Origin of the sequence: Streptomyces sp. NPDC048516, assembly GCF_043199875.1 — a bacterium.
In the GTDB taxonomy this organism is placed as follows: domain Bacteria; phylum Actinomycetota; class Actinomycetes; order Streptomycetales; family Streptomycetaceae; genus Streptomyces.
Map to the genome: position 1 here is coordinate 57,349 of NZ_JBICWS010000020.1, position 56,722 is coordinate 114,070.

Sequence of the window (56,722 nt, forward strand, 5' to 3'; positions counted from 1 at the left end):
GCACCGAGGTCCGGGTGGTCGACGCCGCGGGCGGCCCGGTGCCACCCGGTGAGCCCGGCGAGGTGCACGTCCGCGGCTACCACGTGATGTCCGGCTACTTCGAGGACCCGGCCGCCACGGCCCGGGTGATCACTCCCGAAGGGTGGCTGCGCACCGGCGATGTGGGCGTCCTCGACGCGGCGGGCAACCTCCGGATCACGGACCGCATCAAGGACATGTTCATCGTCGGCGGCTTCAACGCCTATCCCGCCGAAATCGAGCAACTCCTCGGCCGCCACCCGGACATCGCGGAGGTCGCCGTCGTCGGCATACCCGACCCCCGCCTCGGCGAGGTCGGCAAGGCCTATGCGGTCCGCCGCGCCGGCTCCCTGCTCACCGCCGACGATCTGATCGCCTGGTCCCGCCGGGAGATGGCCAACTACAAGGTCCCGCGGGAGGTCGCCTTCGTCACCGCGCTCCCGCGCAACGCCGGCGGCAAGGTCCTCAAGACCCTGCTGCGGAACGGAGCCCCGGGGGCCGCTCCGGCATGATCCGACCGCGGCACCGCCTGGGCTGCCGTACTCCCGAATCCGCCGTGCTGCTGAAGCTGCGGTCTGCCGCGTTCGCCGTGCTGCTGAAGCTGCGGTCTGCCGCGTTCGCCGTGCTGCTGAAGCTGCGGTCTGCCGCGTTCGCCGTGCTGCTGAAGCTGCCGTCTGCCGATGCCGCCGTACCGCCGAGGCCGCAGTACGGCCGATGCCGCCGCCTACGACCCCGGCGGCGCCCAGTCGGGTCGGCGGCCGCTGAGCGCCACCACCTGGTCGAGCAGCGGTGCATCCGCCGCCACCTCCACGGGCGGTCCGAACACCGGCAGGCGCTCCGGGCCTTCGGCGAGCGGCGCCAGCAGCGCATACGAGACCCCGAGGCCGGCCGCGTCCGGCGTGTACTCCTGGCCGGTGGCCCGTGCCAGATCCCAGCCGTGCAGCACCAACTCGTTCAGCGCGAACCGGCCCACCATGGCGGCGGGCAGTGTCACCCCGCCCGCCTGGGTCTCGCCCTCCCAGGCCCGCGGATCGTGCCAGGCCTCGGCCATCCCGCGGAGGTTCCGGTCCAGCTCGGCCCGCCAGCCGGGCTCCACGTCCGGCACCGCCGCGTTCGGGTCGCCACTCGTCATCGGCCCCAGGTCCTTGCGCGCCGAGTACTGGAACGCCATGGACAGGCCGACGAGGTGGCCCAGCAGATGGCGTACCGCGTAGCTCTCGCAAGGGGTGGGGGCGTCGAGCTGTTCATCGGCGGTCTGCGCCGCCAGCTGTGACACCAGCCGGGCCTGCGCCGCAAAGTCGATCGTGTCGGTCATCGTCGGGGTCCTTCCGTCCTGCCGGGCGTGCTGTCGGAGTGCCCCGTCCAGGCGCCTCGCAGGGGTCTCCTGCCGGGACCCACCGGAGGGAGCCGTGCCGGGGCGTCGTGCCGGGGTCACCGGAGGGGAGCCGTGCCCTCTCCGGTGCCGCTCCCAGTGAAGACTCCGCCGGCCCCCGGAACTCATCGCCACACCGCCGCGGCGCCCCCGGCTACTCCGTATACCGCTCCTGAGGCCGCTCCTGATACCGCTCCCGCAGCAATGCCTTGAGCACCTTGTTCAGCGGTCCGCCGCGCGGCAGCTCACCGGCGATCTCCAGCTGCTCCGGCAGCTTCTGCGTCATCAGCCCGGCCGACCGCAGATGCGCAGTCAGCCCGTCCAGGGTCAGTGGCGGCGCGGCCGGATCGGCGGGCGTGACCACCGCACACACCCGCTCGCCGCGCTCCCGGTCCGGCAGCCCGATCACCGCGGCCTCCGCCACCGCCGGATGGGTGCGCACCAGCTCCTCGATCTCCTGCGCGGAGATGTTCTCGCCCTTGCGGATGATGATGTCCTTCAGCCGCCCGGTCAGCACCAGATGCCCGTCGGGCCGCAGATATCCCAGGTCACCGGTGCGGAAGGAACCGTCGGGGGCAAACGCCGCGGCGGTCAGTGCGGGGTCCGTGTACCGCCGGAAGAGCATCGCCCCCTTGAGCGTCACCTCACCGGACTCCCCGGTTCCGGCCTCGCTCCCGTCCGGCAGAACGATCCGCACCTCCGCCCCCACCACCGGCTTGCCCACGGTCCGCGACAACTGCTCATCGCTGTCGTACGGCGTGCCCATCGTGATCATCGGGCACTCGGTCATGCCGTACCCGTGCACGATCGCGCAGTCCAGCTCCCGCCCGGCGGCCGCATACAGCTCCGGGGGCATCGGGGCCCCGCCGCCGGACAGCAGCCGCAGCGAGGGAATCAACCGCCCGGCCTGCGGCCGGCGCTGCCGGTAACGCCGCGACTCGTCGAGGAACGCCTGGTAGAAGGCGGTGCTCCCGCCGGCCATCGTCACCCCGTGGCTCCGGTAGACGGCGGCCGCGTGGCCCGGCTCGAAACTGTCCAGGATGACTGCGGGAAACCCGCTGACGAGCATGGCGATGACATAGTCCGGACCGGCTATATGCGCGTAGGGGAAGGCGATCGAGCCGATGTCGTCCGCGGACATCCCGAGCGCGGTGGCCAGCCCGATGCCACCGGCGAGGAGAGTGGCGTCGGTGTGCTCGACGCCCTTGGGGGAGGAAGTGGTGCCCGAGGTGTAGTAGACCCAGGTCGCCTGCCCGGCGCCACCACCCTGCCCGGCGCCACCACCCTGCCCCTCGTCCGCTCCCTGCCCCTCGTCCGCTGCCTGCGTCTCGCCGGCTCGCCGTCCCTCGTCCGCTGCCTGCCTCTCGCCGGCTCCCCGTCCCTCGTCCGCTCCCTGCGTCTCGCCGGCTCGCCGTCCCTCGTCCGCTCCCGCAATGCCGGCCAACGCCCCTGGATCCCCCTGCGGCAACCCGCCCGCCACCGAGATCACCCGTACCCCGTCCCCGGCGAGCTTCCGCATCATCGCGGTGTGGTCGAACCCCCGCCACACGTCCGGTACGAGCACGAACTCCGCCGCCGACTCCGTCAGGATGAAACCGACTTCGCGCTCCCGGTGGAGCGGAATGACCGGCGTCTGCACGGCCCCGAGCCGGGCCAGCGCCAACGAGGCGACGACCGTCTCGATCCGCGTCGGCAACTGCCAGGCCACCCGGGTCCCCGCCCCGATCCCCAGCTCCCGGAACCCGGCCGCAACCCGCAGCGCTTCGTCGCGCACCCCGTCGAAGGTGACGCTCCGCCCGTCCCCGTCGTAGAACATCGGCGCCCCACGTGAGACTCGTGCCCGGTACTCGACCAGTTCCCAGAGCGTGTGGATACGGGAGGGTTCGAACACGGCGCGCCTCCTGGCTGCGAGCAGGGCGGAACGTGGCCGCCCCGGTGGCCTCACCGGGGCCGGATGGCGCGACTGTAGCAGCGCAACTGACGGCCCGTCAGAGACGTGTGCCAAGAGGGGTGGTGTGTGTATGTACGAGGAGGCGAGGCGCGACAGGGTAGGGGTGCGCCCTGATGCAGACCGGGAATGGAAAGGTGTCGGCAGCGAGGCCCCTGCGCATGGCCCCGCTGCCGAGTTGTTCCCGGTTCAGGGACGGTGGCGGTCCTTGGCGTCAACCGAACCGACGAGCGGAACGTGGTGGTCCAGGGCGGTGTAGGAGACAGGGTGATGGGAATCGGCCATCGCAGGTGCGGCCGTGGCCATCCCAGCGGTTATCGCAGCCGCAATCGCGCCTATGGCAAGGGCCTTCTTTGCGTGGGTCATGAGTGCCGCGTGAGCCATTCCGGTTCCTTTGCAGAGGAGGAGATGTGGGTTGGTGGAATTACGTATGAAGCGAAGTTAGCGACTGCATAAGGGCGTCAAGAGCATGTATTCGATCGTGTGGCCGAAAAGCGCTGCAGGACGGCTGAATGGCGAAATGACCGCGGACATGCCGCAAGGGCCGGCTCCGATGGCTCCCCTCCTGCCATCAGAACCGGCCCCTGCAAACCCCCGTTGACTCCAGCCGAACCCCGCTTTTACCGCGGCTCGATGACGGGCGTGTGGTTGTCCGAAGGCAGCAAGTCCCCGGGCTTCCTGACGACCTTCTTCTTGGCGAGCCCAGAAGCGGCTACCGGCGTGTGGTTGTCCAAGGGCTTGATGACATCACGTTCGTTCGGCTCTGGAACCTGGTTCTCGGTGGTCACACTCATCAACTCCTGTGTGTGGGCGCTTTGTGGTCCACCCCGGCCGGCAACTCCCCCGTGGGCTGCCGGACGGGTGAACCTGGGCCGAACACCTTACGGTGGGGCCGCGTCACCGAGCCGCTTGCCCCCCGAGGCGGCGGTTCGATGAGTAAGAGAGTGACGTGCCGCGATGAACGATCGATAAACGTCTCTGATAACGCCTCTGACCAGTAGCTATGCCACGGTGGCCAGGCTGATGAGGGCCTGCACCTCAGAAGTGTCCGGCACGCCCAGCCGTTCGTAGATGGAGAGCGCGTCCTGCCAGCAGGCGCGGGCTCGCCCGGTGTGCCCCAGTTCGTGGAGCGTCCGGCCCAACAGTGTGAGGACGTTTGCCCGCCACCACTCCCCGCCCACACCGCGCAGCGCGGTAAGTGCCTGCTCGGCACTGGTGGCAGCCTGCGTGGGGCGATGGTCGGCGAGGTGAATCTCCGCCAGCCTGAAGTGCGTCATGCCCGCCCAGAATCGCTGCCTGCTGTCCTGGAATATCGCCAGCGCCTTGGTGAGTTGGTCGGTCGCCTCGTCCAGTCGATTGGCGTGGGTGTACGCAAGTCCTAGCGCGTACATGCCATTTGCCAATCGCCGCTGCGCCCCGAGCTGGCGGTATATCGCAATGCCTTCCTGGGCAAGCCGGATCGCGCTGTCCATGCGTCCCGTGTTCAGGTGGACACGGGAGAGGTTGCACAGTGCGCTCGCTTCGGACTGCTTGTTGCAGTCGTCGCGGAAAGCGGAGAGTGCCTGGGTGAGATAAGCCTCGGCGTCACCGTAACGCTGCTGGGTGGTGGCGATGATCCCGCGGTCGTTCGGTGCGTAGGACGAGGAGAAAGGGTCCTCGGCGGCCAGTCCGAGGAGCATCGCCGACTGGGCGTGCTCCTCGGCCTCGTCGAGGCGGCCGGTCAGCGTGTGGACGTTGGTGAGTGCGGTGTGGATACGTGCCTCGGCGTGCGCGTCCTCGGCCTCCCGGGCGGAGGTGAGCAGGGCGGTGTTGGCCTGCTCATACTGCAGCGCGTCGGCACCGGACTCGGCCAGGTCCCGGGTCAGCAACAGCAGATCCACCGCGCGCCGCAGGGACCCGGCGCCCTTCGACTGCTGGGCGCAGGCAAGGATGCAGCCCGCTTCGCCGAACAGCCAGCTCAGCGCCGTCGCACGGTCGGTGAAGGTGAGTCCGGGGTGGCGCGTGGGCTCCATGTGGTCGACCAGCCGGTCCCCGGGCCGCTCCAGGGCGTACATCCGGGCGGCGGTGGCCAGGTAGAAGTCCAGCAGCCGCGACAAGGCTGCCGCACGCTCCGTGGGCGGGTGCTCGTCACGCTCCGCGCAGGCACGCGCGTACAGCCGGACCAGGTCGTGGAAGCGGTAGCGGCCGGGGGCGGCGGATTCCAGCAGGCTGGCGTCGACGAGGGATTCGACCTGGTCCTCGGCGGAATCGATGTCGAGGTCGAGGAGGGCTGCCGCCGCGGCGAGGGAGATGTCCGGGCCGTCGGCAAGGCCCAACAGCCGGAAGGCACGGGCCTGGTGGGGCTCCAGTTGGCCGTATCCCAGTTCGAAGGTGGCCTTGACGGCGAGGTCACCTGCGCGCAGCTCATCCAGCCTGCGGCGTTCGTCCGCGAGCTTGCTGGCCAGGGTGGAGACCGTCCATGTACGGCGCGAGGCCAGCCGGGAGGCGGCGATGCGGATGGCCAGCGGAAGGAAGCCGCAGGCGCCGACGACGGCCATGGCGGCCTGCCGCTCCGACGTGACCCGCTCCACGCCGACGATGCGGGTGAAGAGGGTCAGCGCCTCCTCGGGACTCATCACATCCAGGTCGATGAGATGGGCGCCGGCCAGGTCGATCAGGCGTGCGCGGCCGGTGATCAGTGCCGCACATCCCTCCGTCCCGGGCAACAACGGTCGGACCTGCGCCGCGTCCCGCGCGTTGTCCAGCAGTGCCAGCACCCGCCGACCCGCCAGGGTCGACCGGTAGAGCGCGGACCGCTCCTCCAGCCCGTCCGGAATTGCGGAGTCGGGAGTGCCCAGGGCGCGCAAGAAGGCTCCGAGCACCGCCTCCGGTTCGGAAGGAGTGTGACCGGCGCCCTGAAGGTCGACATAGAGCTGCCCGTCGGGGAAGTGTTCGCGGGCGGCGTGCGCGACATGCACGGCCAGCGTCGTCTTTCCGACACCGCCGATGCCGGTGAGCGCGGATACGGCCATCACGCTGCCCTCGGCGGTCGCCAGCTGCTGGCCGAGTTCGGTGACGAAGGCGTCGCGTCCGGTGAAGTCCGCCACCGTTGCCGGAAGTTGCTGCGGGCGTACGGCCACCTGATCGGGGGCGTCCGGACCGTCGATGACGACCGGCGGCGCGTCCAGATCCGTGTCGGCCCGCAGAATGCGCTGCTGGAGGTCGGAAAGCGAGGCGCAGGGGTCGACGCCCAGTTCGTGGGCGAGCAGCCGGCGGGTGTCCGCGTACACCGCAAGCGCCTCGGCCTGCCGTCCGCTGCGGTACAGCGCCAGCATGAGCAGTTCGCGAAGCCGCTCGCGCAGCGGGTGGGCGGCGGTGAGCGCGGTCAGGTCGGACACCACGTCGGCGTGGCAGCCGGCTTCCAGGACGAGTTCGAGGCGGGTCTCCGCGAGGGAGAGCCGCCACTCCTCGAGCCGGGTGCGCTGGGTTTCCACATACGGCCCGGCCAGCCCGGCCAGCGGTTCGCCGTCCCACAGCGCCAGGGCCTCGTCGAGGAGTTCCCGGGCCCGGGCGCGGTCACCGGACGCCTTGGCCTTCTCCGCCTCGGCCGCGTATTGCTCGGCGTGGTCGTGGTCGAGGTCCAGCGGACGACCGTCCACCGCACGGAGGGCGTAGCCGCCCGACTCGCTGACCAGGGCGTCGGCGTCCGCGCCCAGCGCTTTGCGGAGCCGGGAGGCATAGGTACGCAGCGCGGCGAGCGCGGCGTGCGGTGGCTCGTCACCCCAGAGGGCGTCGACGAGTTCGGGCGCGGTGGCGGTACGTCCGCCGCGCAGCAGTAGTGCGGCGAGCAGTGCGCGCTGCTGCGGGGAGCCCGCAGCCAGCGGCGTAGCGCCACGCCAGGCCCGTACCGGACCGAGCACGGAGAAGCGGAGTCGCTCCCGCCCCGGACCGTCGTCCATGGTGTCCCCCTGCCCTTCGCCGTATGCCGTCTGTTCGCCCTGTGCGCACTGCCTCGCTGTGCGCAACGGCCAGTCTGCCTTGTCGCGCCCACTTACGTCAGTAGGGGTCCGGAGCATCCGCAAGGCCTCCTCGGTCGATCGGCGCCGGGGGTGGGGCGGCACACGGTGGGGGCGCCGGGGCGAAACTTCCGTGCGCCCCCTTGCCGGATCCGTCTACCGCGGCATTGCTGACGGTTCGTCAGATCAGCGCTACCGTATCCGGCATGGCGACCTTCCCCAGGATCATTTCGGTGGACGACCACACGGTGGAGCCCCCCAACGTCTGGCGGGACCGGCTTCCGTCGAAGTACCACGACACCGGCCCGCGCATCGTCCGGGCGCCCGTGAAGGAAATGACCTTCGTGGGTGGCAAGTTCGCCCCGACGATGGGCGACGCGTCGGGCGACGGTCCGATAGCCGACTGGTGGGTCTACGAAGACCTGCGCCGGCCGCTGACCCGCCTCGACACCGCCGTCGGCTGCTCCCGTGACGAGATCAAGCTCGAAGGCATCACCTACGAACAGATGCGTCCGGGCTCGTTCAGCGTGCCCGAACGGCTGGCCGACATGGACGTCAACCACGTCCAGTCCGCACTCTGCTTCCCCACCTTCCCCCGCTTCTGCGGCCAGACCTTCACCGAGGCCAAGGACCGCGAACTGGGGCTGCTGGGCGTGCGCGCGTACAACGACTGGATGGTCGAGGAGTGGTGCGGCCCGCAGGCGCAGGGGCGGCTGATCCCGCTGACCCTCATCCCCCTCTGGGACGCGGAGCTGGCGGCCGCGGAGGTACGGCGCAACGCGGCCCGCGGCGTACGGGCGGTCTGCTTCAGCGAGATCCCGCCGCACCTGGGGCTGCCCAGCATCCACACCGACTACTGGGACCCCTTCCTCCGTGCCTGCGACGAGACCGGCACGGTCGTCGCGATGCACATCGGCTCCTCGTCGAAGATGCCCTCGACCTCGGCCGACGCCCCGGCCGCCGTCGGTTCCACGATCACCTTCGCCAACTGCTGCTTCTCGATGGTGGACTGGCTGATGAGCGGCAAATTCGACCGCTTCCCCAGCCTGAGGGTCATGTACGCCGAGGGTCAGATCGGCTGGATCCCGTACATCCTCGAACGCGCCGACGTGGTCTGGGAGGAGAACCGCGGCTGGGGCGGCGTCGCCGACAAGGTCCTGCGCCCGCCGTCCGACCTCTTCGCCGAACACGTCTACGGCTGCTTCTTCGACGACGCCTTCGGCCTGAAGAACCTGGACGCGATCGGCGTCGGCAACGTCCTCTACGAGACGGACTACCCGCACTCGGACTCGACCTGGCCGAAGTCGAGGGAGGTCGGCGAATCGCAGATGGGACACCTCGCGCCGGACTTCGTGGAACAGATCGTTCGGGGGAACGCGATTTCGCTGCTGGGGTTGACGGGGGAGGGGCTGTGGCCGGGGGCGGGGGGCTGAGGCGTCAAGGCTGCTGCCCGTCGGCCACCTACCGGGCGGCGGGCATACGGCCGTCGCGCCAGTCGTCCACGCGCTTCCGGGCGGCGGCGCCAGGAAGCGCCCACATGCCGTTGTCGCGCCGGCGTTGCAGCAGGATGCGGCCGGACTCGTCGACCACGACTGTGGAGACGGCCGGAACCAGACTGTTGGCCGCCGGAGCGTCCGGATCGTTCCGGTAGTCACGCCTGGCCATGAATTTGCCCTCCGTAGAAGGGATCACCACGTATCGCCGTGCCCCGTACTCTGACAGTGAAGAGCTGTACAGAGAGGGGCAAGGCCGTGTCCGAGTCTTCCGATGCTCCGCCGGATCCGTTTGTCGAACCGGTTGCCTTTGGCCAGCGCATGCAGATCCTGCGGACCCGTAGAGGGATGAGCCGTAACGTCCTGGCGGGCTGCTGGCCAAGTCGCCGAGCTGGGTCAAGCAGGTCGAGGGCGGGCGCCTGCAGATGCCCAAGCTGCCCATGGTCTTGCGGATCGCGGAGGCGCTCAGGGTTCGGGACCTGTCCGAGCTGACCGGGGACCGGTCGATGGCGATCGCCCTGTTCACCGGTCCGGGGCATGCCCGGCTGCCGCACGTGCGATCGGCCCTCAGCAGATACCCCCTGACCACGCGGTGCGAGGCACCGGCCCCGGAACATCTCCGCGAGCGCCTTGTCCGTGCCTGGGCCGCCCGGCATTCCGCTCCTCACTACCGTGACGTCATCGGCGCCCTGCTGCCGGACCTCATCCAGGATGCTCAACTGGTCGTGTTGCAGGCCGATTCGGCGAGGCAGCGTCGTATGTCGCAGCGCGGACCCTGTCCGAGGTGTACAGCCTCAGCCAGTTCTTCCTCGCCTACCAACCGGATGCCTCGCTCTTGTGGCGGGTGGTGGAGCGAGGAATGGTCGCCGCGCAGGAATCCGAGGACGCGCATGCCATCGGCGTATCGGCGTGGCTGGCGACTCAGGCGCACCGGGACAGCGGGCATGCGCATTTCGACGCTGCTGACGCGGTGAATCTGGAAACCATCCGCTATCTGGAGCCGCTGCTGCCGGAGGCCGGAAACGATGTGCTCGCCATTGCGGGAGCCCTGCAGTTCGAGGCCGGGTACACGGCAGCCCGCCGCGGCGACACCGGGACCGCCTGGCGCTTTTGGGACGTGGCGCGCGCCATGGCGGCACGGCTGCCCGCCGACTACTTCCACCCTGTCACCTCCTTCTCGCGAGCCGTCATCCACAGCGCCGGCGGGCGAGCGAACTGGCGGTGAGAATCGGCGCGCTGGCGGCGTGAGCGAGGGGCACAAAGTGTGCCCCTGCTGCTCTCTCCGGGCCCCTGCGGTCGGTCATCGCATGACCACCCGAAGCCCCCGCAGTGGTGGTTGGCGCGGCTCGGGGCGGGCCCCAACCGAGAAAGCAGCTCGACGTGACGAACTGTCCCGCTCGCATCTTCGAGTCGCTGTGGCCGCTGTTGCCGCCCGCCCCGGGCCGCCATCGGCAGGCCGGTGAGACCGCCGTTGCGACCACGTGTCCGGGCGCGCTGACCTCCTCCCCGTCCCCGTGGCCTTGGCCCTACGGCATCGAGGGGGCGGCCTGATGTCCGACCCGCAGACGGCGCGGCTGTTGCCGTGGACGACCCCGGACGGGAAGACCTGCATCGTCGTGGGCGACGGTGCGGGTGTGGTCTCCCGGATCGCTGACGACGTGGAGGCGGTCCAGCTCGGCATGGCCGAAGATCTGCTCGGTCACGCGGGCGAGATGCTGGGCGACCGCAAGGCGACCTTCCCGGAACTGCATTACCTCGCACGTCAGTTGAGCAGCAGCCTGCGGGAGGTGTGTCGCGTGGCGGCTAGCAGGGGGGTGCGGTTGTCCTGCCGGGAGCGGTGAGGTGGAGGGGGTGATGGTGTTGTTCGTGGGTGCCGGGCCCTCCGGGGCGGGTCTGCCCGCGCCCGCCGTCCCCCTTGCCTGATGCCCCCGCAGCCACCACGATGGCCCGCGCAAGCTATATGACGATGCGTCAGATGCGGCGGGAGGGCGTATGGACAGCGACTACGAGGCGGTATGGCGGCCCGGGGCGGGGTGGCCGGCGTACGGGATGCAGCTTCCGGTGCAGGCGCAGAGCACCCTCTTCGCGGAGGGCTGGGAGCCGGCCGCGGGGCCCGCGGATCTGGTCGCCGTCGCGCGGGCCGCCGACCGGTACGGGTTCGCGTATATCGCCTGTTGTGAGCACCTGGCGATCCCGCGGCGGCTGGCCGAGGTGATGAGCACCGTCTGGTACGACCCGGTCGCCACCCTCGCGCATCTGGCCGCCGTCACCGAGCGGGTGCGGCTGCTCAGTCATGTGGCGGTGGCCGGGCTGAAGCATCCGCTGGTCACGGCCAAGCAGTACGCGACGCTCGACCGGCTCTCCGGCGGGCGGCTGATCCTCGGGGTGGGGGCCGGGCACGTACCGGAGGAGTTCGACGTGCTCGGAGCGGACTTCGAGCGGCGTGGGGCGGTGCTGGACGAGACGCTTGACGCGCTGAAGGTGGCGCTGGGGCCGGAGGAGTTCCCGAAGTTCGCGGGGGAGCGGTTCGCGTTCGAGGGGCTGGGGCAGGCGCCGCGGCCCGTGCAGACGCCTCGGCCGCCGCTCTGGGTGGGCGGATCCTCGCCCGCCGCCGTACGCCGGGCCGCGGTGCGCGGCGACGGCTGGCTGCCGCAAGGCGACCGGCGGTCGGAGCTGCCGGCGCAGATCGGAAAGCTGCGGAGGCTGCGGGCCGCGGCCGGTGTCGAGGTGCCGGTCGTGATCGGTGCCATCGCCGAGCCGCTGTATGTCGGTGAGCCCGGCTGGGAGGTCGGCCGGCGGACCCTGTCCGGGGCGCCGGAGCGGATCGCGGAGTCGCTGCGGGAGTACCGGGCGATGGGAGTGGACCAGATTCAGGTGAGGTTCCGCAGCCGGGGATGCGACGAACTGAGGGATCAGATGGCGGCGTTCGGGACGGATGTCGCGCCGTTGCTGAACGGCTGACCGGCTGACCGGCAACCGTTCACCACTTGCCTCTCGCCACTGACCGTCCACTACGCACCACTCACCACTCACCACTCACCACTCACCACACACCACTCACCGCTGACCGCTCACGGCCGACGGGTCGGACCGGCGGCGACGTACTCACCAGCTAAGGAGTGCAGGCATGGGCAAGCTCGACGGGCGGGTTGTCATCGTGACGGGTGCGGCGCGCGGGCAGGGTGAGCAGGAGGCGCGGCTGTTCGCCGCGGAGGGCGCGAAGGTGGTGCTCGGGGATGTGCTCGACGCGCAGGGTGAGGCGCTTGCCGAGGAGCTGGGGGAGGACCGGGCCCGCTTCGTCCATCTGGATGTGACGCGGGAGGCGGACTGGGAGGCGGCCGCCGGCGCTGCCAAGGACGCCTTCGGGAAGATCGACGGGCTGGTCAACAACGCGGGAATTCTCCGTTTCAATGAGCTGGTGTCGACGCCGCTGGCGGAGTTCCAGCAGGTCGTGCAGGTCAACCAGGTCGGCTGCTTCCTCGGGATCCGTACGGTGGCGCCGGAGATCGAGGCGGCGGGCGGCGGGACGATCGTCAATACGGCCTCGTACACGGCGCTGACGGGTATGGCCTTCGTCGGCGCGTATGCCGCGACCAAGCATGCGGTCCTCGGGCTCACCCGGGTCGCCGCGGTGGAGCTGGCGGCCGGGAAGATCCGGGTCAACGCGGTGTGCCCGGGGGCCGTGGACACTCCGATGACCAACCCCGCGGCACTGGACCCGAGTGCCGATCCCGCCGAGTCGAAGCGGGCCGTGGACGAGCTCTACCGGAAGCTGGTGCCGCTGGGCCGGATCGGCCGGCCGGAGGAGGTCGCCAAGCTGGCGCTCTTCCTGTCGTGCGAGGACTCGTCGTACATCACCGGGCAGCCGTTCGTCGTCGACGGTGGCTGGCTGGCGGGGGTCAGCCTGTCCTGACGGTGCATCAGCTTGCGGGGAAGCGGCTATTGACGCTCCTCGTGCGCGGTGGAACAGTCGGCACATCGAATCTGACGGTACGTCAGAAATGGCGAATGGCTCAGGGGACGGTGAACCTCCTTGGAATTCGGGCTCTTTGTACAGGGATACGTGGGCAAGCGGGCCGAGACCGATCCGCTCGCGGAGCACAAGGCGCTGATGGAGGAGACCGAGTACGTCATCCAGGCCGACAAGTCCGGCTTCAAGTACGCCTGGGCGTCCGAGCACCACTTCCTGGAGGAGTACTCGCACCTCTCCGCCAATGACGTCTTTCTGGGGTATCTGGCCCACGCGACCGAGCGGATCCATCTGGGATCCGGAATCTTCAACCCGCTCGCGCAGGTCAACCACCCCGTCAAGGTCGCCGAGAAGGTCGCCATGCTCGACCATCTCAGCGAGGGCCGCTTCGAGTTCGGCAGCGGGCGGGGCGCCGGCAGCCACGAGATCCTGGGGTTCCTCCCGGGCATCACCGATATGAACCACACCAAGGAGATCTGGGAAGAGACCATCGCCGAGTTCCCGAAGATGTGGCTCCAGGAGGAGTACGTCGGGTTCCAGGGCAAACACTGGCAGCTGCCGCCGCGGAAGATCTTCCCGAAGCCGTACGGGGCCGCGCACCCGGCGATGTGGTACGCGGCAGGCTCGCCGTCCTCGTACGCCATGGCGGCGAAGAAGGGGCTGGGCGTCCTCGGCTTCAGCGTGCAGAAGGTCTCCGACATGGAGTGGGTGCTGGAGCAGTACAAGACGGCGATCAGGGAGGCCGAGCCGGTCGGCGGCTTCGTCAACGACAACGTGATGGTGACCTCGACCGCGATCTGTGCCGAGACGCACGACAAGGCGGTGGAGATCGCGGTGGGCGGGGGGCTCAACTACCTCCAGTCGCTGGTCTTCCGCTACCACGACACCTTCCCGCGGCCCGACGGCATCCCCGAGTGGCCCGAGCTGCTGCCGGACTACACCGCCGAGCTCATCGAGCTGCTGATCGCCGAGGAGCTGATGATCTGCGGCGACCCGGACGAGGTGCTCGGGCAGTGCAAGCGCTGGGAGCAGGCCGGCGCCGACCAGCTGAGCTTCGGGCTGCCGATCGGGATCTCGTACGAGGACACGATGAACACGGTCAAGCTCATCGGCGAACACGTGATCCCGAAGATCGACACGGATCCGGTGCACCGGACGACCCGGTTCCGTCAGGCCGCAGGCAGCTGAACCCGCGGAATTACCGCCCAGGGGAAGGGGATGCACCGCCCATGCTCGACCACCTGATCAAGGGCGCGACCGTTGTGGACGGCACGGGAACGCCCTCGTACACCGCCGATGTCGGCATCCGTGACGGCCGAATCGCCGTCATCGCCCCGTCCGGAACGGGAGCCGGAGGCGGTATCGGCTCCGGGATCGGCACCGGCTCGGGCTCCGGCTCCGGGACCGGCTCCGGCACCGGCATCGAGGAGGCGAGGACGAGCGAAGACGCGACCGGTCTCGTCCTCGCCCCCGGCTTCGTCGATCCGCACACCCACTACGACGCGCAGCTGTTCTGGGACCCGTACGCCACCCCCTCGCTCAACCACGGGGTGACGACCGTGGCGGGCGGCAACTGCGGTTTCACCCTGGCACCGCTGCACCCCGGGCGGCCCGACGACGCCGACTACACCCGCCGGATGATGTCCAAGGTCGAGGGCATGTCCCTGGTGGCACTCGAAGAGGGCGCCCCCTGGACGTGGAGCTCGTTCGGCGACTACCTGGACGCGCTGGAAGGGCGGATCGCCGTCAACGCGGGCTTCATGGTGGGCCATTGCGCACTGCGGCGGTACGTCATGGGCCCGGACGCCATCGGCGGGCAGCCGACAGCAGGGCAGCTGGAAGAGATGCTGGCGCTCTTCCACGAGGCGATGGAGGCCGGGGCCTGGGGCTTCTCCACCACGCAGTCCTCCACCCACTCCGACGGCGACGGGAAGCCGGTCGCCTCCCGGCACGCCGGACCGGAGGAACTGCTCGCGCTGTCGCGGGCCGTCGCCGCGCACGAGGGCACCCAGATCGAGGCGATCGTGGCGGGCTGCCTCGACCAGTTCGGCGACGACGAGATCGAGCTGCTGGTGGCGATGAGCGCGGCGGCCGGCCGGCCGCTGAACTGGAACGTGCTGACGATCGACGCGGCGGTGCCCGCACGGGTGCCGCGCCAGCTGATGGCGAGCGAGCGGGCCCGGGAGGCCGGCGGCCGGATCGTGGCCCTGACGATGCCGATCCTCACCCCCATGAACATGTCCCTGGGCACCTTCTGCGCCCTGAACCTCATCCCCGGCTGGGGCGAGATCCTGGGCCTGCCGGTACCCGAACGCCTCGCGAAGCTCCGCGAACCCGGCGTACGGGACGAGATGCTGCGGCGCGCGGAGAGCAAGGAGGCGGGTGTCTTCCGGCGGCTCACCGACTTCGGCCGGTACGTCATCGGGGACACCTACTCCCCGGAGAACGAGGGCCTGACCGGGCGCGTCGTCCAGGACATCGCGGCCGAGCGCGGCCTGGAGCCCTTCGCCTGCATGGTCGAGATCTGCGCCAACGACCGGCTGCGGACGGTGCTGTGGCCGATGCCCACCGACAACGACCCGGCCTCCTGGGCGCTGCGCGCCGAGACCTGGCAGCACGAGGACGTGCTGCTGGGCGGCTCGGACGCGGGCGCGCATCTGGACCGGATGTGCGGTGCGCCCTACACGACGCGCTTCCTCGGCGACTGCCTGCGCGGCAGGAAGCTGGTGGGCCTGGAGCAGGCGGTGAAGATGCTCACCGATGACCCCGCACAGCTCTTCGGGCTGCGGGAGCGCGGACGCATCGAGGAGGGCTGGCATGCCGACCTCGTGCTCTTCGACCCGGAGCGGATCGACGCGGGCAAGGCCACGCTCGTCCACGATCTGCCCGGCGACAGCCCGCGGCTGGACTCCCGGGCGGTCGGCATCAACGCGGTGTGGGTCAACGGCGTCGAGACGATCCGCAACGACCTGGTCACCGGTGCGGTGCCGGGGACCGTGCTGCGGTCGGGCCGGGACACGAGGACGGTGAGTACGAAGTGACGGGGGTGATGGACCCGGCGCATGGGGGCGATGCGTGCCATGTGACGGGGATGGGGTCCAAGCCGGGGCGGGGTCAGGCGCGCGGTCGGCGTCAAGTGGCCGTGGTCGAAGGGCATGGTGGGGACAAAGGGACCATGGGCGCGGTGAGTGCCACGTGACGGCCTCGGAACGCCTGTTCATCGGTGGTGAGTGGGTCGAGCCCGACGGCGGTCACTACGAGGTCGTCGACCCGGCGGTGGAGGCGGTCGTCGGGCTCGCGCCCGAGGCGAGCCGGGCGCAGGTGTACGAGGCGGCGGCCGCGGCGCGCGAGGCGTTCGGGCCCTGGTCGCGCACCTCGCCGCAGGAGCGTGCCGCGATTCTCGACCGGGCCGCTGAGGTGATGCAGCGCGACTTCGCGGCGCACGCCGAGCTGGCGCAGGCGGAGAGCGGGGCCACGACCCGGACCGCGCGCGGGATGCAGGTCGCGGTGGGGGTGGCGCGCTTTCGGCGGTATGCGAAGGGGGCGCTGGAGCCGGTCGAGCAGGGGCTGCCTCCGCAGATCAACGAGGCGGGCCCGGCCGGGCGGGCGGCCGTGCTGGGGGCACTCGCCGTACGCCGGCCCGTCGGCGTCGTCACCTGCATCACCTCGTACAACAACCCGTGGGCGAACCCGGCGGGCAAGATCGCCCCGGCGCTGGCGATGGGCAACACCGTTGTCGTCAAGCCCGCCCCGCAGGACCCGCTGTCGGTGTACCGGATGGCGGCTGCGCTGGCGGAGGCAGGCGCGCCACCGGGAGTGGTGAATGTGGTGAGCGGCGCTTCCGCGGAGGCCGGTGAGGCAGCCGTGGACTCGCCGGACGTGGACATGGTGAGCTTCACCGGCTCCACGGCCGTCGGGCAGCGCATCGCCGAGGTGTGCGGCCGAGGGATGAAACGCCAGCTCATGGAGCTGGGCGGCAAGGGCGCCGCGGTGGTCTTCGACGACGCGGACCTGGACTCGGCGGTGGCCGGTATCGGCACCACCTACTCCTTCTACAGCGGGCAGATCTGTACGGCGCCGACGCGGGTGATCGTGCAGAGAGGGGTGTACCAGGCGCTGGTCGAGCGGCTGACGCGCTACATCGGACAGCTCCGGGTCGGCGATCCCCGTGCGCAGGGGACGGTCGTCGGGCCGGTGATCTCGGCCGCGCACCGCGACCGGGTCGAGTCGTATGTGGAGCTGGGCAGGAAGGAAGGCGCACGGGTCGTGGCGGGTGGCGCACGGCCGTCCGTTCCGGAGCGCGGCTTCTACGTCGCGCCGACGCTGCTGGCCGACTGCACCCCCGATATGCGGGTCGTCCGCGAGGAGATCTTCGGTCCGGTCGTCGTGGTGGTGCCCTTCGACGAGGAGGACGAGGGGGTGGCCCTCGCCAACGACAGCGACTACGGGCTCATCGACTACGTATGGTCCGGCGACACCGCCCGCGCCTTCCGGGTGGCCGGGCAACTGCGGGCCGGCGGGGTGGGGGTGAACACGGTGGGCCGCAACATGGAAGCGCCCTTCGGGGGTTTCAAGCGCAGCGGGGTCGGGCGGGATGTGGGCTCGTACGCGCTGCATGCGTACAGCGAGTGGCAGGCGATTGTCTGGCCGGGCTGAGAGCGGGCCTGTCGGCAGCGCCGGCCGGTGTGCCGGCGCTGCCCTCCACCGGCTGGTACCGGGTCAGAGTTCTTTGATCAGCCGTGTGATCACAGGCATTGGGAGGTGCGGGTACAGGTTCCTCAGATGCCGCACGATCGCCGCATCACCCTTCTCGCACCTCACCTGACGCACCTCCTCGATCACCTCCGCGCGGAAGTTCTCGTACGTGCGGAACGTTCGGTGGAACCAGTCGTGCCTTCGCCTGTAGTGGTTGTACATCTGGCCCGCCATGAGCGGGACGAAGGAGATCAGAAAGAGGGCATTCGGCGCACGATACCCATTGACCGCGAGCGCCACCGATGCGCAGAGCCCACCCGCCCCCAGAAGCATCAGCACTACCGCGAACGGATATACGCGCTTCGGTACGCGCCTGCTCACGCCGTGCCCTTGGGCCATTGGCCAACAGGGGGGCCGGGGTAGTCGCTGACGTCCTTCGCCTGGCCCTTGACGCGGTTCAGTTCCTCGACCTGGGTTCCCAGGACTCCGAGCGCCGCCAGGACCGCTGCGCCTGCGGTCGCGCCGTTAACCGCCGCTTCTTCCAGGAAGATCCCGGCAGCGACGGGAGCGCCGAACCCGGTCATCAGCGCGCCGAGGGCCGCAACCGTACCCACGATGGCCTTCGTCAGGATTCCTGCCATCGCGACGTAGAACGCGAGCCCGGTGGAGGCGCAGATCGTGCAGGACAAGGACACCTGGTCCGCGATCGTCGCGATCCGCCCCGCGGCCGGGGACTGTCCCCGCACCGATGCCAGGTAGAGGTCGGCTGCCTCCCCTTTCCAGTGGCGGGGAGCCTGCAGGGCCTTCCAGTCCGTCTGCCCCTGCACTGCCGATGCGGGGGTCTTGATCTTGTCAACCCAGTCGGTTGAGATCTGGAAAAGAGTGATGGGGGCCGCCGCGGCCTTCAGTGCGTCCTCAATCTTTTCGATCACCCATTTCGCACATTCCTTCATCTTCTCGGCGATCCACATGAGGGCATCGGCTATTTTCTGGGGCATGTGCCATTCATTGCCCGCCTTCTGTGCCGTCGGAACAAGTTCCTCTTTCTTTTGCGACAGCTTGTTCACGCCGGACTTCAGCTCTTGGGTCAGAGCCTGATACTGCGAAAGGCTGAAGGTAGTCATGCCGCCCCCTGTTCAGTATGTTCCCTCGACATGCGCCTTTGTTTCTTCTTCTTGGTTATCGTAGGCCGTCGCGTTCTTGATGAGGGCGTCGGCTATTTCCTGCGTGCGCTGCTGACCTTCCTTGCATCGGTCAGATATCTCGTCGACCGCGGTCTCGTAAGCCGAAAACACGAGCTGGAATATGCCTGCTTCAAGCCGGCTGATGCGCAGCCCCTCCACTGCATGGTGCAGCTTTCCCAGAGCGTCGCTCTGTTCATCCCACATGCGCGCTTCGGAGCGCAGCACATGGGTGACCGCCTTGATATCGGGATTCACCACGAGCGTGCTCCTGTCAGAGGTTGTTGAGGCGCCTGGGGTCGCTGAGGGCGGCCATCGCTTCGTCGATCAGGCCGTCGAGCTTGCGCCCTTCTCCCTCTGCCTGCTCGGAAACGCTGCTGTGGGCCAGGGCGGAACGCGCATCAGCAAGCGCCTCACCGAGGGCCCGGTTGATCTGGGTCACCGATGCGTTTGCGGCCCAACCCGCTTCCACGTCACACGATGTGAGGGACGCGGGGGTGAGGGTGATCGTCACGCGGCCGGCTGGATCCGATCCCGACGCCGGCGCTTCCTGGTCGAGAGCGGTGTCGAAGTTGCCCGCGGAACTCAGAGAGGAGATGGCATCTTCCACGAGCTGGTCCAGCGGACGGGAAATCACGTACCGGGTGTCCCGCTCCTCCGGGGCGGAGGTCCCGGTTGTCCCGGTGCGAGACGCCGGGGCGCCGCCCACATTTCCCATTCCCGGGCCTGCGTCCCAGGGGCCACTGGGAAGATTCTGTGACCAGGTGTCCATGAGTTCGGAGTGTGCATTGCGGGCAGCCTCGACCACGGCCATGCCGAGACCGCCGGACTTGCAACGCTTCCCCCAGTCCGAGGCGGCCGTTATTTCCTGCGGGAGTCCGTCACCGCTCACCCTGACCCGCACTGCACCCTGTGCGTCCGATGCTTCCGCCCTTTCGGGGCGGCTTCCTTGCAGACCGGAAAGCATGCCTTGGAGCTCGGCGGTGTAACTCTGGAACTGTTCCAGCTCCTGGCGGAATGTATTGTCCATCCGGTTTATCCCCCCGCACGTCGGTGCATTTCCACGCGTTTGCGTGGAGAACTCAATGCGCCGACCGTAACAACGCCCGCCGTCAACGCGCAGCGCCAATCTGCCGCATGATCACAAGGTTTCGGAATCTCCCGGGGAAGTTCACTGAATGGTCACATGGCCGGTGGAACTCAATACGGTCAAATCGGAAGCCGGGCTCACCGAAGGAATGGGTGACACCGGCAACCGTCGAGCCGTTCTCGGCCCACCTGATGGCACCCGTCGCCCACCTGATGGCACCGTCGCCTGGCTGCGTCACCCCGCCGGCGAGTGAGAACCGGCCCGCCACAGGTCGGGCCGGCAGACCCGGGCTGCCGCGGCCGCGGTGGGTGCCGGTCCTGCTCGGCGTAGACGCACGGACTTCTGGACGAGGGCGCAAAAGGGTCGGCCATCAAGGGCGGAGGACCAATTTGCCCTTCGTGCGGCGGCCGAGCAGATCCTCGTGCGCGTCGCGAGCACGCGCGAGGTCGTACTCCGCGCCGACCAGCGGCCGCAGGCGTCCCTGCGCCGTGAGGTCGAGCAACTCCTCAAGTGCCGCACCTCCGACCCCGTTTCGGGCAAGGAGCGGGGTGATCCAGAAGCCGGCGATGCCGATGCTCCGCACCGCGAGCCGGCCCGGTGCGATGGCCGAGGCCGCCTGCCGGGACGAGGCGCCGTACGTGACCAGTCGCCCGAGGTACCCGAGTGCGTCCACCGCGGAGTCGAGGACCGGGCCACCTATGGCGTCCAGGATGATGTCGACCGGGCGCCCCTGATTGGCATCGAGAACCCGCTCCTTGTAGCCCTCCGCCTCGCCGTCGATTGCCGCGTCCGCGCCGAGTTCGAGGGCGAAGGCGCGCTTCTCGTCGGACGACGTGGTGGCGATGATGCGTCCGGCTCCGAACTCCCGGGCCAGTTGGACGGCGAGGCTGCCCGTCCCGCCCGCGGCGGCATGGACGACGACGCTCTCGCCGGGCCGTACGCGGGCGACCGACCGCAGCAGATGCCACGCCGTCAAACCCTGCACGAGCAGAGCCAGCGCCGCGCCCGCGCTCACGCCCGGTGGCATGGTGACCAGATCGCGGTCGGCGACAACCGTCTTGGCGGCGTAGCCACCCTGGCGGACGTAGCCGAGGACCCGTCGGCCGTCCGTGGTCCGGCCGACGACCTCCATGCCGGGGATGTGCGGTAACGGCCCCTTCGGCGCGTACGGACCCTCGGTGTGTTCGCCCGCGATGTGCTTGATGTCGCCGAAGTTGACGCCCGCGGCCTCCACTTCGACCAGGGTTTCGCCCGACCCCGCCACCGGGTCCGGTACCTCGGCCTCCGTCAGGACTTCCGGATCACCGAACCGCTCGAATTGCATGGCACGCATGAATGCCCCTCCCAGACTTGATCAAGTTTCCGCGGCTGAGCCTGATGGCCGCGACCGAGCCTGACTACCGCGGCTGATGATGCTTCGCCACGGCCGATCAGGATCCCCCGCCAAGCTACGTCGGCACCCGGCGGTCTTCTGCCCGGTCGCCGTGCCCGGCCCGGCCCCTCGCCGTGTCCTGGCCTTCCTCAGCCCCAGCGGCCCAGGAAGACCGGGTTGGTCATGGCCGCCATGGGGCCCGGCAGGCCCGCTGTCGTCGCGGGGTGGCGGACTTCCGCGCGTATGTAGGCGGCGTAGTCGGGCGTGGTCTGCCAGGTGACGGTGCCGCTGCCCGAGGCGGGGAGTGGGGTGGAGTACAGGCGCCCCTGGTCGGTGAGGAAGGAGACCGTGCAGCCCGGGGCGCCGGAGACCTTCAGATGGGCCGTGACCTTTGCCGTACGGGGGACCTCCAGGCGCTCGGAGATCCCGGCGTGTTCGCCGCGCTCACCGGTGACGGAGAAGGCCAGATCGACCTTCGACGACTCGGCGATCCAGACCCGTCCCGCCCGGATGCCCTCCTGCAGCGCACGGCGCGAGAGATCGTCGGCGAGCACCACGGTCTGCGGCAGTCCCACCACATCGGGGTCGCGGTGGGCGTCGCTGTGGCCGACGGCCGGCAGCCAGTCCGCCCGGCCACGGGTGTGTGCGACGAGGGTGTTGTCCCATTCGGCGAGGGTGATCTCGTCATCGGGGGTGTACGGGCCGTTCCAGACCTCCACCGCATCGGCTTCGTTCAGCCCGAACTTCCAGTGGCAGCCGATGCAGGTGGCGTGCGGATGCGCCGGGATGACCAGGCCGCCGGCCCGCCGGATGGCGCGCGCGTATTTCCCGAAGGCATTGTCGCGGGCCCGGTAGCGCCAGTCGATGAAGACCTCGGGATCGGTGCCCATCGCCACCACGTGCCCATTGCGGGTGGTGACCTCCTCGCCGGTCAGGATCAGCAGGTCGTCGCCCCACAGACCGTCCCAGGCGCGGTGTGCGGAGGTGGTGTTGTGCTCGGAGGTGTTGAGGAAGTCCAGCCCCGCGGCGCGGGCCAGCGCGGCGATCTCGGCGGGAGTGCGTTTGCCGTCGGAGTGCACGGAGTGCAGATGGCTGTCGCCGCGGTACCAGGCACGGCCCCGGCCCCGGGCACGCTCGGGCGGATGGACGGGTGCCGGGGTGTGCCCCGGGGGGCCGTACCGCAAGGTGACCGTGACGTCGTAGGAGAGCCCTTGCGGCGCGACCGTGTACGGCCCCAGGGCGATATGCCAGGTGCCGGCGTTGACGGGGCCCGGCAGATACCCGGGGGTGGCCTCGTCGGCGCGCAGGAAGAACTCCGCACGCGCCCCGCCCGACCAGCCGCGGAAGCCGGCGCCGCCGAGGCCCGTGCCCCGCTCGTCGAAGATGCCGATGTCACAGGCGTTGCCGGGGGTGCCCTCGGGGACGGTGGGCTTGTCGTATTGGTAGGCAACGGCGATCTCGCGGACGCCGTGCGGCACCTCGACCGGCAGATACACGAAGTCCGGCGCGCCCGTGGGCAGATAACCGGACACCCGCCGGGTCTGCTCGCCCGGCCCGCCTTCGGACTGCCCGCTGCCGGACTGCCCGCCTCCGGGCTGCCCGGCAGCGGGTGTGGCGTCGGCGAAGCTCACACGTCCGAGCGTAAACGCGCCCGTCGCGCCCGCAACCGCCGAAAGTCTCAGAACGTCGCGTCGTTCCATCTCAACCCCCGCCCCCTCCGCCGCCCGTCGTGCCGTCTCGGGCCCGTACCAGCGCCTGTCGTGCCCGTCCGTACCACCCGCGGTCCCCTCGTTCCGCTGCGCGGCCGGCTCGTTGCACCGCGTGAAAACTGTTGTACGCGCGTGTGGCGGAGAGCGAAAGGCCTGTGGATAACCACCGGGCGGTGAGGCACCATGCGGTCACTCACCCGCCCGACACGGAGGTGTTCCCGCATGCGGATCGCGACCACGATCTTCCTGACCGACGAGACGATCCGGCCGGACCGGCTGGGCCGCGAGCTGGAGCAGCGCGGTTTCGCCGGCCTCTATCTCCCCGAGCACACCCACATCCCCGCCAGCCGGGACACGCCCGCCCCCATGGGCGAGCCGCTGCCCCGTGAATACGGCCGTACCCTCGACCCGTTCATCGCGCTCGGCCAGGCCGCCGCGGTCACCGAACGGCTCGCCCTCGGCACCGGCATCACCCTCGTCGCCCAGCACGACCCGGTCGACCTCGCCAAGCAGATCGCGACCCTCGACTTCCTCTCCGGTGGCCGTTTCACCCTTGGCATCGGCTACGGCTGGAACGTCGAGGAGGCCGCCGACCACGGCGTCGAGTGGTCGACCCGGCGGGAGCTGACCCGAGACCGGGTGGCGCTGATGCGCGCCCTGTGGGCCGAGGAACCGACCGCGTATCAGGGGGCATTCGGGTCCGTACGGGCCTCCCTCGCCCACCCCAAGCCGCTGCACGGCGCGCCGCGCACCCTCCTCGGCGGCTCGGCCGGCCCCAAGCTCTTCGGGCAGATCGCCGAGTACGCCGACGGGTGGCTGCCGATCGGCGGCCGCGGGCTGACGGAGACCGTTCCGGTACTACGGCAGGCATGGTCGGACGCCGGGCGCACGGGCGAGCCGGTGGTGGTGCCCTACGCGGTCCAGCCCTCGGCCGGGAAGCTGGCGCACTATCGCGAGCTGGGCGTGCAGGAGGTGGTGCTGCAACTGCCGCCGGCCGGGGAGGCCGAGGTACTGCGGACACTGGACGACTTCGCGCAGTACCTGTGACGGGTGACCCAGGGGAGCGCGGCGTGCGGGAGGGGTGACGGACGGCGGAGCGGAGGACGGAACGGAGGGGATGGCGGAACGGAGGGGATGGCGGAACGGAGGGGATGGCGCACGGGCCCCGGGGGAGGCCCTTTTTCCGGCCGGCTGCCGGCCGGCAGCCGGCGGCGGCCTCGGACCAGGCCTAGGACCAGCGGTGTACCGCCTCCCGCCCGGGCCGGTACCGGAGAACGATCCGCGGCGGCCTCCGCAGTCGTAGCGTCGAAGGTGAAGGGCCGCGGATCTCTCCGCAGACCGGCGGCCCGGAGAGAACGGTGAACGGCCAGGAAGATCAACGGTCCCGGAAGATCCGTGGTCCGAGGCGGTCAGCGGCCCAAGGCGGTCAGCGGGCCAAGGCGATCAGTGGTCCATGAAGGCCGATAGGCCAAAGAGGCCGATGGGTCAGGGAAGCCGATGGGCCAGGGAAGCCGGTAGGCCAAAGAGGCCGATGGCCCGCGCCGCTTCGGCGGATCAGCGGATCAGGGGACACGTTGATCGTCCGGCCAGAGAGATCAAGGAGATCCCATGCCTCGCCTCGACCACACGATCGTGCACAGCAAGGACCGTTTCGCCTCCGCCCGGTTCCTGGCCGGTCTGCTCGGCGCGCCCGAGCCCAAGGCCTACGGTCCCTTCGCGGCCCTCAAACTCGACAACGGAGTGACCCTCGACTACGCCGAGCACGTCGCCAACGGCGAGTTCGTCCCCACGCACTACGCGTTCCTGGTGTCCGAGGGCGAGTTCGACGCGATCTTCGACCGCCTACAGGAGCGGGAGCTTTCCTACTGGGCCGACCCCATGCACACCAGGCCACAGGAGATCAACACCCGGGACGGTGGCCGCGGCCTCTACCTCAGCGACCCCGACGGCCACAACATGGAGTTCCTGACCAGGACGTACTCCGACGAGCTGCTGGCCGGCATGTAGGCGTGCCGGGGGCCGCCGCTGTGCAGGCGTGCCCGGTGCCGCCGCCGGGAAGTGCCCCTTCCGCGCCCGGACGGAACCACGGGCCGGAGTGATCAGTGGCACATCGGCCACTCGATCTCCGGCGGCGGCGCTGTCGGTGGGCGCTCGTATCCTCGGAGGATGACTTCCAGCGTGCAGGGACCTGACCAGGCATCGGACCAAGGGACCGACCACGAAAGGGCCTCCGGGCCCGCCTCCCAGGGACGGCCGACGGCCAACGCGATGCGCCGTGCGCTCAAGCGGGCCCGCGACGGTGTGGCGCTGGACGCCGGCGAGGCCACGGTGCTGCTGCAGGCGCGCGGCGCGGACCTCACGGACCTGTGTGCCTCCGCGGCCCGGGTGCGGGATGCCGGCCTGGAGGCCGCCGGCCGCCCCGGGGTCATCACGTACTCCCGCGGGGTGTTCATCCCCCTGACGCGCCTGTGCCGGGACAAGTGCCACTACTGCACCTTCGTCACCGTCCCCGGCAAGCTGCGCCGCGACGGCCACGGGATGTTCATGTCGCCCGACGAGGTGCTGGACGTCGCCCGCCGCGGCGCCGAACTGGGCTGCAAGGAAGCCCTCTTCACCCTGGGCGACAAGCCGGAGGACCGCTGGCCCGAGGCCCGCGAGTGGCTGGAGGCGCATGGCTACGACGACACGCTCTCGTATGTCCGTGCCATGGCGATCCGCGTCCTGGAGGAGACCGGTCTGCTGCCGCACCTCAACCCCGGGGTGCTGTCCTGGACGGACTTCCAGCGGCTCAAGCCCGTCGCCCCGTCTCTGGGGATGATGCTGGAGACGACCGCCGAGCGGCTGTGGAGCGAGCCCGGCGGTCCCCACTACGGATCGCCCGACAAGGAACCGGCCGTCCGGCTGCGCGTCCTGGAGGACGCCGGACGCTCCAACGTCCCCTTCACCACCGGACTGCTCATCGGCATCGGCGAGACGTACGAGGAGCGTGCCGAGTCCCTGTTCGCGCTGCGCCGAATCCAGCGCGCGTACCACGGCATCCAAGAGCTGATCATGCAGAACTTCCGCGCCAAGCCGGACACGGCGATGCGCGGCATGCCGGACGCCGAGCTGGAGGAGCTGGCCGCGACCATCGCGGTGGCCCGGCACATCATGGGCCCCTCGACGCGCATCCAGGCGCCGCCCAACCTCGTCGACGGCGAGTACGCGCTGCTCATCGACGCCGGGATCGACGACTGGGGCGGCGTCTCCCCGCTGACCCTCGACCATGTGAACCCCGAGCGCCCCTGGCCGCAGATCGACGAGCTGACCGAGCGCTGCGCCGCCTCCGGGTTCGAGCTGCGGGAACGGCTCCCCATCTACCCGGAGTTCCTTCAGCGCGGTGAGCCCTGGCTCGACCCCCGCCTGCTGCCCCATGTACGGGCGCTCGCCGACCCGGAGACGGGCCTGGCCGTGGAGGACGCCCCCGTGGTGGGCCGCCCCTGGCAGGAGCCCGACGAGGGCTTCACGATGATCTCCTCGGGCCGTACGGACCTGCACCACACCATCGACACCGAAGGCCGCACCGCCGACCGCCGCGACGACTTCGACGAGGTCTACGGCGACTGGGAGGCGCTGCGGGAGGCCGCCGCCCCGGGGATGGCACCGGAGCGCATCGAAGCCGACGTACGGCAGGCCCTGTCGCAGGCCGCCGACGACCCCACCCAGCTCACCGACGCCCAGGCGCTGGCGCTGCTGCACGCCGACGGCCCCGCCCTGGACGCCCTCTGCACCCTCGCCGACCACCTACGGCGCGACACCGTGGGTGACGACGTCACCTACATCGTCACCAGGAACATCAACTTCACCAACGTCTGCTACACCGGCTGCCGCTTCTGCGCGTTCGCCCAGCGCCGCACCGACGCCGACGCCTACACCCTCTCCCTCTCCCAGGTGGCCGACCGCGCCCAACAGGCCTGGGACGTTGGGGCGGTGGAGGTGTGCATGCAGGGCGGCATCCACCCCGACCTGCCCGGCACGGCGTACTTCGACATCGCGCGCGCCGTGAAGGAACGCGTCCCCGGTATGCATGTGCACGCCTTCTCGCCCATGGAGGTCGTCAACGGCGCGACGCGCACGGGCCTGTCCATCCGGGAGTGGCTCACCGAGGCCAAGGCCGCCGGGCTGGACAGCATTCCCGGCACCGCGGCCGAGATCCTCGACGACGAGGTCCGCTGGATCCTCACCAAGGGCAAGCTGCCCACCGCCACCTGGGTCGAGGTCATCAAGACCGCCCATGAGCTGGGGATCGGCTCGTCCTCGACGATGATGTACGGCCATGTCGACCAGCCGCGCCACTGGCTGGGCCACCTGCGCCTGCTGGCACAGATCCAGCAGGAGACGGGCGGCTTCACGGAGTTCGTCACCCTCCCCTTCATCCACACCAACGCCCCCGTCTACCTCGCCGGCATCGCCCGCCCCGGCCCCACCACGCGCGACAACCGCGCGGTGACGGCGATGGCCCGAGTGCTGCTGCACCCGCACATCACCAATATCCAGACCAGCTGGGTCAAGCTCGGGACCGAAGGCGCGGCCGAAATGCTCCGCTCCGGTGCCAACGACCTCGGCGGCACGCTGATGGAGGAGACCATCTCCCGGATGGCGGGCTCGAGTTACGGCTCCTACCGCTCCATCCAGGACCTCATCGCCATCGCCGACCGGGCCGGCCGCCCGGCCCGCCCCCGCACCACGACGTACGCCCCGGTCACCGAAGAACGCCGGGCCGCCGCCCTCGCTTCGGACGGCCATCTCCCGGAGCTGCTGCCGTTGGCCGACTAGAACGGGCGGCCGGGGCGATCGGCCGGAACGGAGGGCCGCGGCAGTACGGCGGTGGCCCGCGGCCCGGTCACCGGCCGGTCGGCCGGGCCTTCACTCGCCCTGGCCCTGGCCCTGGCCCTCGCCCTCGCCCTCGTACTCGGCCTCGTGCTGCAGGATGCACTGCTGCCACTGCGACAGTGCCTCCTCGCGGTCGCCTCCGCTGTCCTGGGCGGCGACGATCAGCGCGTCGGCGGCCATCGCGGCGAGCCGTACCGCGATATGGCAGACATCGCTCTGGGGGAGCGGCCGGAGGAGTTCCACCGCGCCGTCGCTGTCCCCGGAGAGCGCGGAGGCGACAACGGCCATGGTGGTGCGATCCCACTCGTACTCGGACATGGGGACAGCATGCCCAGCGGGCACCGCCGCCATGATCGAACGGTTGCCCCCCTGTGGCCGGGCGGCCCCTGCCGTCCGCCGGCCCCTGCGCCGCCGCTGCCGCCCGCCCGGTGTCAGCCCAGTTCCCGGACCGGGCTGCCCGCCGGGAAGGCGGTGATGTCCTCGACGGCCTGCCGGAAGTAGCCCTCGTAGTTGCGGCGGGTGACATAGCCGAGGTGGGGGAGGGCGAGCACGTTCGGGAGGGTGCGCGGCGGGTGGCCGGCGGGCAGCCGGGCCAGGAGCGAGGCGGGGAACGGGGTGCGCTCGCGCATCGCGACCACGATCCCGCAGTCGCCGATCGCCGCCACCACCTCGTCCTCGGAACCGAGGGGCCGCCGCAGCGTACGGACGTCCACGGCGCCCGCCTGGGAGGACCAGGCGGCCATCGAGAGGGCGATGTCCTGGTAGTCGTCGAGTACGGCGCAGCGCAATGCCATGCGGATTCTCCGGAGGCGAGGCGGACGGCCGGGGAGGCCGGATGGTGCTGATCGGGACCGTACCGGCCAAAAGCCTCCTTGTGAGTGACTATTCGCATTACCCTCCTGGCCGAAAATTGATCAATCCTGAACGATTACAGTGCTGCCTCGGGGGGCCTCTGCTAGGCCCCCGAACGTCGTGAGCTTCGGGAGGCGCAGTGAGCGCAGCGGGAGGCGGCGCCATCTGGGGGCGCACGGAACAGCAGGACTTCCGTAGCCGGGTACGCGGCTGTCTGCTCGGCGGCGCCATCGGCGATGCGCTCGGTGCCGGTATCGAATTCGACTCGCTCGACGCGATCCGCACGGCGCACGGCCAGGAAGGCGTGGCCGATTTCGTACCCGCCTTCGGGCGGCGCGGCGCGGTCACCGACGACACCCAGATGACCCTGTTCACCGTGGACGGGCTGATCCGGGCCCAGGTGCGCCGCGACACCGGCGCCTGGCATCCGCCCACCGACGTCCACCGCGCCTATCTGCGCTGGGCCGCCACCCAGCGCGACTGGGGCCCGGACGAGCGCAAGAAGGACGACGGCTGGCTCGCCCGCGAGGAGTGGCTGTACTCCCGCCGGGCGCCCGGCCGGGCCTGCCTGAGCGGCCTCGGCGACGAGGTGATGGGCACCCTCGAAGCACCCAAGAACCCGGACTCGAAGGGCTGCGGCGCGGTGATGCGCTCCGCGCCGTTCGGCCTGCTGGTCGGCTGGGAGCCGCAACTGGTCTTCCAGCTCGCCGCCGAGTGCGGGGCGCAGACGCACGGCCACCCCACCGGCTATCTGGCGGCCGGCGCCTTCGCGGTCATCAGCCACTCGCTGGCCCGCGGCGAAGACCTCGACGGTGCCGTGCAGAAGGCGCTGGCGCATCTGGCCACCCGCCCGGGCCACGAGGAGACCACCGACGCCCTCAAGCGCGCGCTCGGCGCCGTACGGCAGGGCATGCCGACACCCGCCCGGGTGGAGTCGCTGGGTGCGGGCTGGACGGCCGAGGAAGCGCTGGCGATCGGCGTGTACTGCGCACTGGTCGCCGAGGACGTCCGGCACGGCCTGCTGCTCGCCGTCAACCACAGCGGGGACAGCGATTCCACCGGTGCCATCTGCGGCAACCTGCTGGGGACGCTGCACGGTGAGACGGCGCTGCCGCCGGTGTGGCTGGTCGAGCTGGAGGGCCGGGAGACGATGCTGCAGCTGGCCGACGACTTCTCGATGGAGATGACGCAGGGGCCCGCGCTGCACGGCCCGGCCGGCTCCTCGCCGGGGTGGCTCGCCCGGTACCCGCGGGCCTGACCGGCCGCACCCTCTGGCCTGACCGCCCGTACCGGAGACGGACCGGCCGGGGCGCGGGCACGGTGGTGCGGCCCGCGGAGGGGCGTCCTGCGGAGGGGCGTCCTGCGGAGGGGCGTCCTGCGGAGGGGCGGGGCCGCTACCGCATCAGCTCCCCCGCGTTGACCAGCAGCGACTGTCCGGTGATGGCACGCGCCCGGTCGGAGGCCAGGAAGACCGCACACTCGGCCACGTCCGCGTCCGTCGCCAGCTCGGGCAGCGCCATCTGCTCCGTCAGCCGGCCCAGCACGTCCGCTTCCGGAACGCCTTCGCTGTGCGCCTGGAACGTGACGTACGCCTGCACCGGCGGGCCCCACATCCACCCGGGCTGCACGGTGTTGACCCGTATCCGGTCCGGTCCCAGCTCCCGCGCAAGCGAGTACATCGCCGAGACCAGCCCGCCCTTGGATGCCGCATATGCCGCCTGCTGCACCTGCGAGGGGGCGGCGACCGACGACTGGGTGCCGATCATCACCACCGAGCCGCCGCCGCGCGCCACCAGGGACGGCAGACAGGCGCGGGTCATCCGCAGGGTGCCGAAGAGATTGACGTCCACGACGCTGCGCCAGGAGTCGAAGTCGGCGTCCCGCAGGCCTCCGAAGAGCGAGTCCAGCGCCGCGACATGGACCACCGCATCGATCCCGCCGAACCGCTCCACGGCCAGCGCGGCCAGCGCCTCGCACTGCGCCTCGTCGCCGATATCGGTCGCCCGCCAGGCCGTACGTTCGCCCGAAGGGTCGATCCGCGCGGCCGACGTGGCGAGATTAGCCTCCGTACGGGCGCCCAGCACCACCGAGGCGCCGTCCCGTACACAGGCCGCCACGACCTGATGGCCGAGCCCGGCCCCCACACCCGAGACGATGACGGTCTTGTTCCGCAGCAGCATGTGTGCCTCCCGGCCGGGCCCGCGGCTCGCTTGTGATGGGGCGTCAGGTTAGGTCCGGAGGGCAGGGAAAGCCAGAGCTGCCGCTGTCAGGAGCGCCCGTCCCGGCGAGCTCCCTCCAGGGCCTTCTGCAGGCGCCCCAGCCCCTCGCGGATCTCCTCCGGGGAGTGCGTCACGAACGACAGGCGGACGGCGGTCGCATCCGGCGGCCCCGCGAAGAACGGCGCCCCGGGGACGTAGGCGACGTCATGCCGCACCACCTCGGGCAGCAGCGCCGTCGCGTCGTACCCCTCGGGCAGGGTCGCCCACACGAACATGCCGCCGGCCGGCCGGTTCCACCGCGAACCCCCGGGCAGCGCCCCGGACAGCCCGTCGACCAGGGCATCCCGCCGTGCCCGGTAGGCGTCGCGCACCCGCCGCAGATGGGCATCGAGGTCGGCGACCGCCAGATACCGGGCCGCGGCCGCCTGGTCGACGGTCGAGGTGTGCAGATCGGCGGCCTGCTTGGCGATGACACAGGCCCGCCGCAAGGCGGCCGGCGCCCGTACCGACCCCAGCCGCAGACCGGGCGCCATCACCTTGGAGAACGAGCCCAGCAGCGCCGTGCGGTCCTCGGCTCCGGGGAAGGAGGCGACCCACGGCACCGGCTCACCCTCGAACCGCAGCTCGCCGTACGGGTCGTCCTCGGCGATCCACAGCCCGCGCCGGGCGGCGACCTCGGCGACCGCGGCCCGGCGCTCGGCGGACAGGGTGCGGCCGGTGGGGTTCTGGAACGTCGGCACGAGGTAGAGCAGCTTGGGCCGCTCGCGCGCGGTGATCTCGTCCAGCGCGGCCGGGTCGAGCCCTTCGTCGTCGGTCGGCACCGGCACCACCCGGGCGCCGGCGAAGGAGAAGGTCTGCAACGCCGCGAGGTAGCAGGGGTCCTCGACCAGCACCACGTCGCCCGGCTCCAAGAGGGCCGTGGCCAGCAGCGTCAGGCCCTGCTGTGAGCCGGTGGTCACCAGCACGTCATCGGCGTCGGTGGGCAGTCCGCGTGCGGTCGTACGCGCCGCGATTGCCGCACGCAGCGCCGGATCGCCCTCACTGGTGGAGTACTGCAGGGCACGCATCGGCTCCTCGGCCAGCACGTGCTGGAAGGCCGCCGCTATGCCCGCCGCGTCGAACAGCTCGGGCGCGGGCAGCCCGCCGGCGAACGAGATGACCTCGGGCCGGGCGGTGAGCGCCAGGATGTCGCGTACGGGCGAGCTGCCGGTCCGCGCCACCCGCGCGGCGAGTCCCTGGACGGCGGTGGCCGCGGAGGAAAGGATCGAGTCCGGCATGACGGCTCCCATCGGTCGTGTCTGCGATCAACCGGCGTTAGTTGCAGATGGCAGGAAGCCTAAGGGGGCCGGGGCGGCGGTGTGGGGGGCGGACCGCATGGTGGGTGGCCGGGGGTGCTGCCGTGCCCGCGTAACAGCCAGTGCCCGTAGACCCGGTACGTGGTAGCCCCGGTAACGCGGATGCGCCGCCTCTCCCCATATGACGCCTCGTCAGCTACACCTGTCTGTCATGACCGCAGACAGCAAAGGAACGCCGCCTGATACAGCCGCTGCCGACACCGGGTCTGGCACCGGGGCCGGGACCGGGACCGCCGCCGGCACCGGGGTCCGCGCCGACACCGGGGCCGCCGCCTACGCCGAGCTGGCCGCCGTCGGCCCCTACGGTGTGCGCCCCGGACATGCGCTGATCACCATGGTCGAACCGCATCCGGGGCACGAACACGCCTACAACCGCTGGTACGAGGACGATCACTACATCGCGGGCGCGATGGCGATGCCGTGGATGTTCGCCGGCCGCCGCTGGGTGGCCACCCGTGACCTGCAACTGCTGCGCCGCCCGGAGAAGTCCGCCGTCGCCCAGCCGGTCACGACCGGCTGCTACCTCTCCACCTACTGGCTCACCGAGGGCCGTTACGACGAGCACATGAAGTGGACCGTCGGCATCAACCGGCGCCTCAACCGGGACGGCCGGGTCCACCAGGACCGTACGCACGTCTTCACGGCCTTCCAGGAGCATGTGGCGACGGTCTACCGGGACGGCGCCGCCGGCCCCCGTGACTTCCATGCGCTGGACCACCCCTACGCCGGGCTGGTGTTGGAGGTGATCGACACGGAGGGACCGGAGCAACGGGGCGAGCTCGTGGAGTGGCTGTGTGCCCGCCACCTTCCCCGGCGGCTGGCGGGTTCACCGGCGGCGATGGTGACCGTCTTCCGGCCGACCCCGCTGCCGGGGGACCGGATGTCCTATGTGAAGCAGGTCGTGGGGGTGGATACCCGGCTGACCCTCCTGTGGTTCCTCCAGCAGGACCCGCGCGACGGCTGGGCGGCACACTTCGCCGGCCTGGAGGAGGAGGTCGCGGAGTCGGCGCTGGGCCGGGTGGAGTTGGTGGCGCCGTTCATCCCGACGGTGCCCGGGACGGACCGGTACGTATCCGAGCTGCGCTGAGGGCAGGGGCAGGGGCAAGGCCAAGGGACGGGACAAGGGCAAGGGACGGGACAAGGGCACACGGATAGGCGTGGGCATGGCCGAGCCCCCTCGGCCGGGACGGCGATCCAGTCGAGAGGGCTCGTATCTGCGGACTGCGGACTGCGGACCCGCGGACGGTGACGGCTCAGGTCACGCCAGGTCGAACGCGCCACCGGCGACGTCCGACACAAAGCGGTTCCAGGAGGAGTTGTCGAACGTGAGGCGCGGACCGTCGGGGTCCTTGGAGTCCCGCACTGCGATAGCGGTGACGGCGGGCACGGCGATTTCCACGCAGGCGCCGTTGCCACCGGAGTACGAGGACTTGGTCCAGGAGAATGCGGAATTGGGCTGCACGGCCATGTTCACTCCAACTCACTCTGAGTTACCGCGGATTCGGTAGTCATGACGCTACGCGCCAACATCACGAGCCGCAGAGGCCGTTCACCCGTCCGAATGGCATATTTCTTGATCCCTATTCACGGGGGCGGGTGCAGGTGTACCGTGCCAGCCTCCCCGCAGGAATGCCGGTTCCGTACTATTTCTCCCCGGCGGGCCTCACCCCGCGGCATCCGCATGGGATTTCGCCGCGGCAGCGATGAACTCCCGGCTCTGCTCCGCGCTCAATGCCTGTGCGCGCAAATGCTCGTACATGATCGTGTACTTGTGCACATCGTTGGTCTTCTCCAGATAGAGGTCGCTGGTGACGCCCTCGATGTACACCACGCTGGAATCGGCGGCATCGTCGAATTCGAGGATGGAGAACGTTCCCGACATGCCGGCGTGCGCCCCGGTGTCGTACGGCAGAATCTGGACCGTCACATGCGGCAATTGGCTCATCTCGACAAGATGGTCCAGTTGCTCGCGCATGATCAGGTGACTGCCGACCACCCGGCGCAGCGCGCTCTCGTCCAGCACCGCCCACAGCCGCAACGGGTGCTCGGAATCGTTGATCCGGTCCTGGCGCCGCATCCGCACCTGAATGCGCTTCTCCAAATGGTCGGATGCCAGCTCGGGGACCGTGCCGGGAATGACCGCCTCGGCATAGCCGGGCATCTGCAGCAGACCGGGCACCAGCAGGGATTCATACACCCGCAGCGAGGCGGCCTCGGTCTCCAGGCCGATGTACACGCTGTACGGGATGTCGCCGAAGGCGTGCCACCACCCCTGTTGGCGTGAATCCTTGGCCATCTGCATCAGCGAATCCACGATGCGGTGGTCTTCGACCTCGTAGACCCCGCACAGATCGCGGACATCGCGTTGGCTGATGCTGCGACGACCGTTCTCCAATCTGCTGATCTTCGACTGCGAGACGAGCAGCCGGTCCGCCACCTCTTCTGCCGTCATGCCTTTGGCCTCGCGAAGCCTGCGCAGCTCCTGGCCCAATCGGCGTCGCCTGACGGTGGGGTTGACGTTGGACGCCACGCTAAGTGCACCTCCGGCTCCGTACTGCTGTTTTCTGGTCAGCAGACTGCCACCAACGGTCCACGTCGCGCTGGCAAATGGCTGGACAAGGTGGTCACGTTGGAAATTCGGGGCCGGAATCGGGAAAATGCGCCCGCGCAGCTGCGCGGGGTGGCGGGCCGGCCGTCGTCCAGAAGGCCGGCCCGCCACCCCGCGCTTCTTGCTGCGGCTCCCGAACGGGACGTGGGGACGGTGGTGCGTGGTGCGGTGTGCGGTGGGTGTAGCGGTGGCGCGTGAGTCGCCGCCGGGTGTCTTACGGCGTCAGCGGGCGCCCACCCGGGCCATCCGCCCGTGGCCGTGCCGCGACTGGCCCGGCGCGCCGGCCGGTTCCGCCGAGGCCCGGGCCGCCGGTTGCCGTACGGCTCCCGCCACGGCGGCCTGCGGCCGCCGTGGCTGCGCCGCGGCGCCGTTCTGCACATCCATGACGGCGTGTGCGACCAGCCCGCCCATCGGGTCGTGCCGGATCAGATCCCGGAGACGGGAGCGCGATGAACGCCCTTCGTTCCCTGGGTACAGATGCTTGCCGAGACCGACCGCATGGGCCAGCGCGGCGAGCGCCGCGGTCCGCGGGTCCGGGGGTACGCCGGTGCGGATCGCGTTGTCCAGCCGGGCCCTGATTTCCCGGCTGATGGCTGTCTCCGTCGCCTGGTAGCGCGTCGTCGGCAGCACCCCGCACATCTGTCCCGCCACGGCATGCACCATGCCGCACCGTTCCAGGTGCGTGAGGTAGGTCTGGCGCAGCCCCAGCCGGGGCCCGCCGATCCAGTGGACCGCGCGCACCGGACTGCCGCGTCGGCGCAGCAGTTCGAGCGCGGAGTCCAGAGTTGGATCTCCTGTCGGCCGTGCCATCACCACGGCGATACGATCCCCGTCTGGGGCTATCCGTCCTGCCAGAGCCAGCTCTACTAGCTGGGCCCCGGCCAGGCCGAGGTCGAGCGACTGCGGCTGCGCTGTGGTACCCGTCGTCGGGTCCAAAGCGAGCAGTAGAAGCTCCTCCGGAATTGTTCTGCGGCTCCTGCCCATCCATGCCTCCCCGCGTGGATGAATGACAGGGTGACCCCTCTCACATTCATCTGTCGAGGGTGCGTGGGGGGTTCGGTAGGGAACCGGTAGGTATGTCGTTCTCGTCTTGCACGTAGGCGACATCTTTCTGTGGGGTGCGACGCCTACCGGTACGCGTGGCGACGAGATGGTGCCATGCGGACACAGGACACTTGGGAACACTGGGCCAAGGCGGCGTGGCGACGTATGAAGGAGACATCGGTGGCGGGCGAGTCCCCCGACAAGTCGGACAAGAAGCAGTCGTCGGGGGAGACGGCGCGGAGCAAACGTGATCCGCGCCTGTCCGCCTTCCGCGGGGAGCCGGCCGAGCCGGCGAAGGAATCGGGGGCCGGTACGGACTCGAAGCCTGGGAAAGAGCCGGAGGCTGCGGCAGCGCCGGAGTCTGCGGCGAAGTCGGAATCTGGGGCGAAGTCGGGGTCTGGTGTGAAGTCGGAGTCTGCGGCCGGGTCGGAGGCTGCGGCCGAGGCCGGAGCGTCTGAGGGCGCCGGAGCGTCTGCGGGGGCTGGTGCGTCTGAGGCGTCGGAGACGCCTCAGGAGGCCGCAGAGGCTGCTGAGGGCGCCGGTGGCGGCGGGGGTGGCGATGAGCGCCTTCGGGCTGCTGTGGCCGCCTGGGTCGCCGGGAAGGGCGATGAGGATGCCGAGGACGCCGAGGGCGCCGAGGCCGGCCCCGAGGATGCCGCGGCCGGCGAGGGCGGTGACGGTGGCGCGGACGGCGAGGCTGAGGGTGCCGTCGCAAAGCCGGAAGTGAAGCCGGGAGCGGAGCCGGGAGCAGAGTCCGGAGCGGAGCCGGAGCCGGAAGCGGAAGCGGATTCGGAAGCGGAGTCCGGGAAGGCCGCGGTGAAGGGTGAGGCCGCGCCGGAGGGCGAGGCCAAGGGTGGCCGCGGCGACTCCGGGGCCACCCGGCCCAAGGCCGAGCCCAAGGCCGAGCCCAAGGCCGAGCCCAAGGCCGAGCCCAAGGCTGAGTCGAAGGTTGAGCCCAAGACGGAGGCCAAGACCGAGCCCGAGGGTGAGTCGTCGCCCGAGGCCGAGGGGGCGTCCGGGGCTGAGTCCGCGCCTGAGGTTGTCGATCAGCCGACCGCCGTCTTCAAGACCGTCGGGCCGCAGAAGGGCAAGTCCGGCGCGAAGGCGGGCGCTGCGCCTGAGGGCAAGGGCAAGGCCGGCGGCAAGGGCAAGGCCGGCGGCAAGGGCAAGGCCGGCGGCAAGGGCGAGGCTGTCGGCAAGGGCGGCGGCGACGGTGATGCCGAGGCCGGCGCAGGTGCCGACACCGACACCGATGCCGACGCCGACGGGACAGCGGTGGATGAAGCCACCCGGGTGTTTGCTGTCGCGAAGCTGAAGGGGAAGGGTGCGGCGGCCGGTGCCGTCGACCAGGTGACCACCGCGTTCAAGATCAACCCGCCCGCCAGGGGCGAGGGCGCGGCCAAGGTCACGACCCCGGCCAAGGGCAAGGACGCCGCCAAGAGCGAGGACATCGCCAAGGGCAAGCCCGGCCTCAACGACGAAGCGGGTGCCGAGGGCAAGGCAAAGGGCAAGGCGGAAGGCGCGTCGAAGGACGGGGCCAAGACCGGGGCCAAGACCGGCGCCGAGGCCGAGTCCAAGACCGATACCAAGGCGACGCGCGATCCCGAGCGGGATGCCGAGCGGACCAGTCAGTTCGTGGCGCTGAAGTCGGCGGACGACGGTACCGCCGGGAAGTCGCTGGGCAAGACGGCGCCCAGGACGCCTGCCCGTACGTCCGACGCGGCCGTGGAACGGCCCGCGGACAAGACGGCGGGCAAGACGGCCCACACGGCCGCCGCCAAGGCGCCCGACAAGGCTGCGGACAAGACGGCGGCGAAGCCGGAGGGCAAGGCAGCCGGCGCGCCCCCCGCCGCCAAGCCTGCCGAGCCCACCAAGGCGGCCAAGGCCTCCGAAACGGCCGCCCCGCCCAAGCCCGCCGGCCGGCCGGGCGCCATGCCGCCCGCCACCACGGGAGCCACGGCCGCCGCCGCTCCCGCCGCGCTGCCCGAGTCGGAGCGGACCAAGCAGGAGCCCCTGCCGCCACTCGATCTCCTGGCGCAGCTCACCAACACCCCGCCGCCGCCCGAGACCCCGCTGCGCACGGTCGTCCGCCGGTTCAAGATCTGGACCCCGCTGGCGGTGCTGCTGGTGATCATCTTTGTGGTCGCCCAGGCGGTGCGCCCGCTGCCCGACCCGACGCTCACCGTCGGCGACGCCAAGTCCTCGTTCACCTTCGAGGGCGGCAAGCTCGCCGTGCCGTGGCCCGCGCAGGGGCAGGCCGCGGTGAAGGTGGTGGGCTCCGGGGACCTGGGGACGTTCGGCCCGCAGAAGCCGGTGCCGACCGCGAGCGTGGCCAAGATCATGACGGCCTATGTCATCCTCCGGGACCACCCGCTCAAGAAGGACGAGGAGGGCCCGCGGATCGAGGTCGACGCCAAGGCGGTGACCGAGGGCGGTTCCAGGCACGAGTCCCGGATCGAGGGGCTGCGGGCCGGGCAGAAGTTCAGCGAGAAGAACATGCTCAAGATGCTGATGATCCCGTCCGGCAACAACATCGCCCGGCTGCTGGCCCGTTGGGACAGCAAGTCCGCCAACGAGGGGGCGTTCGTCAAGAAGATGAACGCCGCCGCCAAGGACCTGGGCATGAAGAACACCACCTACACCGACCCCAGCGGCCTGGACGCCAAGACCGTCAGCACCGCCGTCGACCAGCTCAAGCTGGCCGAGGCCGTCATGAAGTTCGACGCCTTCCGGCCGATCGTCGCCACGCCCAACACCGAGATCCCGGGCCTGCCGAAGCGGATCAACAGCAACATCGACAACCTGCTGCTGGCCGGGCTGAGCATCAAGGGCATCAAGACCGGCTCCAGCACGGCGGCCGGCGGCACGCTGTCCTGGGCGGCCTACAAGACCGTGGACGGCAAGGACCAGCTGATACTGGGCACGATGATGGACCAGCACTTCAAGGGTCTGGACCCCGACGGCTCCAACAGCCTCACCCTGGTCAAGAACAACAGCCAGAAGGTCATCGAGGCCGTACGCAACGCGCTGACCTCGGCCACGGCGGTGAAGAAGGGCCAGGTCGTCGGCTATGTCGACGATGGTCTGAACGGGCGCACGCCGGTCGTCGCCACCAAGGACCTGAAGGCGGTGGGGGTCCCGGGCCAGAAGCTGCAGTTGAGTGTCGGTGACGGGGGCAAGACCGTCCCGCACACCGCGAAGGCCGGTACCGAGGTCGGTGTGCTGACCGTCGGCAACGGCCAGAGCAAGCAGAAGGTGCCGGTCGCCCTGCAGAAGGACCTCGTCGAGCCGTCCTTCGGAGCGAAGTTGGTCCGCATCACCTGAGCGGGCCGGGGCCGGGGCCGGGGCCGGGGCCGGGGGTTGCGGGGCGTCCGGCCCGCGGCCCCCGGGTCCCCCCCTGCGGCCCCCGGGCCCCCCGAGGCCCGGATCGCAGCCCGCCGCCCCTGGCTCACCGGCCCGCCCGGTTCCAGGGGCCTGATCCACTCCTGCTCCGCGGCCACCGCGGGCGTTCCTGCCCTCGGGTTGCCGCACCCCGGGCCCCCGGGCCGCCCCCCCCGGGCCGCCGCCCCCCGGTTGCCGTCCATGGCCGCCGCCCGTGGCCGCCGTTCCGCTCGCCCGTCCGGGCGTGCGCCGGCGGCCTGCTTTATCGTGAGCCTGCCTTTCTGACTGACTGTCCGTTCGTCCGTCCGTCCGTCCGTTCGTCCGTCCGTCCGTCCGTCTGTCCGTCTGTCCGTCCGCCCGTCCCGCGCGTGACCGGAGCCCGTCATCGACGTAGCGCAAGCGCAGAAGACGTACGCGTCCGCCGTAGCCGCCCGCGGTGCCTGGGCGGCACAGGGCGCGGTGGTGCTGGTGCCCTCCGGGCTGATGCTGCTTCTGGGGGCGTGGGGCATCCGCCGGCAGGACGCCATATGGCGCGACGAGGCGGTCACCTACGACATGGCGCACCGCAGCCTGGCCGACCTGTTGCCCACGCTGCAGCACGTCGATGTCGTCCACGGCCTCTACTACGCGCTGATGCACCTCTGGTTCCGCGTCTACGACGTCGCTCTCGGCGGCGCCGCCGGCGAGGCCGTCGGGCTGCGGCTGCCCTCCGTGGCCGCGATGACCGCCGCCGCTGCGGGTGTCGCCCTGCTGGGGGAGCGCCTGGTCGGCCGGCGGGCGGGGCTGCTGGCCGGGCTCACCTTCGCGCTGATCCCCGTCGTGCAGCAGTACGCGCAGGAGGGCCGCTCGTATGCGATGGTCTGCGCGCTGGTCGTCTGGGCAAGCTATCTGCTGGTGCTGACCGCGGCCCGCCCGCGCCGAAAGCTGTGGCTCGGCTATACGGCGCTGATGCTGATCGCCTGCCTGCTGCACGAGTTCGCGTCGCTGGCACTGCCCGCGCACGGCGCCGCGGTGATCCTCGCGCGGCTGCCCCGCCGGGTACTGCGCGCCTGGCTGCTCTCCTCGGCCACCGTCCTCGCCGGTCTGGCACCGCTCGCGGTGTTCAGCACCCGGCAGTCCGCGCAGATCAGCTGGCTCATGTGGCCGGACCCCGTCCAACTGCTGACCTTCGCCGTGCTCGCGGTCCTCGGTCTCGCCTGCGCCCGCGTCCGGGTCCGCTCCCGCGGCCCGATCGGACTGCGCGCCCTCGGCGTCCCCCTGCTCCTCCTGCCCACCCTCCTCCTGCTGCTCCTCTCCCATGTCGAACCGGCCTATGTGGACCGCTATGTCCTCTACTACGTCGTCGGGTTCGCACTGCTCGCGGGCGCCGCGCTGGCGCGGCTGCTGCGCCCGGCCGGTGAGCTGGGCCAGACCCGTGGCCGGCGGCTGCGGCGGACGATGGCGGTGGCCGTGGTGCCGGCTGTGCTGCTGCCCGTCAACGTCCATCTGCGCAGCCCGGACAGCCGGGTCGACGATGTCACCGCGATTGCGCACGCCATACACGAGGTGGCCGAGCCCGGCGACGGCCTGTTGTTCATGCCGTCCCGCAGGCGGATCTGGCGGGCGACCCTGCCGGACGAGTTCCGTGGGCTGCGCGATCTCGCCCAAGCCGAGAGCCCGTTGGCCTCACACTCCCTCTACGGCACCGAGCTGTCCGGCGAGGCGATCCGCGGCCGGATGCTGGCCGTCCGCCGGATCATCGTCGCCGGCGACCCCGACGGGCAGCCGGCCGACGACAACGACCAGGAGATCGCCAAACGGTCCACGCTGCACACCGCGTTCGAGGTCTGCCGCACGCTGCGGGTCAGGGGCGCCCGGATCACGGTGTACGGGCGGGCGGGGGCTTGCGAGGGGCCGGGAGCGGGGCCGGCGCGGCGGTGGCGGATGTCGGCCGTGAGGCCGTGAGGCCGTTCAAAGGCCGTAGAGGGCCCTTGGGCCTCTGACGTCCCTGTGCCCCCTGTGCCCCCTAAGCCGCCTAAGCCCCCTGAGCTCCCTGGGCTCCCTCGACCCCCAATGCCCCGGGCCGCCCCCCAGGAACGCGCAGGAAACGACGGTCGCTGTCCTGGACGCGCTCATACGGACCTGCCGCCCGCAGTACCACCTCCAGCACGGCCGCCGGATCCGCGGCGTAACAGTGCGCGAAGTACGGCATGTTGGCCTCCACCACGGCCCATCCGCCCCCGTCCAGCCGCCCCACATCGACCGCCGCCGCACTCGGCAGCGGGGCGAGCGCCGACAGCCGGGCGGCGAAGGCGCGGACGTCCGGGGCGTACGGGTCGGCGTCCAGCGGTGCGGGGTCCAGGCGGCCGTGGACGGCGTAGCGGGTGGCCGTGACCAGGGTGCCCGCCAGGAGGAACAGCCGGTACTCGGTGGCGAAGGAGGCGACCTCCGAGACGAGCACCGGAGTCTGCGGGGTGGCCGGCGGCAGCTGCGCCCCGCAGGCCACCACGCTCGGCGGGAAGGACTTGTCGCTCGGCGGTTTGACGAAGAACGGTCCGGTACGCCGTGACGCTTCCCCGTGTGTCATCAGCTCGACGCGGCGAAGGGTGAGTTGAGGCGGCAGCCGGGCGAGCCAGTCGTCCGGAGGGTCCAGCAGGCCCAGCCGCAGTGGTCCTGCGATGCGGTCGGCGGTGCGCGGCCCGCCGTACCAGTGCACCGGCCGCCCGGCCAGCGCGCGCAGGGTGCCCGGCCCGGTCAAGGTCACCGTTTCGAGACCGCGACGGGCGGCCGCCCCGTTCAGCAGCCCGGCGGTGCTGGTGCGCTGTGCCGGGGTCAGCAGAACGGGAGCGGCGGGGGCGCAGTGCCGGGACGCCGTCATGATTTTTGCGGCGGGTGGAAGCTGCGAACGAGCTCGATGCGCCCGACGATATGCCGGTTGAACTCCTCCAACTCCTCCGCAGGGACCCACAGTTCGAGGATCGTTTCGCCGCCCGCCTGCCGCACCGGATAGCGCTCGGCGAAGTCCGCCTCGATCTCGAAGCGGGTGACATGGCCGATGCCGGAGGCCGGCACATTCCAGTCGCGGGCGATCCGTATCGCGTAGTCCTCGTTGAGCACGGGGTAGAAGATCGGCTGGTCGGGCAGGCGTGGCGGCCAGGCACGCCAGCCGGATGCCTCGACCAGGGCCAGCTCCTCGGGGCCGGTGGGGCGCCAGAGGGTGCGGGTGGCGGGCGCGGTCTCGTCCGGGCGCGGCGTCTCGATCATGCTCGTACGGTACGAGCGGAGGGGGGCCGGAGCACCGGAATTTCGGGGCTCGGGGAGGCTCGGGGAGGGCTCGGGCGGGGGCCGGAGGGTGGGCAGCCCCGGCGGGGTCAGGTACGGGGGTGTGCGCAGCTCGGGCAGGGTCGGGTCCGGAGTGCGGGCAGCTCGGGCAGGGGTTCGGGGTGCGGGTGGCCAGGCGCGGGTTGTTCGGACCGCCTCCTCACATCAGATCGGCCGCCACCGCGTCGATCCCCAGCAGGTCCCGCAGCGCCGTCGCTCCGTCCGGGGTGAGGCGCACGGCGCGGCCGCTGCCGATCCGGCGGACCCAGTGCCCCTCCAGCAGCCGGTCGCAGAGCCGGGCGCCGGCCGTGCCCGCGAGATGGGTCCGGCGCTCGGTCCAGTCCAGGCAGCCGCGGGCCTGGGGGCGCCGCCCCGTACGCAGCGCGGCAGGCTCGATCCCCAGGCCGTCGGTGAGCCACTGCCGCCCGGCGTCGGTCAGCGCGAAACCGCCGTCCTGGTCGAGCAGCCCCCGCCCGGTCATGGCGTCGGTGATCGTCACGCCGAGCCGGCCCGCCAGGTGGTCGTAACAGGTGCGGCCGCGGGCGAGCGCGGTGGAGGCGCTCACGGCACGCAGCCCGCGGGGCCGCTCGGCCGGCGGGTCGAGCTGTGCGATTAGGGATTCCAGCAGCTCAGCGACGCGCGGACCGGCGAGCTGGACGTAACGGTGGCGGCCCTGGTGGCGCTCCACCAGCAGCCCGCCGTCAGTGAGCCGGGTCAGATGCTCGCTCGCCGTCGAGGGCTTGACCTGCGCATACGCGGCCAGCTCGCCGGCTGTCCAGGCCCGGCCGTCGAGCAGGGCCAGGCAGAAGGACGCCCGGGTGCGGTCCGCGAGCAGTGCGGCCAGCCGTGCGAGCTCGGAGCTGTACGCCGGAGTGGTCATGACTCCATTGTCCGCCGCGAGTCTTCGGCGCCTACCGAAGGGACTCCGGCCTACGGTGCCCATATGAGTACCTCCCCGGAGTACGCCACCTTCCACTTCCATGCGCTGCACCATGCCGACCAGCCGCTGTTGCTGCCCAATGCCTGGGATGTCATCTCGGCCGTCGCGCTCGCCGGGGCCGGATATGCGGCGGTCGGCACCACGAGCCTGGGCGTTGCCGCGGCCCATGGCTATCCGGACGGGCGCGGGCTCGCCGAGGCCCGGGACGCGACGCTGGCCCTGGCGCTGCGGCTCAATGGCCGGCTGTCCTGCCCGTACACGGTCGACGTGGAGGGCGGATTCGGCGGCGACGCCGGTCAAGTGGGGGATCTGGCCGCCGAGTTGGCGGAGGCCGGGGCCGCCGGGCTGAACCTGGAGGACGGGCTGCCCGGCGGCGAGGGGCTGCAGGACCCGGTACGCCAGGCCGAATTGCTCAGCGCGGTGAAGGAGCGGGCGCCGGGTCTGTTCCTCAATGCCCGGATCGACACCCACTGGCTGACGGACAGCCCGCCGCCGCTGTCGGTGACGCTCGCGCGCGCCGAGACCTATCTGGCGGCGGGCGCGGACGGCATCTTCGTACCGGGCGTCATCGCCGACGAGGAGGTGTCAGCCCTGGTCGCCGGGATCCCCGCGCCGCTGAACATCCTCTTCGCCCCCGGACGGCACACCGTCAGCCGTCTGGCGGACCTCGGCGTACGCCGCATCAGCACCGGTTCGCTGCTGTTCCGTACGGCGCTGCAGGCCACCCTCACGGCGGCGGACGCGATCCGTACGGGGCAACGGCCCACGGATGCGGCCGGGGCGGGCGGCGAGGTGCTGGGCTACGAAGAGGTGCAGCGGTTGGTGGGGGAGGAGGAGTAGCCGGGCGCTGACCCCTGGGGTGGCCCTAGGCCTCCTGGCGTCCCCGGCTTCCGTGGCGCCGGCGGTGCACGGCGATGACCGCGCCGGCCACGCCCAGCGCACCCGCACCGCCTATCACCCCGGCCTTGGGCAGATGACCGGCCTTCTCGGCCAGTCCGGCCAGTCCGTTGTCGGGCAGCATGATCGATGTCCGGCTCTCCGTGGGCGCGGTGGAGTCGGCGGCGAAGGCGGCGGCCGCGGGAAGCAGCAGGACGGCCAGCGCACCGGTCGCGACGGTGGCGGTACGGATCATCGAGCGGTGCTGGGCCCGCATGGGTACTCCTCGTCGTGGGCGGTTCGTGCCGCCCTAGGGGCGTGGTGACTAAGGAGCACGCTACGGAGCGTCCTTAACGGTAATCCGTACGTTGTGTAACAGTCGCCGAGATCTCTGGGAGCGGTCGTGTGAAGGAATGCCTGCCCCGTCGGGCAAAGGCCCTGAAAGCCGCCGGAATGGCCGATCCAAAGATTCCGTTCTCCGTCGTCCTGGATAGCCTTGTGTCAGGTTACGTCCTTATATATGACGCTTTCCGTGCGAGTGGTTACGCCGAACGGTCACGCCGAACGGTCACGCCGAACGGTCACGCCGAACGGTCACGCCGAACGGTCACGTCGAACTGATCACTTCGCGCTGATCGCCTCGAGTGACCGGCTCCACGGGGCGTCTCGTGGGGTGGGCGGGGCCACGGGTGGGCGGGGCCACGGGCGAGCAGGGCCGCGGGGGGCAGGGCCGCGTGGTGGCAAGGCGTGGTGGCGTGGTGGCGCGAGACGTGGTGGCGCAGGGCGCGAAGGCGCAAGGCGCGGAGGTGCGAGGCGCAGGGCGTGAAAGTGCGGAGGCGCAGGGGCGTGAAGGTGCGGAGGCGCGAAGGTGGTGGCGACGATATGCGACGACCGCGACCCGGCACGGCGCGTACCCACCGCCCTGCCCGCTCGCCCTTCTTCGCGCTCGCCTCACTCGTCTCGCTCGCCCTTCTCGCGACGGGATGCGCGGGCGTGGAGGGGCTGGAGAGCGAGGGGCGGGCCCGGGACGTGGATGCGCCGCTGGTGCTGTGGCCGGACTATTCGCCGGCCCCGCCCAGTCGTGACGAGAACCCGGCTGCCCTGGTGCCCGTACCGCATGTCCCGCGGATCCCCAGCGGCACCATGGCGGACGCGAACCCGCTCGCCGTCCTCAAGGCGGACATCGCCGCGCAGGGCGGGAAGCCGCCCGCCCCGAAGGCGGTACGCCGTCCCGAGCTGCACGACCTCACCGGCGACGGCAAACCGGACCTGCTCATGGCCGTCAACCTCACCCCTCGCAACAGCGAGCTGCGGGTGTACAGCGTCCGGGACGCGGTGGTGACCCGGGTGCTCGTGCTGCGCGGTGTGCTGGCCGGCGTCGAGCTGGCGGCCGGGCATCTCGCCATCCGCGAGCCCACCAAGGATCCCCGCTACGTCAGCGTCATCGACTATCTCTGGGACGGCGATTCGATGAGTCTGTGGAACCTCACCCTCGATGACGCCCGCACCTCCCAGACCCCACAGGCCGGCGGCGGCAGCCCATGAAACGCCCGGCGGTCTCCCTCCGCTGGAAGATCGCGCTGACCGTGATGGCGGTGAGCTGCGCGGTCGCCGCCGTCCTCGGGGCCCTCGTCCACAATGCGGTGGCCCGTCAGACCGTCGGCCAGGTCCGCAAGGAGACCAGCGCCAACCTCAGCACCGCCCTGGACCTCTTCGAGTACGGCACCTCGCGCGAAGGCCTCAACTCCCTCCTCGACCCGCCTCAACTTCCTGCCGACCTACGCCGGTTGGCGCGCTCCGGCCGGTACGGAACCATGGTGGGTACGTATCGGGGCCGCCTCGTCATGTGGGCGGCGGCGCCGGCCGACGGCCACGTCATGGCCGTCTGGTCGCTCTACGGCAACACGCGCCGTTCCCTCGAGAAGCTCGACACCGCCATCCTCGGCTCTGCCGTGCTCGCCGCCGCGGTCGTCGCCCTCGCCGGACTGTTCCTGGCCCAGCGCATCAGCCGGCGGCTGGCCACCACGGCGGCGGTCGCGCGCCGTATCACCGCCGGCGACCTGGACGCCCGGGTCGGCAACGGCGCGGATCAGGCGCCGGGCGGCGGCTCTGCCGGGCAGGACGAGGTGGCGGCGGTGGCTGCGGCGCTGGACTCGGTGGCGGGCTCCCTGCAGAGCCGGCTCCAGGCGGAACAGCGCTTCACCGCCGATGTCGCCCATGAGCTCCGTACGCCGCTCACCGGCATCCTCGCCTCGGCCGAGCTGCTGCCGGAGGGCCGCCCCAAGGAGATGATCAACGACCGGCTGCGGGCGCTGCACCGCCTCACCGAGGACCTGCTGGAGATCTCCCGGCTGGACTCCGGCACCGAGCGCGCCGACCTCGACGCGTATGACCTCGGGACACTGATCGAAGGCTCCGTACGCGCCACCGGTCTCGACACCGTCGTGCGGACCGACGCCGACAGGGTGGTCGAGACCGACCGCCGCAGGCTCGACCGCATCGTCGCCAACCTCGTCATCAACGCACACCGGCACGGCCGGCCCCCGGTCGTCGTCACCGTCGATGCCCCGCCCGGCGGCCCGGCGACCATCGAGGTACGCGATCACGGGCCCGGTTACTCCGCCGACCTGCTGGATTATGGTCCGCAGCGCTTCCGCACCGATGCCCCGGGCCGCGGCAAGGGCCATGGCCTGGGTCTGACCATCGCCGTCGGCCAGTCCGCCGTCCTGGGCATCGACATCCGCTTCACCAACGCCCCCGACGGAGGCGCCCGCACGATCCTCCGACTGCCTGATGCCGCCTCCCGTGCTCGCTGACCCGCTCCCCCGTGCGGCTACCAGTCAATGTCATCCGGCGGCTCCGGAAACGCCTCCTCGTCGTCAGGCTCCGGCCCCAGGGGGGCATCCCCCGGCGCTCTGCTCGGCTTGGCCGCCCCGGTCGCCCCTGCCGCCCCGGTCGCCCCGGCTGCCGTGGGCCCGGCCGTCGTCGTGGGCCCGGCCGTCGCCGTCTCCCCGCCCGCCGCTGACGCGCCGGCGCCCTCTTCACCGGGGGTCTCCCGTCCCGCCAGCACATCCAAGATCTGCGATCCGTACTTCGCGAGCTTGTTCTCGCCTACCCCGCTGATCGCGCCGAGCTCGGCCGTGGTCGTCGGCCGGACCGTGGCGATCTCCCGCAGCGTCGCATCGTGGAAGATCACATACGCGGGCACGCCCTGCTCCTTGGCCGTGCGCCCGCGCCAGCCGCGCAGTTCCTCGAAGACCGGCAGGGCCTCTTCCGGCAGGTCCGCCGGCGCCGCCCGCTTGCTCTTCGTCTTCGCCTTGGCCGCCCGCGCCGCCTTCTCCGGCTCCCGCCGCATCGGCACCTCGCGCCGGCCCCCCAGCACCTCGCCGCTCGCCTCCGTGAGCACCAGCGTGCCGTAATCACCTTCGACGGCGAGCAGTCCCTGGGCCAGCAACTGCCGTACGACACCGCGCCATTCGGCGTCCCGGAGGTCGTCCCCCACCCCGAAGACGCTCAGCCCGTCGTGATCGAACTGAATGACCTTGGCGGTTTTCTTCCCCGTCAGGATGTCGATGATCTGGCCCGCGCCGAACTTCTGCCCCCGCTCACGCTTCAGCCGGACGACCGTGGACAGCAGCTTCTGCGCGGCCACCGTGCCGTCCCAGGTCTCCGGCGGAGCCAGGCACGTATCGCAGTTGCCGCATGCGCTGCTCTCCTGCCCGAAGTAGGCCAGCAGCCGGACCCGCCGGCACTGCACCGTCTCGCACAGCGCCAGCATCGCGTCGAGATGGGCCGACAACCGCCGCCGGTGCGCCTCGTCCCCCTCCGACCCGTCGATCATCTTCCGCTGCTGCACCACGTCCTGCAGCCCGTAGGCCAGCCAGGCCGTCGACGGCTGCCCGTCACGCCCCGCGCGCCCCGTCTCCTGGTAGTAGCCCTCGACCGACTTCGGCAGATCCAGATGCGCCACGAACCGCACATCCGGCTTGTCGATGCCCATCCCGAACGCGATCGTGGCGACCACGGTCAGCCCGTCCTCACGCAGGAAGCGGGCCTGGTGCTCGGCACGCGTCCGCGGGTCCAGTCCCGCGTGATACGGCACCGCCGCAATGCCGTTCTCCACCAGGAACTGTGCGGTCTTCTCGACCGAGGCCCGCGACAGGCAGTAGACGATCCCCGCGTCTCCCGCATGCTCGTTCCGCAGCAGCTCCAGCAGCTGCTTCTTCGGTTCGCTCTTCGCCGCGATCCGGTACTGGATGTTCGGCCGGTCGAAGCTCGCCACGAAGTGCCGGGCGTCCGCCATCCGCAGCCGGGAGGTGATCTCGGTATGGGTCGCCTCGGTCGCGGTGGCGGTCAGCGCGATCCGCGGCACCTCGGGCCAGCGCTCGTGCAGCATCGACAGCGCCAGGTAATCCGGCCGGAAGTCATGGCCCCACTGCGCGACGCAGTGCGCCTCGTCGATCGCGAAGAGCGAGATCTTCCCCCGGTCCAGCAGGCTCAGTGTCTGCTCGACGCGCAGCCGCTCGGGCGCCAGATACAGCAGATCCAGCTCCCCGGACAGGAACTCCGCCTCGACGAGCCGCCGCTCCTCCAGATCCTGTGTCGAATTGAGGAACCCGGCCCGCACCCCGAGCGCCCGCAGGGCATCGACCTGGTCCTGCATCAACGCGATCAGGGGGGAGATGACCACCCCCACACCGCCTCTGACCAGCGAGGGAATCTGATAGCACAGCGATTTGCCGCCACCGGTCGGCATCAGGACGACCGCGTCCCCGCCCCCTATGACGTGCTCAATGATCTCCTGCTGACTGCCGCGGAACGACTCGTACCCGAACACCCGGCGCAGTACCTGCACCGCCTCGCTTGCGTCCGAGGCGCCTTCCACATCCATGTCCACGACCATTTCCACGTCCGCCAGAGCCATTCCAGAAGCCTACGAGTTCCGCGGGGGTCGCCGTCGACCCTGTGGATAACTCCCCTCGCTCGGGACCCCCGATCCGTGGCCGCGCGCCGTGCCGCGCCGAACCGTGCCGTGCCGCGCCGTGGCGTGCCGCGCCGAACCGCGCCGTGCCGCGCCCCGTCGTGCCGCACCGCACCGCACCGCGCCGTGCCGCACCGTGCCGCACCGCACCGTGCCGCACGGCGCCGTGCCGTGCCGCGCCGTGGCGTCCCGGCCCGCCCGCACGCCCTGCGGGGTCGCCCGGGTCCGGGGCACCATGGAGGCACTGCGAGGTGCAGGGCACACAGGCCGCAGCCTGGCGCAGGCGGCGCTCACAGGCGGCGCTCACAGGCGGAGGGAGTGCCTGGGATGAGGACAGCCGGCCCCTTCGGACCCGTGGGCGATCGGCCCGACGCCGGACCGCCGCAGCGCAGTGGGCTGCTGGATCTGCTCGGCGTCGCGGCGGTGGTGCTGGATTCCGACGGGCACATCGTCCTGTGGAGCCCGCAGGCCGAGGAGCTGTTCGGCTACACCGCGAAGGAGGCCCTGGGCCAGTACGCGGGCCGGCTGCTGGTCCATGAACAGCATCTGGACCTGGTGATCAGACTCTTCACCGAGGTGATGGGCACGGGAAGCAGCTGGGCCGGTGCCTTCCCCATCCGGCACAAGGACGGCAGCACCCGGCTCGTGGAGTTCCGCAATATGCGGCTGCTGGATGTCCGGGGTGACCTCTACGCGCTGGGGATCGCCACCGACGAGGCGGTCCTGCGGCAGGTGGAACGGGATGTGGCCCTGTCCACGCGGCTGTTCTCGCAGTCCCCGATCGGGCTGGCCGTCTTCGACACCGACCTGCGGTACCTGGCCGTCAACCCGGCGCTGGAGCGGATGAACGGTGTCCCGGCCGAGGACCACCTCGGCCGGTCGGTCCGCGAGGTGCTGCCCTTGATGGACCTCGACGCGCTCGAGACCGCCCTGCGGCAGGTGCTGGCGACCGGCAGCCCCCTGGTCGATGCGTACACCATGGGGCGTACCCCCGCCGATCCCGACAACGAGCACGCCTGGTCCGTCTCCTGCTACCGGCTCGAGGATCCCGGCGGGCGGATTCTCGGGGTGGCCGGCCTGATAGTCGATGTCACCGACCGGCACCGTGCGGCCACCGAGACGGCCCGCGCCCGCCGGCATCTGGCCATGATCGCCGACGGCACCGCCCGTATCGGCACCACGCTGGAGGTGGAACGGACCGCCGGCGAGCTGGCCGACGTCACCGTGCCCGAGCTCGCCGACGTGGCGGCGGTGGATGTCCTGGACTCCGTCCTGGACGACCGCCGCCCCACGACACCCGGCGACCACCATGCGCTGTTCCGCGCCCTCGCGGTGCGCGCCGCCCACCCGACCGAGGCGGTCCGGGCCGCCGATCCTCCCGGCCGGCTGGCCAGCTACGGGCCCGACCGGCTGGTCACCCAATGCGTGCGCACGGGCCGCCCCATCCTGGTTTCCCACGTCGGCGAGCGGGACCTGACGCGTATGGCACGTGACCCCGAGGCCGCCGCCCTGCTGGCCCGCGCCGGCATCCACAGCTACCTCACCACGCCGCTGATCGCCCGCGGCGAGGTGCTGGGCGCGCTGTGTCTCTCCCGCGCCGGCAATCCGCTGCCCTTCGACGAGGAGGACCTGACCCTCGCCGCCGAACTGGCCGATCGCGCCGCGGTGTGCATCGACAACGCCCGTCTGTACCAGAGCCTGCGCAATACGGCGGTGACCCTTCAGCGCAGCCTGCTCCCGGACCGCCCACCGCACCGCACGGGACTGGAGATCGCCACCCGCTACCAGCCCGCGGGGACCACCAGCGAAGTCGGCGGCGACTGGTTCGATGTCATCCCCCTGGTCGCGGACAAGACCGCCCTCGTCGTGGGCGATGTGATGGGCAGCGGCATCAACGCCGCCACCACCATGGGGCGCCTGCGCACCGCGACCTCCACCCTGGCCGACCTCGATATCCCGCCGAGCGACGTACTGCGGCACATCGACAAGATCACCGTCGGGCTGGAGTACTACGCCACCTGCGTATACGCCGTATACGACCCGCACCGCGCGGTATGCGACATCGCCATCGCCGGACACCTGCCCCCGGTGCTGATCCGCACCGGCGAGCCCCCTGAACTCCTCAACCTGCCCACCGGCGTACCTCTCGGCGTCGGTGGTGTCCCCTTCGAGGCCACCACCTTCCCCCTGCACCCCGGTGACCGGCTGGTCCTCTACACCGACGGTCTGGTCGAGACCCGCCACCAGCCCATCGACGCGCGCCTGGACGTCCTCCTCCGCCTCCTCGGCACCCCTGACCGCTCCTTGGAGGACACCTGCGACCGCCTCCTCGACGCCCTCCGCGACCCGGACGGCCACGACGACGTCGCCGTCCTCATCGCCCGCCCCCTACGACCCGAAGGGCCGGTTCCCCGCGCCCCGTCCTGAGCGGCGTCACGGCAGGGTCACGCCGGATCAACACCAGGGCCATGGTCGGCCTTCCAGGCTGAGGGAGATACCCACGTAGGCCGTCCGCCCAAAGGAGGCATCATGGTGAAGGGCATCCGGAAACATCTACCCAGCGTGCTCGGCGCGTCCATTCTGACGGTGGCGCTCGTCGGCACGGGTGGCGTGATGAGCGTGCAGGCGGCACCTCAGACAGCGAAGACCGCCTCGACATCGTCGAGCGCGGCGCCCAGCCTGCTCTGTAAGTTCCTCAGAGACCCCAATACCGGCAAGCTCCTCGTGGTGAACGTACGGAATGGCAGGGTCGTCCAGAACCCGAGGCTCTGCGTCTTCGTAGGCGGCGGGGGCGGCGGCGGTGGCGGCGGCACAGGCGGCGTCACCACGGGCGCCACCACTACGGGTGCCACCACCACGACGACCGGCGCCAGTGTGACGACCGGCGCCACCACTACGGGCGCCACCACCACGACGACCGGCGCCAGCACGACGGTCGGTGCTCAGACGACCCAGGGTCAGACCACGCAGGGCCAGACGACCCAGGGTCAGACCACGCAGGGCCAGACCACCCAGGGTCAGACGACCCAGGGTCAGACCACGCAGGGGCAGACGACCCAGGGCCAGACCACGCAGGGCCAGACCACGCAGGGCGGTGCCACGCAGGGCGGTGCCACGCTGGCCGGTAACCCCACGGTTGGCGGTGTCACGGTGGGCGGCACGGTTGGCGGTGCCACGGTTGGCGGTGCCACTACGGCGCCCCCCACCACGGCAGCTCCCACTACAGCGGCTCCCACTACGGCAGCTCCCACCACGGCGGCTCCCACCACCGGCGCCGTGCAGTAGGGCATTGCAAGCAGCAGGACATCAACAAGCAGCAGGACATCAAGAGGACATGCACCATCAACGGAGGCCGTGGGCGCAGCAGGGGGGCCTCGGTACGAGCGGGCGCGCACGGCCGCCGGTGGTGGTCGTCGGAGATCAGGCGTAGTAGTCGCGCTGCGACGATGGCGGCCGCCCGCTGTCCGACCTGTGCCGGTCGGTCGTCGCGGAAGGACGCGGTTGCGCCAATCGCCTTCCGGGAACACCGTGTCGGCCGTGCTGCGGCCGGTGAGGCCGCCCTTGTCCAGCGCCACCCGGACGACGACGCCGACGCCGTGCTCCACACAGGCAGGCAGCAGGGAGCCGGCCGGCGCCTGGTCGAAGACGGGGAACGCCTCGGCCGGGTCCGTACGGCCGGACGCCTGCCAGACCTGGTTCTTGGGCGGCACTTTGGTCGCCACCCGCACTTCCTCGCCGACCCGCTCACGGAGGACTCGGCCGACAACCGCGGCTCCTGCCCGGGAATCCCTTTGACGATAGGCGGCTTGGGCGGCTCGGTCAGATGGGTTCCCTCGCGCGTGATCCGGATACGGAGACGTACCTGCTACGGCCGACTTTCCTGATTCCGTTGCCCTACTTGACGCTGTCTCAGTATCATCGATGCATCCGTGGCCCCTGGTAGGGGGAAATCCCAGTTCGAGCCTGGGACATCTTGCTGGGGTCGGGGACTGGAGGCTGTTCGCTGCAACTCTGGTGTTGAAGTTCCTCTTGTCGTGGGTGGTCAGGCGGTTCATCGCCACGGCCATGAAGCGGTTTCACAAGCAGGTGATGAAACTCTGGAAGCGGGTGGTGGAAATGGTCCCTGAAGTGTTTGCGTCTATCGGCAGTAAAATCGTCGTGCACGCTCTTGCAGGAGTTGGAGTAATCGGCAACTCGTCCCCTTCCCAGGGACCACGGCCAAGAAGCAGGCAGTAGCGCAGGTTTCCCCTGACCAGGCGAAGAACCAATGTGCCGATCAAGCGTCCTCGCCCTCTCGTGGCCTTGCTCTCGACGAATTCTTCGAGCAGGTGGGTACACCGCCACCATGGTGCGGGTCTACGCGGACCACTCCGTTATCAGTAAGAAGCGGAACAGCGCCCTTCACCGTCCGGGCCGAGTCGCTTCTGTACGCCACTGTCCGACGTCGTCGATGTCAGGCGCGGACACACGGCGGAGTACCACTGATTGCCCGCCACCGCTCCCTCACGCACGACTTGCGGTCGGTGGACATCCAGCCCGACGGCACGGTCGTCTTCGGTAAATGCGACGCCATGCGCACTGTGTGCGGCCCGTGACGCAGCCTGTGAGGCGGAACGATCCCCGCCCTCGCTCTACACGCTGGGGGCGCGGAAGGGAACTTGCCGGCGGGCGGCCTCGTCGATCTCCTCGACGGTGAGGAGGGGCGTGGCCCGGGTGTGCAAGGCCCCGCTGGCCTTGACGGTGAGGCTGATGGCGGCCATGGAGACCGGGTCGGGGAGGTCGATGATGAGCACGATGTCGTCCTCTCCGAAGGCGAAGTACACGGACTCGACCTTCCCGCCGAGGGCCGTGACGACCTGGTCGACGGCAGTGCGGCGCCCACTCGCGCCTTCCTTGAGCAGCCCCTTGGTGCCCTCGGACGTATAGGTGGCCTGGATCAGGAACTTCGGCATCGGGACGCTCCCTGCCCATCGCATGTCCGGTGTGCAGATGACCTTCCCGCTGTCACACTGACCGCCACGCGCCGAATGACCTGATTCACCCGTTAGACGCCAATGCGGTGGAGGGGGTCTGCCGACGGCAGGCGACTCCGCGTCGACGTAGCAGACGTAGTGGCGCGCGTAGGGCAGAGCCCTGAAACGAGTAAGGGCCGGTCCAGGAGGAAACCCTCCTGGACCGGCCTCTTCTTCTGTGCCCCCGGCAGGATTCGAACCTGCGACACCCGCTTTAGGAGAGCGGTGCTCTATCCCCTGAGCTACGGAGGCAAGGCCTGAGCCCCTGACAGGGTAGCTGATGCGTTCGCTGTAGTTCGCTTCTGTTGGGGATGAGGGGCGGGCGTGGCCTCGTGGTGGGGGAAAGGGGTGCGGGAGGGGGTGCGGGAGGGGGTGCGGGACGTGCGATGGCGGTGGTCGAGGTGACCACCGCCATCGTGTGGGGCGCTGCTGTCGGGCCGGTTGGTGCAGTGGTGGCCCGGGGGCGGGGTGTTAGCCGCCGATGTGCCAGCTGAGGGTGCCGTCCGTGCTGGTGAGGAAGGCCAGGAGGAGCAGGTCGGCGGCGCCGAGGGTGATGCCCAGGAGGGCGCGGCCGCGGCGGGTGGTGCCGCGGGCCAGGGACAGGCCGCCGAGGACCAGGGCACAGGGGCCGAGAAGGATGTTCAGGACCAGGGTGCCGAGCAGGCCGAGGATGAAAGAGGCGACGGCCATGCCGTCCGCCTGGGGGCGGGGGCGGGGAGTGGACCGGTGCGAATCCTTGGCTTCCGTGGCCGGCGCGGGCGCGGGCGCGGGCGTCGTCGGCGAGGTCGTGGGCGTGGCTTCGCTGAGCGTGGTCATCGGGAGGTCACCTCGGCGTGGTGGCGGCGTTCACGGAGGAAGAAGACGAGCAGCCAGCCGGCGATGACGGCGGCCGCGACGAGGGTGACGGGGACGGGGAGGTGTGCCGCGGTGCCCAGCATGATCCCCATCAGGAGGAGGGCTGCGACGAGGAAGAGCATGATCTTCCTTTCCGGTTCCAGAGGACAGTTGTTCACTCAGTTCCTTCAGTCTACGACCGCCCACGGGTGGAGTAGTTCAGAGAACGGTTGTTTACTGGATGACATGAGTCACAGTCTTGGAGTCCGGCAGGCACAGAAACAGAAGACCCGTCAGGCGTTGCTCGACGCGGCGCTCGGTCTGCTGGAGGAGCAGAGTCTGAGCAGCCTGGGGCTGCGCGAGGTGACGCGGATGGTGGGCATCGCCCCGACCGCGTTCTACCGGCACTTCCGGGACATGGGTGAGCTGGGCGTCGCCCTGGTCGAGGAGGCGCTGGGGAGCCTGCATGCGATGGTGCGGGCGATCCTGGCCGAGCAGGATGGGGCCGAGGAGCGGATCGACCGTACGGTCGCGGTCGTGGAGCGGCATGTGCGCCGCTATCCGCTGCACATCAGGTTTGTGGCGCGCGAGCGGCACGGGGGTGTACGGGCCGTGCGGCAGGCCATCGCGGATGAGATGGACCGGTTCGCGGAGGAGGTCGCGGCGGCGCTCAAGTCCCAGCCGGTGTCGGAAGGGTGGCGCGATGACGACGTGCGGATGCTGGCGGAGCTGTACGTGGACCGGCTGGTGACGACGGCCGCGGCGCTGCTCGACGCGGACGCGGACGGGGTCGAGGGGGCGGCCGAGCAGGTGGTGCAGGTGGCCCGTAGGCAGCTGCGGCTGATCAGCATCGGGCGCCGGCACTGGCGGGAGGAGGGGCGGGGGAGCAGCGGTGGGAAGAGTGGGGCGTGAGGGGAGGCGTGAGGGGAGGCAGGGGAATTGGGGAGAGCAGGGGGAGCGGGGACGGGTGCTGGTGGTGCGGTTCGCTTGACCTCGGCGGGCGTGCGCCGGGGTTCGGTGGTCTTTGTCAGGAGCGTGCCGGGGTCACCCGTACGCGGTAGGTGCCGTCCGGGTTCTCCGTCAGGACGGTGACGGCTGCGCCGCTGTGACGGTCCGTATAGGTGTCGCCGGGGAGGAAGGTGGCGTCGGTCAGTTCCGGGTCGACGTATTTGTTGTCCTGGTAGCAGCCGTCGCTGTGCGGGGTGGCGTCCACGATGCGCATCGGGCCGCGGCCCGAGGGGACGTCGGTGGCGACGCGGTAGACGAGGACGCCGGGCCGGCAGACCGCGGGGTCGAGCGGGCTGCGGGTGCGGGCCTCGGCGACCAGGGCGGTGTGGGGCGAGGTCGGAATGACGACGATCTTGGTGCCGCCGGGGGTGGAGATCGGGGTGAGGGTGTGTTCGCCGGGCGTCCCGCGGCGTGGGGCGCAGTGCACCTGGCCGGCGGACAGCCAGCCGAGCTTCCACTTGTGCCAGCCGACGAAGTCGTTGCTCGGCCCCCAGTCCTCGTCCATCGGATCCCAGTGCCCTACCGGGGGCGGGGCGTCGCGGTCGTCCGTGAAGTAGAGGTCGGGCAGCCCGAAGCTGTGGGCGTTCTCGTGGTTGA

At 70.7% G+C, this 56,722-nt stretch carries 47 protein-coding genes, 1 tRNA gene and 3 pseudogenes (2 of these 51 running past the window's edge); 22 read left to right on the forward strand and 29 right to left on the reverse strand.

Translation table 11 applies throughout. The features are described from left to right. Positions 1-530, forward strand: partial view of a FadD3 family acyl-CoA ligase gene (locus ACGFR7_RS30745; RefSeq protein ID WP_393325501.1) — the 3' end only. Its footprint begins 1,198 nt before the window's first position; the window shows 530 of its 1,728 coding nt (coding positions 1,199-1,728); the start codon falls outside the window, past its left edge; it ends in the stop codon at positions 528-530. A 212-nt stretch (positions 531-742) separates the two neighbouring features. Here ACGFR7_RS30745 and ACGFR7_RS30750 read toward each other — a convergent pair whose 3' ends face one another. The 4 genes from ACGFR7_RS30750 to ACGFR7_RS30765 all read right to left on the reverse strand — a co-directional run bounded on the left by ACGFR7_RS30750 (position 743) and on the right by ACGFR7_RS30765 (position 7,276). Further along, positions 743-1,333, reverse strand: coding sequence for a TIGR03086 family metal-binding protein (locus ACGFR7_RS30750; RefSeq protein WP_393325503.1), 591 nt, complete (start codon positions 1,331-1,333; stop codon positions 743-745). A 211-nt stretch (positions 1,334-1,544) separates the two neighbouring features. After that, the gene (locus tag ACGFR7_RS30755) at positions 1,545-3,281 is read right to left on the reverse strand and encodes an AMP-binding protein (RefSeq protein WP_393325504.1); all 1,737 of its coding nucleotides are present in this window, start codon (positions 3,279-3,281) and stop codon (positions 1,545-1,547) included. Positions 3,282-3,958: 677 nt separating this feature from the next. Then, the gene (locus ACGFR7_RS30760) at positions 3,959-4,126 is read right to left on the reverse strand and encodes a hypothetical protein (RefSeq protein ID WP_393325506.1); all 168 of its coding nucleotides are present in this window, start codon (positions 4,124-4,126) and stop codon (positions 3,959-3,961) included. Between the two features lie 213 nt (positions 4,127-4,339). After that, positions 4,340-7,276: a BTAD domain-containing putative transcriptional regulator gene (locus ACGFR7_RS30765; RefSeq protein WP_393325508.1), complete on the reverse strand. Its 2,937-nt coding sequence runs from the start codon at positions 7,274-7,276 to the stop codon at positions 4,340-4,342. Between the two features lie 263 nt (positions 7,277-7,539). Between ACGFR7_RS30765 and ACGFR7_RS30770 the strand changes: the two genes are divergently transcribed. Then, positions 7,540-8,766, forward strand: a complete 1,227-nt coding sequence (locus ACGFR7_RS30770; RefSeq protein WP_393325510.1) for an amidohydrolase family protein — start codon at positions 7,540-7,542, stop codon at positions 8,764-8,766. 82 nt (positions 8,767-8,848) lie between these two features. Here ACGFR7_RS30770 and ACGFR7_RS30775 read toward each other — a convergent pair. Then, a pseudogene (locus ACGFR7_RS30775) lies at positions 8,849-8,998 on the reverse strand (NUDIX hydrolase); the annotation flags it as partial. Between the two features lie 149 nt (positions 8,999-9,147). Between ACGFR7_RS30775 and ACGFR7_RS30780 the strand changes: the two are divergent. From ACGFR7_RS30780 to ACGFR7_RS30810, 7 genes and pseudogenes are all read left to right on the forward strand, one after another. Beyond that, positions 9,148-10,018 (forward strand): annotated as a pseudogene (locus tag ACGFR7_RS30780) (helix-turn-helix domain-containing protein); the annotation flags it as partial. Positions 10,019-10,376: 358 nt separating this feature from the next. Beyond that, entirely contained in the window at positions 10,377-10,667 is a 291-nt protein-coding gene (locus ACGFR7_RS30785) for a hypothetical protein (protein WP_393325512.1), read from the forward strand. A 151-nt stretch (positions 10,668-10,818) separates the two neighbouring features. Further along, the gene (locus tag ACGFR7_RS30790) at positions 10,819-11,787 is read left to right on the forward strand and encodes a TIGR03619 family F420-dependent LLM class oxidoreductase (protein WP_393325514.1); all 969 of its coding nucleotides are present in this window, start codon (positions 10,819-10,821) and stop codon (positions 11,785-11,787) included. Positions 11,788-11,953: 166 nt separating this feature from the next. Continuing rightward, positions 11,954-12,739 carry an SDR family NAD(P)-dependent oxidoreductase gene (locus ACGFR7_RS30795; RefSeq protein ID WP_393325516.1) on the forward strand — a complete coding sequence of 262 codons (786 nt, stop codon included), beginning with the start codon at positions 11,954-11,956 and terminating at the stop codon, positions 12,737-12,739. 120 nt (positions 12,740-12,859) lie between these two features. After that, on the forward strand, positions 12,860-13,984 hold the full coding sequence (locus ACGFR7_RS30800; RefSeq protein ID WP_328386221.1) for an LLM class flavin-dependent oxidoreductase: 1,125 nt from the start codon (positions 12,860-12,862) through the stop codon (positions 13,982-13,984). A 41-nt stretch (positions 13,985-14,025) separates the two neighbouring features. Further along, entirely contained in the window at positions 14,026-15,837 is a 1,812-nt protein-coding gene (locus ACGFR7_RS30805; RefSeq protein ID WP_393325518.1) for an amidohydrolase family protein, read from the forward strand. 154 nt (positions 15,838-15,991) lie between these two features. Continuing rightward, positions 15,992-17,452 (forward strand): aldehyde dehydrogenase family protein, encoded by a 1,461-nt coding sequence (locus tag ACGFR7_RS30810; RefSeq protein ID WP_393325520.1) that lies wholly within the window; start codon positions 15,992-15,994, stop codon positions 17,450-17,452. Positions 17,453-17,515: 63 nt separating this feature from the next. Here the strand turns inward: ACGFR7_RS30810 and ACGFR7_RS30815 are convergent, their stop codons facing one another. The 6 genes from ACGFR7_RS30815 to ACGFR7_RS30840 all read right to left on the reverse strand — a co-directional run bounded on the left by ACGFR7_RS30815 (position 17,516) and on the right by ACGFR7_RS30840 (position 22,834). Next, positions 17,516-17,872, reverse strand: a complete 357-nt coding sequence (locus ACGFR7_RS30815; protein ID WP_393325522.1) for a hypothetical protein — start codon at positions 17,870-17,872, stop codon at positions 17,516-17,518. Continuing rightward, a complete protein-coding gene (locus ACGFR7_RS30820; protein ID WP_393325523.1) occupies positions 17,869-18,615 on the reverse strand; it encodes a hypothetical protein in 747 nt (248 codons plus the stop codon). The genes ACGFR7_RS30815 and ACGFR7_RS30820 overlap by 4 nt, the downstream gene beginning before the upstream one ends. A gap of 12 nt (positions 18,616-18,627) precedes the next feature. After that, positions 18,628-18,933, reverse strand: a complete 306-nt coding sequence (locus ACGFR7_RS30825) for a hypothetical protein (protein WP_393325525.1) — start codon at positions 18,931-18,933, stop codon at positions 18,628-18,630. Positions 18,934-18,946: 13 nt separating this feature from the next. After that, complete coding sequence (locus ACGFR7_RS30830) at positions 18,947-19,702, reverse strand: hypothetical protein (protein WP_393325527.1); 756 nt, start codon at positions 19,700-19,702, stop codon at positions 18,947-18,949. 430 nt (positions 19,703-20,132) lie between these two features. Then, positions 20,133-21,095: a zinc-binding alcohol dehydrogenase family protein gene (locus tag ACGFR7_RS30835; RefSeq protein ID WP_393325528.1), complete on the reverse strand. Its 963-nt coding sequence runs from the start codon at positions 21,093-21,095 to the stop codon at positions 20,133-20,135. A 188-nt stretch (positions 21,096-21,283) separates the two neighbouring features. Continuing rightward, positions 21,284-22,834, reverse strand: a complete 1,551-nt coding sequence (locus ACGFR7_RS30840; RefSeq protein WP_393325530.1) for a CehA/McbA family metallohydrolase — start codon at positions 22,832-22,834, stop codon at positions 21,284-21,286. Between the two features lie 231 nt (positions 22,835-23,065). Between ACGFR7_RS30840 and ACGFR7_RS30845 the strand changes: the two genes are divergently transcribed. From ACGFR7_RS30845 to ACGFR7_RS30855, 3 genes are all read left to right on the forward strand, one after another. Next, positions 23,066-23,890, forward strand: a complete 825-nt coding sequence (locus tag ACGFR7_RS30845) for a TIGR03619 family F420-dependent LLM class oxidoreductase (protein WP_393325532.1) — start codon at positions 23,066-23,068, stop codon at positions 23,888-23,890. Between the two features lie 561 nt (positions 23,891-24,451). After that, positions 24,452-24,850 (forward strand): VOC family protein, encoded by a 399-nt coding sequence (locus ACGFR7_RS30850; RefSeq protein WP_393325534.1) that lies wholly within the window; start codon positions 24,452-24,454, stop codon positions 24,848-24,850. A gap of 159 nt (positions 24,851-25,009) precedes the next feature. Further along, on the forward strand, positions 25,010-27,658 hold the full coding sequence (locus ACGFR7_RS30855) for a bifunctional FO biosynthesis protein CofGH (protein WP_393325536.1): 2,649 nt from the start codon (positions 25,010-25,012) through the stop codon (positions 27,656-27,658). A gap of 90 nt (positions 27,659-27,748) precedes the next feature. Here ACGFR7_RS30855 and ACGFR7_RS30860 read toward each other — a convergent pair whose 3' ends face one another. Together ACGFR7_RS30860 and ACGFR7_RS30865 are read right to left on the reverse strand one after the other, a co-directional pair. Beyond that, positions 27,749-28,033 carry a hypothetical protein gene (locus ACGFR7_RS30860; RefSeq protein WP_393325538.1) on the reverse strand — a complete coding sequence of 95 codons (285 nt, stop codon included), beginning with the start codon at positions 28,031-28,033 and terminating at the stop codon, positions 27,749-27,751. A 113-nt stretch (positions 28,034-28,146) separates the two neighbouring features. After that, positions 28,147-28,509: a hypothetical protein gene (locus ACGFR7_RS30865; RefSeq protein ID WP_393325540.1), complete on the reverse strand. Its 363-nt coding sequence runs from the start codon at positions 28,507-28,509 to the stop codon at positions 28,147-28,149. Positions 28,510-28,706: 197 nt separating this feature from the next. Here ACGFR7_RS30865 and ACGFR7_RS30870 point away from each other — a divergent pair, with 197 nt between their 5' ends. Then, positions 28,707-29,825: an ADP-ribosylglycohydrolase family protein gene (locus ACGFR7_RS30870; protein WP_393325542.1), complete on the forward strand. Its 1,119-nt coding sequence runs from the start codon at positions 28,707-28,709 to the stop codon at positions 29,823-29,825. A 136-nt stretch (positions 29,826-29,961) separates the two neighbouring features. Here the strand turns inward: ACGFR7_RS30870 and ACGFR7_RS30875 are convergent, their stop codons facing one another. Continuing rightward, positions 29,962-30,747, reverse strand: coding sequence for an SDR family oxidoreductase (locus tag ACGFR7_RS30875; RefSeq protein ID WP_393325543.1), 786 nt, complete (start codon positions 30,745-30,747; stop codon positions 29,962-29,964). An 86-nt stretch (positions 30,748-30,833) separates the two neighbouring features. Continuing rightward, positions 30,834-32,063, reverse strand: a complete 1,230-nt coding sequence (locus ACGFR7_RS30880) for a PLP-dependent aminotransferase family protein (RefSeq protein WP_393325546.1) — start codon at positions 32,061-32,063, stop codon at positions 30,834-30,836. Between the two features lie 229 nt (positions 32,064-32,292). Between ACGFR7_RS30880 and ACGFR7_RS30885 the strand changes: the two genes are divergently transcribed. Then, positions 32,293-33,228, forward strand: coding sequence for a hypothetical protein (locus ACGFR7_RS30885; RefSeq protein WP_393325548.1), 936 nt, complete (start codon positions 32,293-32,295; stop codon positions 33,226-33,228). Positions 33,229-33,399: 171 nt separating this feature from the next. Here ACGFR7_RS30885 and ACGFR7_RS30890 read toward each other — a convergent pair whose 3' ends face one another. The 3 genes from ACGFR7_RS30890 to ACGFR7_RS30900 all read right to left on the reverse strand — a co-directional run bounded on the left by ACGFR7_RS30890 (position 33,400) and on the right by ACGFR7_RS30900 (position 35,733). Then, the gene (locus ACGFR7_RS30890; RefSeq protein WP_350251512.1) at positions 33,400-33,609 is read right to left on the reverse strand and encodes a DUF397 domain-containing protein; all 210 of its coding nucleotides are present in this window, start codon (positions 33,607-33,609) and stop codon (positions 33,400-33,402) included. Between the two features lie 195 nt (positions 33,610-33,804). Then, positions 33,805-34,671 (reverse strand): helix-turn-helix domain-containing protein, encoded by an 867-nt coding sequence (locus ACGFR7_RS30895; protein WP_393325550.1) that lies wholly within the window; start codon positions 34,669-34,671, stop codon positions 33,805-33,807. A 300-nt stretch (positions 34,672-34,971) separates the two neighbouring features. Next, complete coding sequence (locus tag ACGFR7_RS30900; protein ID WP_393325552.1) at positions 34,972-35,733, reverse strand: GPP34 family phosphoprotein; 762 nt, start codon at positions 35,731-35,733, stop codon at positions 34,972-34,974. A gap of 639 nt (positions 35,734-36,372) precedes the next feature. Between ACGFR7_RS30900 and ACGFR7_RS30905 the strand changes: the two genes are divergently transcribed. Next, positions 36,373-39,117: a D-alanyl-D-alanine carboxypeptidase gene (locus ACGFR7_RS30905; RefSeq protein WP_393325554.1), complete on the forward strand. Its 2,745-nt coding sequence runs from the start codon at positions 36,373-36,375 to the stop codon at positions 39,115-39,117. 519 nt (positions 39,118-39,636) lie between these two features. Further along, positions 39,637-41,118 (forward strand): glycosyltransferase family 39 protein, encoded by a 1,482-nt coding sequence (locus ACGFR7_RS30910; RefSeq protein WP_393325555.1) that lies wholly within the window; start codon positions 39,637-39,639, stop codon positions 41,116-41,118. Positions 41,119-41,188: 70 nt separating this feature from the next. On the opposite strand, the gene ACGFR7_RS30915 is transcribed toward ACGFR7_RS30910, so the two are convergent. The 3 genes from ACGFR7_RS30915 to ACGFR7_RS30925 all read right to left on the reverse strand — a co-directional run bounded on the left by ACGFR7_RS30915 (position 41,189) and on the right by ACGFR7_RS30925 (position 43,354). Next, on the reverse strand, positions 41,189-42,031 hold the full coding sequence (locus ACGFR7_RS30915; protein ID WP_393325557.1) for an ATP-grasp domain-containing protein: 843 nt from the start codon (positions 42,029-42,031) through the stop codon (positions 41,189-41,191). Continuing rightward, entirely contained in the window at positions 42,028-42,417 is a 390-nt protein-coding gene (locus ACGFR7_RS30920; protein ID WP_393325559.1) for an ADP-ribosylation/crystallin J1, read from the reverse strand. Before ACGFR7_RS30920 ends, ACGFR7_RS30915 begins: the two co-directional genes overlap by 4 nt. Positions 42,418-42,634: 217 nt before the next feature. Then, entirely contained in the window at positions 42,635-43,354 is a 720-nt protein-coding gene (locus tag ACGFR7_RS30925) for a winged helix-turn-helix domain-containing protein (protein ID WP_393325561.1), read from the reverse strand. 63 nt (positions 43,355-43,417) lie between these two features. Between ACGFR7_RS30925 and ACGFR7_RS30930 the strand changes: the two genes are divergently transcribed. After that, a complete protein-coding gene (locus ACGFR7_RS30930) occupies positions 43,418-44,254 on the forward strand; it encodes an isocitrate lyase/phosphoenolpyruvate mutase family protein (RefSeq protein WP_393325563.1) in 837 nt (278 codons plus the stop codon). 25 nt (positions 44,255-44,279) lie between these two features. Here the strand turns inward: ACGFR7_RS30930 and ACGFR7_RS30935 are convergent, their stop codons facing one another. Further along, on the reverse strand, positions 44,280-44,567 hold the full coding sequence (locus ACGFR7_RS30935; RefSeq protein ID WP_393325565.1) for a hypothetical protein: 288 nt from the start codon (positions 44,565-44,567) through the stop codon (positions 44,280-44,282). A gap of 605 nt (positions 44,568-45,172) precedes the next feature. Between ACGFR7_RS30935 and ACGFR7_RS30940 the strand changes: the two genes are divergently transcribed. Together ACGFR7_RS30940 and ACGFR7_RS30945 are read left to right on the forward strand one after the other, a co-directional pair. Continuing rightward, positions 45,173-45,835 (forward strand): hypothetical protein, encoded by a 663-nt coding sequence (locus tag ACGFR7_RS30940; RefSeq protein WP_393325567.1) that lies wholly within the window; start codon positions 45,173-45,175, stop codon positions 45,833-45,835. Further along, positions 45,832-47,106 carry a sensor histidine kinase gene (locus tag ACGFR7_RS30945; protein ID WP_393325569.1) on the forward strand — a complete coding sequence of 425 codons (1,275 nt, stop codon included), beginning with the start codon at positions 45,832-45,834 and terminating at the stop codon, positions 47,104-47,106. The genes ACGFR7_RS30940 and ACGFR7_RS30945 overlap by 4 nt, the downstream gene beginning before the upstream one ends. A 17-nt stretch (positions 47,107-47,123) precedes the next feature. On the opposite strand, the gene recQ is transcribed toward ACGFR7_RS30945, so the two are convergent. Beyond that, on the reverse strand, positions 47,124-49,214 hold the full coding sequence (gene recQ, locus ACGFR7_RS30950; protein ID WP_393325571.1) for a DNA helicase RecQ: 2,091 nt from the start codon (positions 49,212-49,214) through the stop codon (positions 47,124-47,126). A gap of 384 nt (positions 49,215-49,598) precedes the next feature. Between recQ and ACGFR7_RS30955 the strand changes: the two genes are divergently transcribed. Together ACGFR7_RS30955 and ACGFR7_RS30960 are read left to right on the forward strand one after the other, a co-directional pair. Further along, complete coding sequence (locus ACGFR7_RS30955; RefSeq protein WP_393325573.1) at positions 49,599-51,698, forward strand: SpoIIE family protein phosphatase; 2,100 nt, start codon at positions 49,599-49,601, stop codon at positions 51,696-51,698. Between the two features lie 300 nt (positions 51,699-51,998). After that, on the forward strand, positions 51,999-52,556 hold the full coding sequence (locus ACGFR7_RS30960; protein ID WP_393325575.1) for a hypothetical protein: 558 nt from the start codon (positions 51,999-52,001) through the stop codon (positions 52,554-52,556). Between the two features lie 154 nt (positions 52,557-52,710). Here the strand turns inward: ACGFR7_RS30960 and ACGFR7_RS30965 are convergent. The 5 genes and pseudogenes from ACGFR7_RS30965 to ACGFR7_RS30985 form a co-directional block, all read right to left on the reverse strand. Further along, positions 52,711-53,038 (reverse strand): annotated as a pseudogene (locus ACGFR7_RS30965) (aldo/keto reductase); the annotation flags it as partial. Positions 53,039-53,902: 864 nt separating this feature from the next. Next, on the reverse strand, positions 53,903-54,223 hold the full coding sequence (locus ACGFR7_RS30970; protein WP_393325577.1) for a GYD domain-containing protein: 321 nt from the start codon (positions 54,221-54,223) through the stop codon (positions 53,903-53,905). A 239-nt stretch (positions 54,224-54,462) separates the two neighbouring features. Further along, positions 54,463-54,535: transfer RNA gene (locus ACGFR7_RS30975), tRNA-Arg, on the reverse strand. 219 nt (positions 54,536-54,754) lie between these two features. Then, positions 54,755-55,099 (reverse strand): hypothetical protein, encoded by a 345-nt coding sequence (locus tag ACGFR7_RS30980; RefSeq protein ID WP_393325579.1) that lies wholly within the window; start codon positions 55,097-55,099, stop codon positions 54,755-54,757. After that, complete coding sequence (locus ACGFR7_RS30985) at positions 55,096-55,296, reverse strand: hypothetical protein (RefSeq protein ID WP_355778126.1); 201 nt, start codon at positions 55,294-55,296, stop codon at positions 55,096-55,098. The genes ACGFR7_RS30980 and ACGFR7_RS30985 overlap by 4 nt, the downstream gene beginning before the upstream one ends. A gap of 67 nt (positions 55,297-55,363) precedes the next feature. Here ACGFR7_RS30985 and ACGFR7_RS30990 point away from each other — a divergent pair, with 67 nt between their 5' ends. After that, a complete protein-coding gene (locus tag ACGFR7_RS30990; RefSeq protein WP_393325580.1) occupies positions 55,364-56,029 on the forward strand; it encodes a TetR family transcriptional regulator in 666 nt (221 codons plus the stop codon). Positions 56,030-56,144: 115 nt separating this feature from the next. Here ACGFR7_RS30990 and ACGFR7_RS30995 read toward each other — a convergent pair whose 3' ends face one another. Then, a protein-coding gene (locus ACGFR7_RS30995; protein WP_393325582.1) for a M6 family metalloprotease domain-containing protein crosses the window boundary here: on the reverse strand, positions 56,145-56,722 show its end. 670 nt of this gene lie beyond the right edge of the window; only the last 578 of its 1,248 coding nucleotides appear in the window; the start codon falls outside the window, past its right edge — the gene reads right to left on this strand; its stop codon occupies positions 56,145-56,147.

Bases quoted from the DNA above. Each gene is read 5' to 3' on its own strand.
- ACGFR7_RS30750 (WP_393325503.1), bottom strand. From the start codon at position 1,333: ATGACCGACACGATCGACTTTGCGGCGCAGGCCCGGCTGGTGTCACAG.
- ACGFR7_RS30765 (WP_393325508.1), bottom strand. From the start codon at position 7,276: ATGGACGACGGTCCGGGGCGGGAGCGACTCCGCTTCTCCGTGCTCGGT.
- ACGFR7_RS30770 (WP_393325510.1), top strand. From the start codon at position 7,540: ATGGCGACCTTCCCCAGGATCATTTCGGTGGACGACCACACGGTGGAG.
- ACGFR7_RS30785 (WP_393325512.1), top strand. From the start codon at position 10,377: ATGTCCGACCCGCAGACGGCGCGGCTGTTGCCGTGGACGACCCCGGAC.
- ACGFR7_RS30790 (WP_393325514.1), top strand. From the start codon at position 10,819: ATGGACAGCGACTACGAGGCGGTATGGCGGCCCGGGGCGGGGTGGCCG.
- ACGFR7_RS30795 (WP_393325516.1), top strand. From the start codon at position 11,954: ATGGGCAAGCTCGACGGGCGGGTTGTCATCGTGACGGGTGCGGCGCGC.
- ACGFR7_RS30805 (WP_393325518.1), top strand. From the start codon at position 14,026: ATGCTCGACCACCTGATCAAGGGCGCGACCGTTGTGGACGGCACGGGA.
- ACGFR7_RS30820 (WP_393325523.1), bottom strand. From the start codon at position 18,615: ATGACTACCTTCAGCCTTTCGCAGTATCAGGCTCTGACCCAAGAGCTG.
- ACGFR7_RS30830 (WP_393325527.1), bottom strand. From the start codon at position 19,702: ATGGACAATACATTCCGCCAGGAGCTGGAACAGTTCCAGAGTTACACC.
- ACGFR7_RS30835 (WP_393325528.1), bottom strand. From the start codon at position 21,095: ATGCGTGCCATGCAATTCGAGCGGTTCGGTGATCCGGAAGTCCTGACG.
- ACGFR7_RS30840 (WP_393325530.1), bottom strand. From the start codon at position 22,834: ATGGAACGACGCGACGTTCTGAGACTTTCGGCGGTTGCGGGCGCGACG.
- ACGFR7_RS30845 (WP_393325532.1), top strand. From the start codon at position 23,066: ATGCGGATCGCGACCACGATCTTCCTGACCGACGAGACGATCCGGCCG.
- ACGFR7_RS30850 (WP_393325534.1), top strand. From the start codon at position 24,452: ATGCCTCGCCTCGACCACACGATCGTGCACAGCAAGGACCGTTTCGCC.
- ACGFR7_RS30855 (WP_393325536.1), top strand. From the start codon at position 25,010: ATGACTTCCAGCGTGCAGGGACCTGACCAGGCATCGGACCAAGGGACC.
- ACGFR7_RS30860 (WP_393325538.1), bottom strand. From the start codon at position 28,033: ATGTCCGAGTACGAGTGGGATCGCACCACCATGGCCGTTGTCGCCTCC.
- ACGFR7_RS30865 (WP_393325540.1), bottom strand. From the start codon at position 28,509: ATGGCATTGCGCTGCGCCGTACTCGACGACTACCAGGACATCGCCCTC.
- ACGFR7_RS30875 (WP_393325543.1), bottom strand. From the start codon at position 30,747: ATGCTGCTGCGGAACAAGACCGTCATCGTCTCGGGTGTGGGGGCCGGG.
- ACGFR7_RS30880 (WP_393325546.1), bottom strand. From the start codon at position 32,063: ATGCCGGACTCGATCCTTTCCTCCGCGGCCACCGCCGTCCAGGGACTC.
- ACGFR7_RS30885 (WP_393325548.1), top strand. From the start codon at position 32,293: ATGACCGCAGACAGCAAAGGAACGCCGCCTGATACAGCCGCTGCCGAC.
- ACGFR7_RS30890 (WP_350251512.1), bottom strand. From the start codon at position 33,609: ATGGCCGTGCAGCCCAATTCCGCATTCTCCTGGACCAAGTCCTCGTAC.
- ACGFR7_RS30900 (WP_393325552.1), bottom strand. From the start codon at position 35,733: ATGGGCAGGAGCCGCAGAACAATTCCGGAGGAGCTTCTACTGCTCGCT.
- ACGFR7_RS30915 (WP_393325557.1), bottom strand. From the start codon at position 42,031: ATGACGGCGTCCCGGCACTGCGCCCCCGCCGCTCCCGTTCTGCTGACC.
- ACGFR7_RS30920 (WP_393325559.1), bottom strand. From the start codon at position 42,417: ATGATCGAGACGCCGCGCCCGGACGAGACCGCGCCCGCCACCCGCACC.
- ACGFR7_RS30925 (WP_393325561.1), bottom strand. From the start codon at position 43,354: ATGACCACTCCGGCGTACAGCTCCGAGCTCGCACGGCTGGCCGCACTG.
- ACGFR7_RS30930 (WP_393325563.1), top strand. From the start codon at position 43,418: ATGAGTACCTCCCCGGAGTACGCCACCTTCCACTTCCATGCGCTGCAC.
- ACGFR7_RS30935 (WP_393325565.1), bottom strand. From the start codon at position 44,567: ATGCGGGCCCAGCACCGCTCGATGATCCGTACCGCCACCGTCGCGACC.
- ACGFR7_RS30940 (WP_393325567.1), top strand. From the start codon at position 45,173: ATGCGACGACCGCGACCCGGCACGGCGCGTACCCACCGCCCTGCCCGC.
- ACGFR7_RS30945 (WP_393325569.1), top strand. From the start codon at position 45,832: ATGAAACGCCCGGCGGTCTCCCTCCGCTGGAAGATCGCGCTGACCGTG.
- recQ (WP_393325571.1), bottom strand. From the start codon at position 49,214: ATGGCTCTGGCGGACGTGGAAATGGTCGTGGACATGGATGTGGAAGGC.
- ACGFR7_RS30955 (WP_393325573.1), top strand. From the start codon at position 49,599: ATGAGGACAGCCGGCCCCTTCGGACCCGTGGGCGATCGGCCCGACGCC.
- ACGFR7_RS30970 (WP_393325577.1), bottom strand. From the start codon at position 54,223: ATGCCGAAGTTCCTGATCCAGGCCACCTATACGTCCGAGGGCACCAAG.
- ACGFR7_RS30980 (WP_393325579.1), bottom strand. From the start codon at position 55,099: ATGACCACGCTCAGCGAAGCCACGCCCACGACCTCGCCGACGACGCCC.
- ACGFR7_RS30990 (WP_393325580.1), top strand. From the start codon at position 55,364: ATGAGTCACAGTCTTGGAGTCCGGCAGGCACAGAAACAGAAGACCCGT.